At 66.7% G+C, this 55,425-nt stretch carries 50 protein-coding genes and 2 tRNA genes (2 of these 52 running past the window's edge); 24 read left to right on the top strand and 28 right to left on the bottom strand.

What is annotated here, in order from left to right; genetic code table 11:
- The 4 genes from CHB73_RS13745 to CHB73_RS13730 all read left to right on the top strand — a co-directional run.
- Positions 1 to 883: the 3' portion of a hypothetical protein gene (locus tag CHB73_RS13745; RefSeq protein ID WP_179217052.1), read on the top strand. 143 nt of this gene lie to the left of the window's left edge; only the last 883 of its 1,026 coding nucleotides appear in the window; its start codon lies off the left edge, out of view; it ends in the stop codon at positions 881 to 883.
- Positions 867 to 1,607 (top strand): hypothetical protein, encoded by a 741-nt coding sequence (locus tag CHB73_RS13740; protein ID WP_089275172.1) that lies wholly within the window; start codon positions 867 to 869, stop codon positions 1,605 to 1,607. The genes CHB73_RS13745 and CHB73_RS13740 overlap by 17 nt, the downstream gene beginning before the upstream one ends.
- A gap of 2 nt (positions 1,608 to 1,609) precedes the next feature.
- A complete protein-coding gene (locus CHB73_RS13735) occupies positions 1,610 to 2,458 on the top strand; it encodes a PRTRC system ThiF family protein (RefSeq protein WP_089275171.1) in 849 nt (282 codons plus the stop codon).
- Positions 2,459 to 2,698: 240 nt separating this feature from the next.
- Positions 2,699 to 3,826, top strand: coding sequence for a tyrosine-type recombinase/integrase (locus CHB73_RS13730; protein WP_179217051.1), 1,128 nt, complete (start codon positions 2,699 to 2,701; stop codon positions 3,824 to 3,826).
- A 14-nt stretch (positions 3,827 to 3,840) separates the two neighbouring features.
- Here CHB73_RS13730 and CHB73_RS13725 read toward each other — a convergent pair.
- Together CHB73_RS13725 and CHB73_RS13720 are read right to left on the bottom strand one after the other, a co-directional pair.
- A tRNA-Glu gene (locus CHB73_RS13725) sits at positions 3,841 to 3,916 on the bottom strand.
- Between the two features lie 15 nt (positions 3,917 to 3,931).
- Positions 3,932 to 4,007 (bottom strand) — tRNA-Lys (locus CHB73_RS13720).
- 147 nt (positions 4,008 to 4,154) lie between these two features.
- Between CHB73_RS13720 and CHB73_RS13715 the strand changes: the two genes are divergently transcribed.
- A complete protein-coding gene (locus CHB73_RS13715) occupies positions 4,155 to 7,628 on the top strand; it encodes a PAS domain-containing sensor histidine kinase (RefSeq protein WP_179217050.1) in 3,474 nt (1,157 codons plus the stop codon).
- Positions 7,629 to 7,646: 18 nt separating this feature from the next.
- On the opposite strand, the gene CHB73_RS13710 is transcribed toward CHB73_RS13715, so the two are convergent.
- Positions 7,647 to 7,898: a hypothetical protein gene (locus tag CHB73_RS13710; RefSeq protein WP_089275168.1), complete on the bottom strand. Its 252-nt coding sequence runs from the start codon at positions 7,896 to 7,898 to the stop codon at positions 7,647 to 7,649.
- A 143-nt stretch (positions 7,899 to 8,041) separates the two neighbouring features.
- Between CHB73_RS13710 and serB the strand changes: the two genes are divergently transcribed.
- Positions 8,042 to 9,256: a phosphoserine phosphatase SerB gene (gene serB, locus CHB73_RS13705; RefSeq protein ID WP_089275167.1), complete on the top strand. Its 1,215-nt coding sequence runs from the start codon at positions 8,042 to 8,044 to the stop codon at positions 9,254 to 9,256.
- A 79-nt stretch (positions 9,257 to 9,335) separates the two neighbouring features.
- Here serB and CHB73_RS13700 read toward each other — a convergent pair whose 3' ends face one another.
- From CHB73_RS13700 to CHB73_RS13680, 5 genes are all read right to left on the bottom strand, one after another.
- Positions 9,336 to 9,587, bottom strand: coding sequence for a hypothetical protein (locus CHB73_RS13700; protein WP_089275166.1), 252 nt, complete (start codon positions 9,585 to 9,587; stop codon positions 9,336 to 9,338).
- 42 nt (positions 9,588 to 9,629) lie between these two features.
- Positions 9,630 to 11,075 (bottom strand): sodium:proton antiporter, encoded by a 1,446-nt coding sequence (locus tag CHB73_RS13695; RefSeq protein WP_235641616.1) that lies wholly within the window; start codon positions 11,073 to 11,075, stop codon positions 9,630 to 9,632.
- Entirely contained in the window at positions 11,068 to 13,506 is a 2,439-nt protein-coding gene (locus CHB73_RS13690) for a c-type heme family protein (protein ID WP_089275165.1), read from the bottom strand. The genes CHB73_RS13695 and CHB73_RS13690 overlap by 8 nt, the downstream gene beginning before the upstream one ends.
- A gap of 136 nt (positions 13,507 to 13,642) precedes the next feature.
- Complete coding sequence (locus CHB73_RS13685; RefSeq protein WP_089275164.1) at positions 13,643 to 13,876, bottom strand: hypothetical protein; 234 nt, start codon at positions 13,874 to 13,876, stop codon at positions 13,643 to 13,645.
- 74 nt (positions 13,877 to 13,950) lie between these two features.
- Entirely contained in the window at positions 13,951 to 15,699 is a 1,749-nt protein-coding gene (locus CHB73_RS13680) for a YeiH family protein (RefSeq protein ID WP_089275163.1), read from the bottom strand.
- A 375-nt stretch (positions 15,700 to 16,074) separates the two neighbouring features.
- On the opposite strand from CHB73_RS13680, the gene CHB73_RS13675 reads away from it, so the two are divergent.
- The 4 genes from CHB73_RS13675 (at position 16,075) to CHB73_RS13660 (ending at position 21,683) form a co-directional block, all read left to right on the top strand.
- Entirely contained in the window at positions 16,075 to 17,484 is a 1,410-nt protein-coding gene (locus tag CHB73_RS13675) for a sigma-54-dependent transcriptional regulator (protein ID WP_089275162.1), read from the top strand.
- Between the two features lie 59 nt (positions 17,485 to 17,543).
- The gene (locus CHB73_RS13670; RefSeq protein ID WP_218819428.1) at positions 17,544 to 19,421 is read left to right on the top strand and encodes an ABC transporter ATP-binding protein/permease; all 1,878 of its coding nucleotides are present in this window, start codon (positions 17,544 to 17,546) and stop codon (positions 19,419 to 19,421) included.
- A gap of 182 nt (positions 19,422 to 19,603) precedes the next feature.
- Positions 19,604 to 20,692, top strand: a complete 1,089-nt coding sequence (gene gmd, locus CHB73_RS13665; RefSeq protein ID WP_089275161.1) for a GDP-mannose 4,6-dehydratase — start codon at positions 19,604 to 19,606, stop codon at positions 20,690 to 20,692.
- A gap of 7 nt (positions 20,693 to 20,699) precedes the next feature.
- Positions 20,700 to 21,683, top strand: coding sequence for a GDP-L-fucose synthase family protein (locus tag CHB73_RS13660; protein ID WP_089275160.1), 984 nt, complete (start codon positions 20,700 to 20,702; stop codon positions 21,681 to 21,683).
- Positions 21,684 to 21,761: 78 nt separating this feature from the next.
- Here the strand turns inward: CHB73_RS13660 and CHB73_RS13655 are convergent, their stop codons facing one another.
- The 8 genes from CHB73_RS13655 to CHB73_RS13620 form a co-directional block, all read right to left on the bottom strand.
- Positions 21,762 to 22,886 (bottom strand): glycoside hydrolase family 5 protein, encoded by a 1,125-nt coding sequence (locus CHB73_RS13655; RefSeq protein WP_089275159.1) that lies wholly within the window; start codon positions 22,884 to 22,886, stop codon positions 21,762 to 21,764.
- 81 nt (positions 22,887 to 22,967) lie between these two features.
- Positions 22,968 to 23,357 carry a response regulator gene (locus tag CHB73_RS13650; RefSeq protein WP_089275158.1) on the bottom strand — a complete coding sequence of 130 codons (390 nt, stop codon included), beginning with the start codon at positions 23,355 to 23,357 and terminating at the stop codon, positions 22,968 to 22,970.
- A complete protein-coding gene (locus tag CHB73_RS13645; protein ID WP_089275157.1) occupies positions 23,344 to 25,008 on the bottom strand; it encodes a sensor histidine kinase in 1,665 nt (554 codons plus the stop codon). Before CHB73_RS13645 ends, CHB73_RS13650 begins: the two co-directional genes overlap by 14 nt.
- Positions 25,005 to 25,760: a substrate-binding periplasmic protein gene (locus CHB73_RS13640; RefSeq protein ID WP_089275156.1), complete on the bottom strand. Its 756-nt coding sequence runs from the start codon at positions 25,758 to 25,760 to the stop codon at positions 25,005 to 25,007. Before CHB73_RS13640 ends, CHB73_RS13645 begins: the two co-directional genes overlap by 4 nt.
- A gap of 118 nt (positions 25,761 to 25,878) precedes the next feature.
- Entirely contained in the window at positions 25,879 to 26,397 is a 519-nt protein-coding gene (tpx, locus tag CHB73_RS13635; protein ID WP_089275155.1) for a thiol peroxidase, read from the bottom strand.
- Positions 26,398 to 26,472: 75 nt separating this feature from the next.
- Complete coding sequence (gene mutM, locus CHB73_RS13630) at positions 26,473 to 27,306, bottom strand: bifunctional DNA-formamidopyrimidine glycosylase/DNA-(apurinic or apyrimidinic site) lyase (protein ID WP_089275154.1); 834 nt, start codon at positions 27,304 to 27,306, stop codon at positions 26,473 to 26,475.
- Positions 27,307 to 27,308: 2 nt separating this feature from the next.
- Positions 27,309 to 28,637: a ChaN family lipoprotein gene (locus tag CHB73_RS13625; RefSeq protein ID WP_089275153.1), complete on the bottom strand. Its 1,329-nt coding sequence runs from the start codon at positions 28,635 to 28,637 to the stop codon at positions 27,309 to 27,311.
- 106 nt (positions 28,638 to 28,743) lie between these two features.
- The gene (locus CHB73_RS13620) at positions 28,744 to 30,099 is read right to left on the bottom strand and encodes a 4Fe-4S binding protein (RefSeq protein ID WP_235641615.1); all 1,356 of its coding nucleotides are present in this window, start codon (positions 30,097 to 30,099) and stop codon (positions 28,744 to 28,746) included.
- A gap of 198 nt (positions 30,100 to 30,297) precedes the next feature.
- Between CHB73_RS13620 and CHB73_RS13615 the strand changes: the two genes are divergently transcribed.
- From CHB73_RS13615 to CHB73_RS13605, 3 genes are all read left to right on the top strand, one after another.
- On the top strand, positions 30,298 to 30,852 hold the full coding sequence (locus tag CHB73_RS13615; RefSeq protein WP_179217049.1) for a DUF2975 domain-containing protein: 555 nt from the start codon (positions 30,298 to 30,300) through the stop codon (positions 30,850 to 30,852).
- A 15-nt stretch (positions 30,853 to 30,867) separates the two neighbouring features.
- On the top strand, positions 30,868 to 31,107 hold the full coding sequence (locus tag CHB73_RS13610; protein WP_089275151.1) for a helix-turn-helix domain-containing protein: 240 nt from the start codon (positions 30,868 to 30,870) through the stop codon (positions 31,105 to 31,107).
- Positions 31,108 to 31,205: 98 nt separating this feature from the next.
- On the top strand, positions 31,206 to 31,886 hold the full coding sequence (locus CHB73_RS13605; protein WP_089275150.1) for a Crp/Fnr family transcriptional regulator: 681 nt from the start codon (positions 31,206 to 31,208) through the stop codon (positions 31,884 to 31,886).
- A 28-nt stretch (positions 31,887 to 31,914) separates the two neighbouring features.
- Here the strand turns inward: CHB73_RS13605 and CHB73_RS13600 are convergent, their stop codons facing one another.
- Complete coding sequence (locus CHB73_RS13600; protein WP_089275149.1) at positions 31,915 to 32,106, bottom strand: ferredoxin; 192 nt, start codon at positions 32,104 to 32,106, stop codon at positions 31,915 to 31,917.
- Between the two features lie 71 nt (positions 32,107 to 32,177).
- Positions 32,178 to 33,479 (bottom strand): peptidase U32 family protein, encoded by a 1,302-nt coding sequence (locus CHB73_RS13595; protein WP_089275267.1) that lies wholly within the window; start codon positions 33,477 to 33,479, stop codon positions 32,178 to 32,180.
- A gap of 154 nt (positions 33,480 to 33,633) precedes the next feature.
- Here CHB73_RS13595 and CHB73_RS13590 point away from each other — a divergent pair, with 154 nt between their 5' ends.
- Positions 33,634 to 35,409 carry an N-acetylmuramoyl-L-alanine amidase gene (locus CHB73_RS13590; protein WP_179217048.1) on the top strand — a complete coding sequence of 592 codons (1,776 nt, stop codon included), beginning with the start codon at positions 33,634 to 33,636 and terminating at the stop codon, positions 35,407 to 35,409.
- Between the two features lie 52 nt (positions 35,410 to 35,461).
- Here CHB73_RS13590 and CHB73_RS13585 read toward each other — a convergent pair whose 3' ends face one another.
- Positions 35,462 to 35,656 (bottom strand): hypothetical protein, encoded by a 195-nt coding sequence (locus tag CHB73_RS13585; RefSeq protein WP_089275147.1) that lies wholly within the window; start codon positions 35,654 to 35,656, stop codon positions 35,462 to 35,464.
- A gap of 445 nt (positions 35,657 to 36,101) precedes the next feature.
- Here CHB73_RS13585 and CHB73_RS13580 point away from each other — a divergent pair, with 445 nt between their 5' ends.
- From CHB73_RS13580 to CHB73_RS13545, 8 genes are all read left to right on the top strand, one after another.
- Positions 36,102 to 36,629, top strand: a complete 528-nt coding sequence (locus CHB73_RS13580) for an RsbRD N-terminal domain-containing protein (protein ID WP_089275146.1) — start codon at positions 36,102 to 36,104, stop codon at positions 36,627 to 36,629.
- A gap of 68 nt (positions 36,630 to 36,697) precedes the next feature.
- Complete coding sequence (gene dsrM, locus CHB73_RS13575; protein ID WP_089275145.1) at positions 36,698 to 37,720, top strand: sulfate reduction electron transfer complex DsrMKJOP subunit DsrM; 1,023 nt, start codon at positions 36,698 to 36,700, stop codon at positions 37,718 to 37,720.
- A gap of 56 nt (positions 37,721 to 37,776) precedes the next feature.
- Positions 37,777 to 39,411: a sulfate reduction electron transfer complex DsrMKJOP subunit DsrK gene (gene dsrK / locus CHB73_RS13570; protein ID WP_089275144.1), complete on the top strand. Its 1,635-nt coding sequence runs from the start codon at positions 37,777 to 37,779 to the stop codon at positions 39,409 to 39,411.
- A gap of 7 nt (positions 39,412 to 39,418) precedes the next feature.
- On the top strand, positions 39,419 to 39,802 hold the full coding sequence (gene dsrJ / locus CHB73_RS13565; RefSeq protein WP_179217065.1) for a sulfate reduction electron transfer complex DsrMKJOP subunit DsrJ: 384 nt from the start codon (positions 39,419 to 39,421) through the stop codon (positions 39,800 to 39,802).
- Positions 39,799 to 40,566, top strand: coding sequence for a sulfate reduction electron transfer complex DsrMKJOP subunit DsrO (gene dsrO, locus CHB73_RS13560; protein ID WP_089275142.1), 768 nt, complete (start codon positions 39,799 to 39,801; stop codon positions 40,564 to 40,566). Before dsrJ ends, dsrO begins: the two co-directional genes overlap by 4 nt.
- Positions 40,567 to 40,575: 9 nt before the next feature.
- On the top strand, positions 40,576 to 41,760 hold the full coding sequence (gene dsrP / locus CHB73_RS13555) for a sulfate reduction electron transfer complex DsrMKJOP subunit DsrP (protein ID WP_089275141.1): 1,185 nt from the start codon (positions 40,576 to 40,578) through the stop codon (positions 41,758 to 41,760).
- Positions 41,761 to 42,412: 652 nt separating this feature from the next.
- Positions 42,413 to 42,859, top strand: a complete 447-nt coding sequence (locus CHB73_RS13550) for a MarR family winged helix-turn-helix transcriptional regulator (RefSeq protein ID WP_089275140.1) — start codon at positions 42,413 to 42,415, stop codon at positions 42,857 to 42,859.
- On the top strand, positions 42,859 to 44,034 hold the full coding sequence (locus CHB73_RS13545) for an MFS transporter (protein ID WP_089275139.1): 1,176 nt from the start codon (positions 42,859 to 42,861) through the stop codon (positions 44,032 to 44,034). The genes CHB73_RS13550 and CHB73_RS13545 overlap by 1 nt, the downstream gene beginning before the upstream one ends.
- Positions 44,035 to 44,230: 196 nt before the next feature.
- Here the strand turns inward: CHB73_RS13545 and CHB73_RS13540 are convergent, their stop codons facing one another.
- The 9 genes from CHB73_RS13540 to hmcA all read right to left on the bottom strand — a co-directional run bounded on the left by CHB73_RS13540 (position 44,231) and on the right by hmcA (position 53,791).
- On the bottom strand, positions 44,231 to 44,725 hold the full coding sequence (locus CHB73_RS13540) for a chemotaxis protein CheW (protein WP_089275138.1): 495 nt from the start codon (positions 44,723 to 44,725) through the stop codon (positions 44,231 to 44,233).
- 21 nt (positions 44,726 to 44,746) lie between these two features.
- Positions 44,747 to 46,816: a HAMP domain-containing methyl-accepting chemotaxis protein gene (locus CHB73_RS13535; RefSeq protein WP_089275137.1), complete on the bottom strand. Its 2,070-nt coding sequence runs from the start codon at positions 46,814 to 46,816 to the stop codon at positions 44,747 to 44,749.
- Positions 46,817 to 47,032: 216 nt separating this feature from the next.
- The gene (locus tag CHB73_RS13530) at positions 47,033 to 47,449 is read right to left on the bottom strand and encodes an RrF2 family transcriptional regulator (protein ID WP_089275136.1); all 417 of its coding nucleotides are present in this window, start codon (positions 47,447 to 47,449) and stop codon (positions 47,033 to 47,035) included.
- 87 nt (positions 47,450 to 47,536) lie between these two features.
- Positions 47,537 to 48,931 (bottom strand): sulfate respiration complex iron-sulfur protein HmcF, encoded by a 1,395-nt coding sequence (gene hmcF, locus CHB73_RS13525; RefSeq protein ID WP_089275135.1) that lies wholly within the window; start codon positions 48,929 to 48,931, stop codon positions 47,537 to 47,539.
- Between the two features lie 44 nt (positions 48,932 to 48,975).
- A complete protein-coding gene (hmcE, locus tag CHB73_RS13520; protein WP_089275134.1) occupies positions 48,976 to 49,656 on the bottom strand; it encodes a sulfate respiration complex protein HmcE in 681 nt (226 codons plus the stop codon).
- A gap of 3 nt (positions 49,657 to 49,659) precedes the next feature.
- Complete coding sequence (gene hmcD, locus CHB73_RS16890; RefSeq protein ID WP_179217045.1) at positions 49,660 to 49,815, bottom strand: sulfate respiration complex protein HmcD; 156 nt, start codon at positions 49,813 to 49,815, stop codon at positions 49,660 to 49,662.
- Between the two features lie 12 nt (positions 49,816 to 49,827).
- Entirely contained in the window at positions 49,828 to 50,988 is a 1,161-nt protein-coding gene (gene hmcC / locus CHB73_RS13515; protein ID WP_089275133.1) for a sulfate respiration complex protein HmcC, read from the bottom strand.
- Complete coding sequence (hmcB, locus tag CHB73_RS13510) at positions 50,989 to 52,074, bottom strand: sulfate respiration complex iron-sulfur protein HmcB (RefSeq protein ID WP_089275132.1); 1,086 nt, start codon at positions 52,072 to 52,074, stop codon at positions 50,989 to 50,991.
- A gap of 31 nt (positions 52,075 to 52,105) precedes the next feature.
- Entirely contained in the window at positions 52,106 to 53,791 is a 1,686-nt protein-coding gene (hmcA, locus tag CHB73_RS13505) for a sulfate respiration complex hexadecaheme cytochrome HmcA (RefSeq protein WP_089275131.1), read from the bottom strand.
- 390 nt (positions 53,792 to 54,181) lie between these two features.
- On the opposite strand from hmcA, the gene hisI reads away from it, so the two are divergent.
- Positions 54,182 to 54,559 (top strand): phosphoribosyl-AMP cyclohydrolase, encoded by a 378-nt coding sequence (hisI, locus tag CHB73_RS13500; RefSeq protein ID WP_089275130.1) that lies wholly within the window; start codon positions 54,182 to 54,184, stop codon positions 54,557 to 54,559.
- Positions 54,556 to 55,425 carry the 5' portion of an ATP phosphoribosyltransferase gene (hisG, locus tag CHB73_RS13495; RefSeq protein WP_089275129.1) on the top strand. The gene runs 9 nt beyond the window's last position, so 870 of the gene's 879 nt are visible here — the first part of the coding sequence; the start codon lies at positions 54,556 to 54,558; its stop codon lies beyond the right edge, outside the window. The genes hisI and hisG overlap by 4 nt, the downstream gene beginning before the upstream one ends.

The following is a 55,425-nucleotide window of genomic DNA, read 5'->3' as shown; positions in this document are numbered from 1 at the left end:
CTGGACCGGCCAGGAGTCGTCCATTGAGGTACTCACATTCTGCTGGCGTTACTACAGACAGGTTCTTTCCTGCGCCCCCGACTGCCCAGCCGTGACCATTGGCCAGGATGAGCGCGGCTTCTTTGTCTTTGCTGAAGTCTGCCTGCAGGACGCCATCCCCGAGGACCTCAAGCTGTATTGGGCGGACCTGCGCCACCTGCCTCGGCTGCGCGGCTTTTCGCGCGGGCTGTGGGACTATGCTTCCGATGGCTTGGGCCTGCTGACCAGCCTTGGAGTGGATTCCTTCGATCGGTGGACGGACTGGTTCGAGGAATGTTGCGCGGGCTATGGCGATGGCGGCGCGGACGAGGACGAAGGGCCTGTGCAGGTGGGGGTGCGCGACAGCGAGGCGGAAGAGCTGCGCGATGTGGCCCTACAGGTGCTGGGCGGCGTGCGCGGGCGGGCGGCGCGCAAGGACCTTGCCCGCCGCTTCGAGGGTCGGGTGCGCCGCGCCGCCGTGGGGCCGGAGTGGGTGGCCTGGGGGCGGCTGATCCTGACAGCGATGCGCGATCTCGGTCCGCTCTGGAAGCTGGTGGACCAGGAGTCGATCGAGAGCGGCGACTTCGACGGCGAGCTTTTTATTTCCTTGTTCTCGCTCCACTGGTGTTCCCCGCGCTTTCTCGATCTCAGCACCGAAGCGTTCAACGACCAGCTGAACAACGTCGGCTTCATGCTGCCCTCCATCGGCGGCAAGCTCCGCAGGACCCGGCCGAACGGTCTGGAGGAACTCCGCGCGAAGGCTCTTACCCGCTCGGTCGGCCTGCGCGCCCTGGCCCTGGCCCTGGAAGGCTTCAACACCTTGGCCGAGCAGGCTTGCGGAGTGATAGATGACGATCCCCGATAGTGACTACGCACTGCGGCAGATGCTGGCCGTCTACGTCCAGGGGGAGCCGGAGCACCTTGGCGTCCACACCCTCGGCGGACGACGTTCCGGCGGGATCTATGTGGAAACTCACGCGGTGGCCGTCTCGCGCGGAAAGCCCGTGCTGCTGGCGGGCAAACCCTTGTCGCTGCGCGCCGCCCGGAGGCTGGCCAAGGCGCTGGACGAGGAAACCCGTGCGGTGGGGCACGGCATGCTGCCCGAGCGCATCCTGGCCGCCGCGCCTTCCGGGGATCTGGCGTGGTGGGTTCCGGCCGGGCGGCACCACCTGCGCCTTGCGGCGGACATCGGCTTGCCTTCGGGCACGGCCCACGTTCCGGCGCTGTTCTTCGCGCTCAAGGGTGCCAGCCTTCTTGTCTTCGCCCTCAAGACCGGCGCGAAGCGGCCGCTGGCCAAGGCGCCGCTTTTTCAGCTCCCCCTCTGGAACTGCTTCCAGGACGGCCGCATGTGCATGGGCTCGGCGCGCTTTGAGCGCGAGGGAACGGCCGCGCGGCGCATCGAGGAGGCCGAGAGAGCGTTCTGGAACTCGGAGTTCTGCGCGCACTTGGGCGGAGAGGCTCGGGTCAAGGGCGGTTCGCTCAAGCCTCTATGGGAGACGCTGGTCGGGGGCAAGGGCAAGTTCCCCTTAGCCCGGCTGGTGCCCGTGGGCGTGACTCTTGGCGGCTACCTGCAACAGGAGGGGTTTTAGCGATGCGGCACTACGCCTCGAAGGCTCTTTCGGCCAACGCCCCGCACCGCGTGGGCGTCTTGCTTGTCGGCGCGGGTGGCACGGGCAGCCAGGTGCTCAACGGGCTGGCCAGAATGGACCACGCCCTGCGCGCCCTGGGTCGGCCGGGCCTGTTTGTGGTGGTGGCCGACCATGACCGCGTGAGCCCCTCAAACGTGGGGCGGCAGTCCTTTTCGCCCGGAGACGTTGGCCAGCACAAGGTCAGCGTGCTGGTGACGCGCATCAACCGTTTTTTCGCCCTAGACTGGGAGGCCCTGCCCGTGGCCATCGGCTCCGGCAAGCCCGATGGCTTGGCCTGGCAGCGGCATGGCCTGCTCGACATGGTGGTGGGGTGCGTGGACTCCGGCCGGGCGCGCCATAAAATCGGCCACGCCTTCAAGGGGTGGCTCAAGGACGCGAGCTATTGGCTCGACTTCGGCAACTCCCGGTCCACCGGCCAGGTGGTTCTCGGCACCAACGGCAAGGTGGAGACGCTGGCCAGGTCCGTGACGCTGACCGAGTTCGTGGACGAGTGCGAGGGGCGCGAGACAGCGGCGCAGGAACTGCCCACGGTGTTGGACCTGTACCCGGACATAGCGACCCAGGACGACGACTCCGAACCTTCCTGCGGCATGGCCGAGGCCCTGGCCAAGCAGGATCTGTACATGAACGTGACCCTGGCCGACTTCGGCCTATCGCTGCTTTGGCGGCTGGTCCACCAGGGCCACATCGAGCACCACGGTCTGTTCCTCAACCTGGAGCAGTGTTTGGCAACGCCCCTGCGCATCGACCCCGAGACCTGGCGGCGCATGGGTTGGGAGGGAAGGGCATGAACGAAAAGGCAAGCATCGACGCCGTGCGGCGGCTCCAGCTCGAGTATGGCGAGCCCATGACCCCACAGGCCGTGGCCGCGTTCCTGGGTGTGGACGTGCGCACTGTGAAGAAATATGGTGGCTCACTTGGCGGCGTGGAGGTTGCTCCGGGACGCTGGCGGTTCTTTGAAAACCGAATGAGGAGATTCATCGATGCCAACAGAGACCACACGCCGTGGAACCAAGAGGTGGCGCGCCGTTGTGAAGGTCAGCGGGAAGATCGTGGCCAGCAAGTGGTTCGGGAGCGGGGCAAAAGAGCACCGCAAGGCCGTGCTGTGGGAAGAGACGTGGAAGCGCGAGGCTGTGCAACAGGTAAGCACGCCCGTGCTGAAGCTCTCGGACTGGACCCTGGCCTATTTGGAGGATGTGCAAGTGCGCTTCTCCGATAGCACCTTCGACGAAAAGCGGACGGCCATGACCCGGCTCATCAAGGCCCTGGGGGACCTGGACGTGACCAAGATCACGCCAGGGGTGGCCCTGGGCTTCCTGAGTGGCCAGTGCAAAGCCCGCTCGGGCTATTCGGCCAACCGCGACCGCAAGAACCTGGCTGCGGGCTGGACCTGGGGCCGAAAGTTCATGGACGGCTTCCCGAAAACGGGCAATCCGTTCCTGGACGTGGACAGGTTCCCGGAGGAGCGCAACCCGCGTCATGTGCCCACCGAAGAGGAGTTCTGGAAGGTCTTGGAGAAAACCGAAGGGCAGGACCGCGTGATGCTGATGGCCTACCTGTACACTGCGGCCCGACGGGACGAGCTCTTCCGCCTCACCTGGGCGGATGTCGACTTCAAGGCGAATGTCTTGCTCCTGCGGACGCGGAAGACCCGCGGCTCATCCTGGAGGGTTGACCCACTTCCCATCCTGCCGGAGCTGCGTCAGGCCCTTGTCTGGTGGTGGGACGCGCGGCCGTACAAAAGCGCCGAGTACGTCTTCACCTGCCTGGACGACAGCCCGAGTCCGAACCACAACCCCGGCGGCCGCTTCCTGTACCGCCAGCACGTCATGCGCAAGCTGTGCAAGCGGGCCGAGGTGCGGCCGTTTGGCTTCCACTCCATCCGGCACTTACGGGCGGTCATGCTCTACAAGGGCGGCGCCCTTGTGCACGAGATCCAGAAGTGGCTGCGCCATGAAAGCGCGTCCACCACGGAGCGCTACTTGAAGAGTCTCGGCTGCGACCTGGACCGGCTTCAGGAAGCGGCCACGAGAGGCAGAGGACAGGCGAAGGTTATCCCCTTCGCCCAGAACGGCAGAGCCCTCGGAATCGTTACTTCCGAGGGCTCTGGATATCCGCCAGTGTATCCGCTGGCTGAAACAATGGCTACGGGGCTGTAACCATGTGGATTTGCTGGCGTCCCCAAGGGGGTTCGAACCCCTGTTGCCGGCGTGAGAGGCCAGTGTCCTAGGCCACTAGACGATGGGGACGTGGAAAAGAGCCTTTGGTGGGCCGTGAAGGACTCGAACCTTCGACTCTATCATTAAAAGTGATATACTCTACCAACTGAGTTAACGGCCCCCGAGGGAAGGCCCTTTTATCCGCGGCCTTTTGCCGTGTCAACACCTTTCGGCCCTCGCTCACCGCTTTTTTTGCGGAGGTGCAAAATGGACCGAAGTGCGCTACCCAGTGGACATGCGCCTCACCGCCAAACAGCAGCCTGCAGCCATGTCGAAGGGGTCTATACATCAGCGCCGCAGACTGTGCAAGCCCCGCGCCCGTACGTTCACCCGGCGCGACGCCAGGCTTAGGATGCTGGCCGAAAATTCCAGCGACGTGTACTTCTCGGTTCGCCTGCCCGGGGCCCGCTACGAGTACATCAGCCCCTCGGTGGAGGCCCTGTGCGGGTTTTCTCCGGAGGCGTTCTACCGCGATGCGGGCACCTTTCTGCGTTGCGTGGCCCCGGCCTGGCGCGAGCAGATGGCCGTCTGGCTTGCCGAGATCGACCGGGGACAAGTGGCCGAGGCGTACGAGTTCCAGGTCATCGGGCCTGACGGCAGCCTGCGTTGGGTGCGCCAGCGGCAGATTCGCGGCGCCACGCCGGACGGCGCCGCCTGGCTTTTGCAGGGCGTGGCGACGGACATAACGGAGCTGCGCCAGGCCCAGACGGAGCTGCGCGAAAGCAAGGAGCATTTCCGCCAGCTCATCGAACTGTGGCCGGACCAGGTGGCCCTGTCCGTGAACCTCGACGCCGGGCGGCACGAATACGTGAGCCCCAGCATGGAGCGGATGCTCGGCTACACCCCGCAAGAGTTCTACGACGATCCCGACCTCGCGCGGCGCGTCGTGCCGCCGCATTGGCGCGACAAGGCCCGACGCTGGTTTGCGGAGATCCGTTCCGGAACCCTTCAGCCCTTTTATGAACTGGAGCTGGCCCACAAGCACGGCGGGCAGCGCTGGATCCATCTCAGCGGCGTGCTCCGGCCGCGCGCCCCCGGCCAGGACATGGTGGCCCAGTTCATTCTGCGCGATGTGACCAGCCGCAAGCGCGCCGAGGCCGCCCTGCGGGAAAGCGAGACCCGTTTTCGCGACCTGGCCGAGAACTGGACCGATCAGGTCATCGTCCGCATCAATTTGCGCACCCACCGGCACGAATACGTCAGTCCGGGCATGACGCGCATTTTCGGCTACCGGCCGGAGGAATTCTACGCCGAGACCTCGCGCGCGCTGGACGCGGTGCTGCCGGAATGGCGGCCGCAGCGGGCGCGTTGGCTGGAGGAGATGTCCCGGGGCGTCATCCGCCCGGAGTACGAGTTCGAGGTGCTGGACGCCTGGGGCAACCGCCGCTGGGTGCTGCAGCGCGGCTCCATCCTGCGCGACGCCAAGGGCCGCCCCGCCGCGCTGCAGGCCGTGCTGTGCGACAACACCGAACGCCGCCGCCTGGAGGACGCCCTGCGCGAATCCAACCGCAGGTACGCCCTGCTGGCGGAGAACATGGTCGATGTCATCTGGGCCTTGGACGCCCATCTGCGCTGGACCTATCTGAGCCCCTCCGCCGAGGCTCTGGCCGGGGAGAGCGTGGACGCGCTGCTCCAGCGCCCCTTGGACAGCGTGCTCAGCAAGGAGTCCATCGGGACCATCGGCCGCACCATCGAGCAATGGGGCAGGGCCGCGCCCGGCTCCCCGGAGGACGAGCCCCAGCTGCTCACCCTGGAGGTGATCCACGTTGGCGGCCGGGCCGTCCCGGTCGAGGCGCTGGCCCGGTGCCTGCGCGATGCGTCGGGGCGCATCACCGGCTATTGCGGCACCGCGCGCGACATACGGCCGCGCAGGCGCATGGAGCGCGTGGAGGCGGCCTTGGGGCGATTGTCGCTCTTGCTGTTGGAATGCGCGGACCTCGCCCAGGTCCAGGTGCTCGCCTCGGCCTGCGCCGAGGACATCACCGGCGCGGGGCAGGTGCTGGCGCAACGCCGCGACCCGGAGACCGGCCGCTACTTAAGCCCGTCCGGAAGCCCCTGCCGCGAACTGGCCCAGGACAACGCGGTGAGCGTGCCCGTGCTGCACGCGGGCGAGGAGCTTGGGCGGCTGGTGGCCCTGGACTTGGAGGCGGAGCAGCGGCCCCGCGCGGCTTTGCTGCTGGAGCGGGTCGCGGCGCTGCTTTCCCTTGCCGTGGCGCGCATACTGGCCGAGGAGGCCCTGCGCAAGAGCGAGCGCACGTCGCGCAAGCTGCTGGAATCCATGCACGAGGGCGTGTGGGCCGTGGATCGCGAGAACCGGACCATCTTTGTGAACGAATACCTGACGAAGATGCTTGGCTACGGGGCGGAGGAACTCGCCGCGATGCGGCCCTGGGAGGTGCTCGACAGCGCGGAGCTGCCGCGGGCGCTGAGCAGACTGCGCGAGCGGCGCCTGGGGCTTTCCGGCACCGGCGACTACGACCTCAGGCGCCGGGATGGCGGCGTGCTGCCCGTGCAGGTGAGCTCTTCCCCCATTTTGAACGAGAGCGGCGGGTACGAGGGGCTGGTCTGCACCGCCCTGGACCTCTCGGAGCGCAAGCGCATGGAGGCGGAGCTGCGCCGCAACCAGGCGCGCTTCGAGGCGCTGTACGAGCTGACAAGCCTTGACGGCGTGGGCGAGGCGGAAATGGCGGCCTTTGCCCTGCGGGAGGCCCTGCGGCTGACGGCCAGCGGGGGCGGGGCGCTGTTTTTTGTCTCTGCGGACGGCCAACAGCTGACGCCCCTGGCATGGCATGGCGTTCCGGACCCCTTGGGACCGCTCCCCGCGGGGACGCACACCCCCTGGGCCGTGGTGCACGCCACTGGGGTGCCGCTGGTGTTGAACGACTTCACCATGTCCGCCAACGGCAGCCCAGAGGGATACATGGGGCTGGACCGTTTTCTGGGGGTGCCCGCCCTTGATGGCGAGAGGCCCGCGGCTGTGCTGGCCCTCATGGGCAAGGCCGCGCCCTATACGCCCGACGACACGCTGCAGGTCTCCCTGCTGATGGACGGGATGTGGCGCATCGTGCGCGGCAGGCGCGACGACGAGCGCATCCGCGCCTCGCTGCGCGAAAAGGACGCCCTGCTTCGCGAGGTGCAGCATCGGGTCAAGAACAACCTGCAGGTGGTCACCTCGCTGCTGGACATGGCCGTGCGGCGGATGGAGGATCCCCAGGCCCGCCTGAGCCTGAGCGAGGTGCGGGCCAAGGTGCAGGCCATGAGCCTGGTGCACGCCCAGTTGCACAGCGGAGCGGCGGAGGGCGCCGGGGCGGGGCGGGGCATCGACCTGGAGCGCTACGTGCGCGCCCTGGTCCGCCAGCTGCGCGAGGTCTACTCCGGGGACATGTCCTTCGAGGCCAGGGTGGAGTTGGAGGGGCTGAGCCTGGGGCTGGACCAGGCCGTGCCCCTTGGCCTGGCGCTCAACGAGGCCCTGGCCAACGCCTTCAAGCACGGCCGCCAGGGCGAGGCGCGGGGCCGCGTCGTGCTCGACGCCTGCCGCGAAGCGGACGGCCGCGTGCGCATCGAACTCAAGGACCACGGCCCCGGCCTGCCAGCGGGCCTGGAACCGGAGCACGCCTCCGGTCTGGGGCTGAAGCTCATGTTCGGGCTGGTGCGCCACCAACTGGGCGGCCAGCTGGACCTTGAGAGCGGCCCGGAGGGCGTTGTGGTGCGCATACGGTTTTGCCCAAGTGTTGCCCGTTGACAAAAAGAAGGCACTGCCTCACCAGCCCATGAAGCCGCGAATGGCCGCGACCCGTGCCGAGGCTTCGCGGCCGGACCGTTCCTCCTCCAGCACCTCGGGCAGGCCGCGCGCCGGGACAAACCCCGGACAGCGCGAGGCGTCCGCGTCTTCCTCCGGCCGCACGTCCGCCCTGGGCCAGCCTTCCAGGACGAGGGCTTCGGCGGCCTCTTCGCAGCCGTCATCGGACCAGTGTTCACAATCGCAGCAGCGCATGTCGGCAAAGGGCAGCATGGGGCCTCCGTGGTTGGGGTGACGCAAGGCCAAAATGATAGCGTTTTGGCAAAATCTTGTCAATCGGCAACTTGCGCGCGGCCTTGAGAAAGGCCCGCTTTTGTGCGAAGACAGCCCCATTCCTGCGCCAGGGGGCCGCCATAATGCGAGAGATCATCCTCATCCACGCCACGGGCGAAGACCGTCCGGGCATCACCTCCTCCTTGACCGGCGTTCTGGCGTCCTGCGGGGTGGACATCCTGGACATCGGCCAAGTGGTCATCCACGACCATCTCACCCTGGGGATGCTGGTGGCCCTGCCGGACGAAGGCCAGGCCGCGCCGGTGCTCAAGGACCTGCTGTTCAAGGCCCATGAGCTGGGCGTCGCGCTCAAGCTCACGCCCATCGGACTAGAACGCTACGAGAACTGGGTGACCGTGCAGGGCCGTCCCAGGCATATCGTCACCTTGCTGGCCAGGCGGCTCGAGGCCGCGCACATTTCGCGCCTTACCGGCGCCCTTGCCCGCCACGGGCTCAACATCGACATCATCAACCGCCTGTCGGGCCGCGTGTCCCTGACGGACGGCGCCGAGCCCAGGCCCGCCTGCGTGGAGTTCTCCGTGCGCGGGGCCGCGGCCGACTGGACCGCCATCCGCCGCGAGTTCATGGACATGAGCAGTGAAATGGGCGTGGACGTGGCCCTGCAGGAGGACAACGTCTTCCGCCGCAACCGCAGGCTGGTGGCCTTCGACATGGACTCCACGCTCATCCAGGTGGAAGTCATCGATGAACTGGCCAAGCGCTTTGGGGTGGGTGACGAGGTGTCGGCCATCACCGCCGGGGCCATGCGCGGCGAATACGATTTCAAGGAGAGCCTGCGCCGCCGGCTGGCCCTCTTGAAGGGCCTGGACGCCCGCGTGCTGGAGGATGTGGCCGCGAGCCTGCCCCTTACCGAAGGGGCCGAACGCCTCATCGTGAACCTCAAGCGCCTGGGCTTCAAGGTGGCCATCATCTCCGGCGGGTTCACCTACTTCGGCGAGCGCCTCAAGGAACTGCTCGGCATCGACTACGTCTTCGCCAACAAGCTGGAGGTGCAGGACGGCCGACTCACCGGCCGCGTGGTGGGGCCCGTGGTGGACGGCGCGCGCAAGGCCGAACTGTTGCGCCGCCTGGCCGAGAAGGAAGGCATCAGCCTCCAGCAGGTGGCCGCCGTGGGCGACGGCGCCAACGATCTGCCCATGCTGGGGCTGGCCGGGCTGGGCATCGCCTTCCACGCCAAGCCCAAGGTCAAGGCCGGGGCCAGGCAGAGCATTTCCACCCTCGGGCTGGACGCCATCCTCTATCTCATCGGCTTTCGCGAGCGCGAAACCCTGGGCTAGCGCGGCGCGGGAGGGGGGCGGCGCGCCCCTCGCTCCCGGCCTTCGCCGCCTCGACGCATAGGACTGCCGCCCAATGGGGTCAGGCCGGTCCCTGCGGCCGCTTCTGTGCTTTGGCGGCCCGGGCCGAATCCCGCCTGGGCTTCCACCACAGGGTGTCGGCCAGCAGGAAGCCGGTCGCCGCCAGGGCGATTGCGGCCAGCGCGTGGAAGCCCAGGTTCAGGGAAAGCCCGGCCAGTCCGGCCAGCCACACCGTCAGGCCCCCCCGCACCAAACCGAAGCGCTCCGCCATGCGCATCCATCCGGGCATGTGCTGTGCGTTGTTTTCCGGCATGGCTCTCTCCTTCCGTTGTGGCCCGGCGCCTTCGGCTTCCACCTAGCGGAAGAAGAGCAGCGTCAGCAGGCCGAAGCAGGGCACGAGAATCCCCACCGACCAAATCATGTAGCCGAAAAAGCTCGGCATCTTGACGCCGCTGGACTCCGCTATGGAACGGACCATGAAGTTCGGGGCGTTGCCGATGTAGCTGTTGGCCCCCATGAACACCGCGCCCGCGGAAATGGCCAAGAGGGTCTGCACCTCGGCCATGAGGGCCTGGGCGTCGCCTCCGGCCACGTTGAAGAACACCAGGTAGGTGGGGGCGTTGTCCAGCAGGCTGGAGAGGATGCCCGTAAGCCAGAAGAACATGGCCGGATCGTGCACGCCTCCGGGGGCCGCCAGCCCCACCAGGCCGGCCAGGGCGCCCTCCGTGCCCGCGCGCAGGATGGCGATGGCCGGGATCATGGACACGAAAATGCCCGCGAAGATCTTGGCCACCTCCTCCATGGGTTCCCATTCAAAGGAGTTCTTGTGCCGCAGCTCTGCGCTGGTGATCATGAGGCTTGCCCCGGTAAGCCCCAGCAGGGCCAGGTCGCGCAACAGGTTCTGCAGTTCGATGTGCACATGGAAGACCTCGAAGCCCATGTCCGGATGCCACACGCCGCTGGCCAGCACACAGACCACCACGGCGGCCAGCAGCAACAGGTTGGCCGTGCCTTCGAGCTTGAGCTTGGCCTTCTTGGCCTTGGGCGGCTTGGGGCTGCCCTCGCGGCGGAACAGGGCGCTGTCCAACAGGAAGTACAGGCTGAGCAGGATGGCGGCCATGAACAGCAGGGGCAGCAGCAGGTGCTGGGTGGTCCAGAAGAAGCGCACCCCCTTGAGGAAGCCCAGGAACAGCGGCGGGTCGCCGAAGGGGGTCAGGCAGCCGCCGATGTTCGCCACCAGGAAGATGAAGAACACAACCGTGTGCGCGCGGTATTTGCGGTGGGCGTTGGCCCGGATGAGCGGCCGGATGAGCAGCATGGCCGCGCCGGTGGTGCCCATCCAACTTGCCAGGAGCGTCCCGATGAGCAGGATGCCCGTGTTCACCAGGGGCGCGCCCACCAGGGTGCCGGAGAGGTGCACCCCGCCGGTGATGGTGAACAGGGTCAAGAGCAGGATGATGAAGGGCACATACTCGGTCAGGGCTGTGTGGACCACTTGGTAGAGGCCCAGCTCCCACCCGTGGACGGCCACGAAGGGAATGAGGTAGGCCAGCGCCCAGGCCGCCGCCACCTTGCCGAAGTGCTGCGACCAGAAGCCCGGCGCGAGCAGGGGAAACACCGCGATGGACAGGAGCATTCCGGCGAAGGGGATGGCCCAGGTCCAGTCCAGCAACCGGCCGATTTCCTCGGCCTGATGGTGCAGGTCGCCGCCCGAGGCCAGGGCCTGGGGCGCGAAGGCGAGCAGCAGGAGCGCCAGGGTCATGAGGGTTGCTCCGACGGTCAATTGCAAATGGTCACGCATGTTCAACTCCGTGTTGGGGCTGTTGGAAAGGTTGGGCTGCGGCGGGGAAGGTCAGGACAAAGGCCGCGCCTGGGCCGCCCTGCACTTCCACCGAGCCGCGCAGCTCGCGCATGGTCTCGTGGACCACGGTGAGGCCAAGGCCCGTGCCTTTGTCGACATCCTTGGTGGTAAAGAAGGGATCGAAAATTTTGCCTACAAGTTCCGGCGGCACCCCCGGGCCGTTGTCCTCCACGCGCAGGACGACGCTCTCCCGGTCCGGGGAGGCGGCGGCGCTCACACGGATGCGCCCCGTGTCCTGGGGCACGGCGTCGAAGGCGTTCACCAGCAGGTTGGTCAACACATGCTCCAGGGCGGAGACCCCGGCCTTCACCGGGGGCAGGTCCGCAGGCAGGTCGCATTCCAGGGCCACGCCAGAGGTCCCGAGCTGCATCCGGAACACCTGGACCAGGTCGCGCGCAACGGCGCCAAGGTCGCTCGGGCCGCAGTGGTCCTTGTCCACCCTGGCCAGGCCCAAAAGCCCCTGCAGCACCTCCTTGGCCTTGCGCGTGTGCCGCACGATGACCTCAAGGTCGGCCTTGGCCTGCTCGTCCTGCTGGCTTTTCTGCAACAGCTGGGCATAGCAGCTGATGACGCCCAGGGGGTTGTTGATCTCGTGGGCCAGGCCCGCGGCCAGCTGCCCCACCGCGGCCAGCTTCTCGCTTTGCTGCATCTGCGCCATCATGCGCTTTTCGGCGGTGGTTTCGCGTACCAGCACCACCGCCCGGTCCAGCCCGGCCTGGCCGAGCGTGGGGTACACGTCCACGGCCAGGTAGCGCGGTCCGGGGAGCTCTATCTCCAGCCCGGAGGGAGCGGCCGCCGCGAGCGCCGCGCCAACGGCCCGCACCTGCTCCTCCGGGGTCTGGAAGGCCGCGAACCAGTCCTGGAGCGGCATTCCGGGCCGCAGACCGCCGTGCATGGCCCTGGCAGAGGAGTTGGCCAGCGCCACGCCGCCGCCGCCGTCCACCAGGAACAAGGGATCGGCGATGCCCTCGAAAATGTGTTCCAGAAGCTGGTTCTGGCTCAACAAGGCGCTGATGGCCTCCAGGTTCTCCAGGGCGATGGCCACCTGCTGCCCCAGGGCCAGCAGCACGTCCTCGGAGAGGTCCGTCGGCCTTGGGCCGTTCCAGAACAGGCCCAAAAGCCCGCGCGAGAGTTCGGCCGAGGCCACGGGCACGAAGACGCGGTCGGCCTCCATGCGCACCCGGCCGGAGCGCGAAAGCTCCTGCCAGTCCGGTGGGAGCTGGTCCAGCCCGCCGCTGCCCGGCGGCCACTCGTTGCGGCTGCGCCCGAAGGACGCGCACAGGTAAGCCGCCCGCGCGGCCTTGAAGCGCTCGGCAAGCCTGGGCAGGGCCCTTTCCAGCAGTTCGTTGTGGGTTTGGCAGTGGTTCAGGTCGCCCAAAAGCTCCACGAACAGGCGCACGTCGGTCTGGTGCTCGGCGGCCTCCTGGCTCAAGGCCGCCGTGCGCGACTGCACCATGCCCTCCAGGTTTGCGGCGTAGTCTTCCAGCTGGCTGCGCGCCTGGCGCAGGTGCGTGGCGAATTCGCCAAAGGCCTTGAGCAGTGACTCGATTTCGTCGCCGCCCTCCAGCCTGGCGACAATGTGCTGGTCGCCGGGGCTGTCGAAGGTCTCGCGGAAAATGGTCGTGAGGCGGCGCAGGTTGGTCACCACCAGGCGGTTGAAGAAGGCCAGGATGATGAGGAACATGCCCATCGCCGCGGCGAAGAACGAGGTGCCGAACATGGTGATGGACTGCTCGATGTGCTTGACCGCGCTGTCCACGGGCATGGCCACCAGGTCCAGGCCGGCCAGTTCGCCAGCCTTGCGCCCGAAGCCGCGCACCGGGCCGTAGCGTTTCAGGAGCACGGCCGGGGCGTCCTTGGGGTCGCCGTGGCAGTACATGCATTCCGACTCGAACAGCACGGGCCGCGCCAGCACGTAGTGTTCCGCGCCGTCTATGTCGCGGTAGCCGCGAAAGGTCTTGAGCGTGGGAGTGTTCCTGAAGTGGTCGATGAGCCCGCGTTCCAGCGCGTTGGCCTGTGCGTCAGGGTTGCGCGGCGCCAGGGCCACGCGGCGGTAGAGGTACTGGTCGCGGTGGCTGTTGCGTTCCGAGAACACCTGCCGGGTGACGAAGGAGGTGCTCATGGCCTCCAGCAAAAACTGGTCGTCTGGCAGGACATCGCGCACGGCGGGGCGCAGGGTTTCGCGAACATACTGCTGCAAGGAGGCTTGATGCGCGAACACCAGTTCCGCGCGGCTTTCGGCCTCGATGTGCAGCATTTCCCGCAGGTGCTGGTTCAGGGCAAACAGCAGCACCCCGCCCAACATCAAGAAGAGCCCGGCCAGACCGAGGAAGAATTTGCGCTGGATCTTGCAGAACAGGGGAGAAGGCATCGGTCGATCCTTGGGTGGGCGTTTCTTGCGAAGCCGCCACCTTGCGCGGCCTTCCATTCCGGCCGCGTTGAAACAGGGTCCGCCCCCCCAAAGCCTACGCCTCGCCCTCCGGCCCCTCCCCGTCAGGCGGGCTGCGCTACTGGTCGCGCAGCACCATGTTCAGGTGCTGTTCCGACTCCTTCACCTGCTCGACATCCGTGAAATACCAGCGGGTAGGGTCGATGCCGTTGTTTTCCAGGCTCTCGGCCATGCGCTGCAGCGGGGCGCAGGACCGAGTCAAGAGGGGCAGCGCGCCGTACACGAACAGCAGCATCAGCCCCAGGACCACAGTAAAGTTTTTGAGCCGCAGCGGCAAGCTCTTCTCCGGCATTATCGCGCCTCCTCCGGTTGGTGGGGGGGAGCGCCATCGACGCCCCCCCGTAGTTGCGCAATCTGTTTGTCGTTCTAGATCTTTGCGGTGATTTCGGGGAACACCAGGTAGAACATGACGTACGCCATGGCCAGGGTCAGGGCAAGGTTGAAGGACTGCCCGCACACATACAAAATCACCGGCTTGCCGCCCTTGAAGTACTTGGACAGCTCTCTGAAGTTGGTGGCCAGGCCGATGGCCGCGAAGGACAGGGCGAAGAACCAGTCGCGCAGCAGCCGGGTGCCGCCGCGCACCACGCCCTGCTCAAGCATGGCGTTGCCCATGTCCGGGCCAAGGGTGGAGTCCATCCAGGAGAACAGGATGGAGGCGGCCACAAAGCCCAAAACGAACTTGGGGAAGCGGTGCCATATTTCGCCCACGCCCACCTTGCGGCCGTCCTGGCACTCCACCTTGAGGCACCAGTACATGGCCACGAAGAATGCCGTGACGCCGATGAGCAGGTTCTGAATCATTTTGATGGTGGCGGCCACATACATGGCCTTTTCGCCCAGGAAGGCGCCGGCCGCGGCCACGGCGCCGGTGGAGTCGATGGTGCCGCCCATCCACGCGCCGCCCAGGATCTCCGGGATGCCCACGGCCTTGATGATGGCGGGCATGACGATCATCATGATGGCGGTGAAGACCAGGGAGATGCCCACGGAGAGGGTGAGCTCCTCCTTCTTGGCGCGGCAGGCCGCCGCAGTAGCGATGGCCGCCGAGGTGCCGCACACGCTCATGTCGGCGCTGATGGTGATGTTCAGCGTCTTGGAGGGCATCTTCAAGACCTTTTGGCCAAAGATGTAGGTGGTCACCAGCACGACGGGCGTGACCACCCAGGCCACGAAGATGCCGGGGATGCCGATGGCCATGATCTTGTTGAAGAGCACTTCCGCGCCCAGCAGCACCAGGCCGCTTTTGATGAAGAACTCCACCTGGCAGGCGGGCAGCACCCATTTGGGCGTGCCCACGGTGTTGGCGATGACCATGCCGAGCAGCACGCCCCAGGCCTCCGCGCCGAAACCATACTGCTTGGAGATGGCCTGGTTGCCCAGCATGTAGGCCAGGCAGGCGGTGAGGAAGACCACGCCGAAGCCCTTGGCGAAGCCGCCGAAGCTGCCGCCCATCATGCGGATGCCCACGCCGAAGAGCACGATGAGGAACACGCAGAGGCCAACCAGGGTTGGCAGGTAGTTGTAGGGCTTGTTCTCCACCTTCTTCTTGGCGTCGCCCATTTTCTTGTGCTCGGCGCGCCAGGCCTTGATCTTGGCCGCGGCCTCGTCGTTCAGGGCCGTGTTCTGGAAGGAGGCGGCCTCCGCGGCCTTCTCCGCTGTCACGGCCAGCGCCAAGGCGGCGTCATTGGCGGCCTTGGCCGTCTCGAACTTGGGCATGTTCTTTTCGTTCAAAGCCTTGGCCTGGTCCTCGGTGCGGATCAGGGCGTCCACGGGGTTTGTGGTCCAGCCGCCTGGGTGCTTGGTCCAGTGTGTGGCGAACTTGCCGAAGGGGGAGCTGGACGCCTTGAGCTTCTTTTTGTCGTCCGCGGCCTTGTGCCAGGCGATGGTCTTGAAGGGCGCGCGGGCCGCCTCGGCCTGCTGGATCCCGTTGGCGGCCTCGATCTTCTGGGAGAATTCCTCCTTGGGGGCGAAGGTGAAGTATGCGAAACAGCATACCGCTATGACCAGAAGGCCCACCCAAATGGCCAGAAAGTCCTCTTTTTTCCAAAGGTCGGACCACTGGCTCTGCCCGTGATCGATGACAATGTTGTTGTCCGTTTTTTCTTCAGCCATACGCGAAAGCCTCCTCCCGAGGATGTGGATGGTGTCTGATCCGCTTTTCCGCAACACAAGCCGATGCCGCCTTGGGCATCCCGTCTTGCTGCGGAAAAGCACATTTCGGGCCAAGTTTATGTATGTCCAATATACCGAGATATAAGCATTTAATTAGATGGATCGCACCGCGGCCGCCAACTGGAGTTGCGCCGCCGCCACCAGAAGGAGGCACCTTGGCGAGGCGGTGGCCCGTGGCCGCGTGGCCCGGCCGGGTTTCGCAGACGTTCCGTCCATCCCCGCGAGATTGACGCGGCGGGCAGGGCCTTGCTACCCCGTGGGAAGGCCATTTGGCCGACCCGTCTGCACGGAGGTTCCCATGCGCGAGGGCCAGCGATGATCGGCCACACCCCTGCCCCCGGCCCGGTGCTGGTGGTGGACGACCAGAAGGATTTCGCCGCGGGGCTGGCGCGGCTGCTTGCCAGCCAGTTTCCGGACTGGCGCGTGGCGGTGCGGCATTCCGGCGCGGAGGCGCTTGCGGCCCTGGACCGCGAGGACCATGCCCTGCTCATCACCGACCTGCGGATGCCGGGCATTTCAGGCCAGAATCTGCTGACTGCGGCCCTGGCCCGGGATCCCTTGCTGACGGTGGTCATGCTTACGGGGTACGGCACCGTGGAGACCGCCGTGGCCGCCCTCAAGGAAGGGGCCTACGATTTCCTCACCAAGCCCATTGACCAGGAGGCGCTGTTCCGCGTGGCGGGCAAGGCCATGGAGCGCCACCAGCTCATGGCCGAAAACCTGCGCCTGCGCGAAAAGGCCGTGGATGTGGAGTGCGGTCCCATGCTCATCGGCGACAGCCCGGCCATGCGCCGCCTGCGCAAGTCCATCGCCGCCGTGGCCGCCTCGGACTACACGGTGCTCATCCGGGGCGAGTCCGGCACGGGCAAGGAGCTGGTGGCCCGCTCCATCCAGTCGCTTGGCGCACGGGCCAACGGCCCCTTTGTCACGGTGAACTGCCCCGCGATCCCGGACACTTTGCTGGAAAGCGAGCTTTTCGGCCACGTGAAGGGGGCCTTTACCGGTGCGGATAAGGCTCGCACGGGCCTGTTCATGGCCGCCAACCGGGGCACCATCCTGCTGGACGAGATAGGCGACATTCCCCCCAGCGTGCAGACCAAGCTGTTGCGCGTGCTGCAGGAAGGCGAGGTGCGCCCCGTGGGCGCCAATGATTCCGCCATGGTCGATGTGCGCATCCTGGCCTCCACCAACCAGGACCTGGAGGCCCGGATCGCGGCCCAGGGCTTCCGCGAGGACCTCTACTACCGCCTGAACGTGCTCTCCATCCACGTGCCGCCCCTGCGCGAACGCACCGAGGACATTCCGCGCATCGCCAGCCATTTTCTGCGCACGGTCTGCCGCGAGCTGGGCGTGGTCCAGAAGATCCTGTCCGACGAGGCGCTGAGCTTTCTCGCCAGCCGGTCCTGGCCGGGGAACGTGCGCGAGCTGGTGAACCTGGTCCGGCGCATGGCGGTGTTCTGCCCAGCGGAGCGCATCGAGGCGGCCCATGTGCGCCAGGCGGAGTCCGGGGGGCGGCTGGCGCGTGCGGCGGAGCGCGTGTCGCCCTACAAGGAGGCCAAGCGCCTGGTGCTGGACGAATTCACCCGTGACTACGTGGCCCGCCTGCTGGAGCACACCGGCGGCAACATCTCCGAAGCCGCCCGCTTGAGCGGAGTGGAGCGCTTTTCCCTGCAGAAGATCCTGAGGCGTCTGGGCATCGTCGGCGAGGCCTTCCGCCGGGGGTAAGGCGCTGCGGGCCGCGGCCGGGGAGCGCCGCCCCCCCCCTTGTGGGCGCGGGGCCGGGCGTGGTAGACGGCAGAAAGCCCGATGACAGCGCCAAGCACCTGGAGAACACTCGCCATGCCCAGCCGCGCACCATGCTCCACGGCGGCGCGCCCATGACCGCCGCTCCCGCCGAGGGCCAGCTCTCACCGCCGCGCACGCGGCTGCGTTTTCTCCGCCAGGTGCTGCGCCTGGCTGGCCCGTACTGGCGTTGCGCGCATTGCGCCAAGGTGCGCTGGGCCACCCTGCTTTTGCTGTTGCTCACCATCGGCCAGGTGGGCCTTTCGGTATGGGGCAACTACTGGCACCGCGCCCTGTACGATGCCCTGGAGCAGCGCTCCGTGCGCGGGGTGCTTGTGCAGGTGGCGGTGTTCGCGCTCATCGTCTCCCTCTCCATCGTCGTGACCGGCGCGCACCTCATGGTCAAGCGCTGGCTGCAGGTGGACTGGCGGGCCTGGCTCACCGAACAGCTGACGACCAGTTGGCTGGACGAGGCCCGGCACTATCGCCTGCGCTTCACCGGCGGCGAGCACGACAACCCGGACCAGCGCATCGCCGAGGACATCCGCATCGCCACGGAATCGGCCATCGCCCTGGCGCATTCGCTGACCTTCAGCCTGCTGACCCTGGGCCTTTTCGCCGACATCCTCTGGTCCGTGTCCGGCTCCATCGACCTGCCCGGCACCACCATGCACATTCCCGGCTACATGGTGCCCCTGGCCTTTCTGTACGCCGGGCTGGGCAGCGTGTTCGGCTGGATGTGCGGCAAGCCGCTGGTGCGCGCCACCAACCGGCTGCAGAACGCCGAGGCCACCTATCGCTTCGGCCTCTCCCGCGTGCGCGAGCACGCCGAGGCCATCGCCCTCATGCGCGGCGAGGGGCTGGAGCGGCAGGGCGCGGCGCGGCGCTTTTTGCAGGTGGTGCGCGGTTGGCACAAGCAATCCATGGCCTACCTGGGCCTCATCACCTTCGGCACCGGCTACGGTTCGCTCCTGCCCGTGTTGCCTATCCTGGTGGCCGCGCCGCAGTACATCGCCGGAACCATGACCCTGGGGCTGCTCATGCAGGCGGCCCAGGCCTTCCAGCAGCTCACCTCGTCCCTGTCCTGGCCGGTGGACAACATCGGCGAAATCGCCCGCTGCCGCGCCTCGGCCGAGCGCGTGCTGTCGCTGCACGAGGACATGCAGAGCCTGGACGGGGCCGCGCAGGCTCCGGGCGAGGCGCGCCTCGGCCTCTCCCGTGGCGGCGCTGTCCTGGCCATGACGGAGCTGTGCCTGGCAGAGCCCTCGGGCCGGGTGCTGGCGGAAGGCGTAGACGCCCGCATCGCGCGGGGGGAGCGGGTGCTCGTCACAGGCGATCCGGCGGTCACCGGGGCGTTGTTCAAGGCCTTGGGCGGGCTGTGGCCCTGGGGCGGGGGGGAGCTTCGCCTGCCGGATGAGGGAAGTATGCTTTTCGTGCCGCAGCGGCCCTTTTTCCCGGAGGGCACCCTGCGCGAGGCGCTCTGCTACCCAAGGACTGCGGCGGAGTTCCCCGAAACCGCCGTGCTGGACGCGCTGGAAAAGGTGGGGCTTTCGCGCCTGGCCCAGCGCCTGGACGAGACCGACGCCTGGGAACAGGCCCTGCCGCAACGCGCCCAGCAGCAGCTGGGGCTGGCCCGCGCACTGTTGTTGCGCCCGGATTGGCTGTTCCTGGAGGAAGCAACGGACGCCTTCGACCCCGAGGGCGAGCAGGGGATTTTTGAGATGCTCTTCCGCGAACTGCCAGGGGCCACGGTGCTGAACATCAGTTTCCACCCAGACCTGGCCAGGCTGCACCACCGCACTCTTACCCTGCACCGTCTTGCCGAGACCAAGGTGCTTTTTGGAGAGCGGCGCGCGGAAAACGGCAACGGCGCGGCCTAGGCGCTCCGACCGGGCGGGCCCGGCCCTTGACGCCTTACGCGGGAGCTGGCCTTCGGCGCCGGGACACGGTATAGGACGGGCCCGCAAGGACGGGGATCCAAGCGTTCGTGTCCAGATGCGGGCAGGAACGAGTCGGCCGCGCCGGGACCTGGCGCAGGCGCGCGATCTGCGAGGGAGCGAACATGGGGAAAAAAGTCGCGCTGATCACTGGCGTCACGGGCCAGGACGGCGCTCTGCTGGCGGAGATGCTGCTCAAGAAGGGCTACGAGGTGCATGGCGTCAAGCGCCGGTCCTCCCTGTTCAACACCAACCGCGTGGACCATCTGTACCAGGACCCGCACCTTGCCGACCGCAGCTTTGTCCTGCACTACGGCGACCTTACCGACGGCGCCAATCTCGTGCGCATTCTCCAGCAGTGCCAGCCCGACGAGGTGTATAACCTCGCGGCCATGAGCCACGTGGCGGTGAGCTTCGAAATGCCGGAGTACACGGCGGACGTGAACGCCCTGGGCGCTCTGCGCATCCTTGAAGGCATCCGCAGCCTGGGCCTGGAAAAGAAGACGCGGTTCTACCAGGCGTCCACCAGCGAACTCTTCGGCCAGGTGCGCGAAATTCCGCAGCGCGAAACCACGCCGTTTTATCCGCGCAGCCCCTACGCCGTATCCAAGCTCTTCGCCTACTGGATCACGGTCAACTACCGCGAAGCCTACGGCATGTATGCCTGCAACGGCATCCTGTTCAACCACGAGTCCCCGGTGCGCGGCGAGACCTTCGTCACCCGCAAGATCACCCGCGCCCTGTCGCGCATCATGCTCGGCCTGCAGGACTGCCTGTACCTCGGCAACCTGTCCGCCCTGCGCGACTGGGGCCACGCGCGCGACTACGTGGAGATGCAGTGGCTCATGCTGCAGCAGGAACAGCCTGAGGATTATGTCATCGCCACGGGCGTGCAGTACAGCGTGCGCGATTTCGTGAACGCTGCGGCCAAGGCCCTGGGCCTGGACATCAGCTGGCGGGGCCAGGGACTGGACGAGGTGGGCGTGGACGGGCAGGGCCGGACCATCGTGCGCGTCGACCCCAGATATTTCCGGCCCACCGAGGTCGAGACCCTGCTGGGGGACGCCGGGCGCGCGCGGGAGCGGCTCGGCTGGACGCCGCGGACATCCTTTGCGGACATGGTGGCCGAGATGGTGCGCTGCGACCTGGATTCCGCCCAGCGCGACGACCTGGTGAAGCGCTCCGGGTTCAGCGCCTACGACCACCAGGAATAGGGCCGCCATGGACCGCAGCGCGCGCATTTTTGTGGCCGGGCATAGGGGCCTTGTGGGCTCGGCCATTGTCCGGCAATTGCAGGCGCGCGGGTACGGCAACCTGCTGCTGCGCACTCACGCGGAGCTCGACCTCACCGACGGCCCGGCCGTGCAGGCGTTTTTTCAGGAGCACAAGCCGGAATACGTCGTCCTGGCGGCCGCCAAGGTCGGCGGCATCATCGCCAACAGCACCTACCCGGCCGACTTCATCCGCATCAATCTGGCCATTCAGCTCAACGTCATCCACAACGCCTATCAGAATGGCGTAAAACGCCTGCTGTTCCTCGGCTCGTCCTGCATCTACCCGCGGCTTGCGCCCCAGCCCATGCGCGAGGAGCACCTGCTTACCGGGGCGCTGGAGCCCACCAACAGGCCCTACGCTCTGGCCAAGATTTCGGGCATCGAGATGTGCTGGAGCTACAACAGGCAATATGGCACGCGGTATCTCGCCGTGATGCCGACGAATCTCTACGGGCCGGGCGACAATTACCACCCGCAGGACAGCCACGTTATTCCGGCGCTCATCCGCAAGTTTCACGAGGCCAAGGTCTCGGACGCGCCCAGCGTGACGGTCTGGGGCACGGGAGGCCCGCGCCGCGAGTTTTTGTACAGCGACGACATGGCCGAGGCCTGTGTGCATCTCCTGAGCCTTGACGAGCAGCGCTACGAGCCGCTGCTGGGCAGCGACGACACCAAGACCGGACGCTTCGAGCCGCCGCTGGTCAACATCGGCATCGGCTCGGACATCACCATCCGCGAACTGGCCGAACTGGTGCGCGACGCCGTGGGCTACACGGGCGACATCGCGTTCGATGCGGGCAAGCCCGACGGCTCGCCGCAGAAGCTGCTGGACATCTCGCGCCTGCGCGCCACAGGCTGGCGGGCGCGTACCGGACTGCCCGAAGGGCTGCGCTTGGCGTATGCGGACGCCAAGACGCGGCTGTCGCTGTAGCGCGGCCGACAGCGCGCGCATGGCCCTTGGGGACGCCGCCCCCTTCCCCGCCGCGGGTGCGGCCCCTTTTGCCCGCCGCTACCGGAAGCGGCGCGGCAGCCAGCCTCGTTCCACGCACTCGCGCAGACACCACTCCGGCGTGTTTTCCGTGCGGTAGCTCCAGAAGAACCAGCCGTGGTGATGCTCGAAGGCGAGGAGTTGCGCCGCGGCGTAAGCCCGGTAGCAGACCTCCGTGCGGAAGGGGTCCAGCCCCGTGAGGGCGTGGTCGTAGGGGCCTTCCGCCCACAGGGACACCACCTCCAGGTTCAGTCCCAGGCTCCACTCGCCCACGATGCACGGCAGGGCGAGCTCCCGGCGGATGGCTTCCGCCTCCTGCCGCCACAGGTCACCGGCCTTCTTCATGTGGCCGTGGATGTCCAGGTCCAGGTCCTCGCGGTTGAAGCACTGGTAGCGGTGGATGTCGAAAAGCACGTTCCGGAACTGCGGCGGCTGCAGGAAGCCCAGATACTCCGTGTGCGGCCGGAAACCATCGTGGAAGACCACGGCGGCGCGCTCTGGCGGGCAGTGGGCGCGGATGGCCGCGTAGGCGCGCAGGGTGAAGTCCTTCAAGAGCTCCGTGGGGATGTCCCATCTGGGCTCGTTCAATACCTCGATGCCGAGCAGGGCGCGTTCGGCGCGGTAGCGCTCGGCCAGCCGCCCCAGCATGTCCACGGAGTGGTCCAGATATTCGCCCTTGGTGTGCCACTCCACAACGTCCTTGATGCCGCCGTTGTCGAAGCCGTTCTGGCAGCCGGGCGCGGCGTGGAAGTCCAGCAGCACGCCCAGGCCGAATTCCCGCGCCCAGTCGAAGGCGCGGTCCAGCACCTCGATCCCGCCTGTGACGAAGGGCGTGCGGTTCTCGCCGTACTTGGGGTGATAGGGATAGGGCGGGCCGAAGACCCAGTGCCCAACCGGGATGCGCACGGCGTTCAGCCCGCGTTCGGCGATCCAGGCGAAGTCCTCGCGGGTGATGAAGGCGTTCCAATGGGCGCGCAGGCGCTCCTCGGCCCGGCCGCCCAGTTCGGCGCACCAGGTGGTCTCGTCCGTGGCCGCAAGACCGTGGAACAGGCTTGGCGTCATCCACTTTTCCAGCAGCAGCCAGCCGCCCAGGTTCACGCCGCGCAGGCGGGCCGGTGGGGGGACGGGATGGGGGGCGTTGGACATGCGGGCTCCTTGCTGTTTCGCCGACGACCGGTTTGCGCTGCCCCGGCCCTGTCGGCGGCGTCGGCCGGAACGCGCTGGGCGCTATGCTCCAGGCTGTTGGGCAAGGGTGGTCATCAGCCGCATGATGTCCTGCCTGGCCACTGGTTTGGAGAGGAACGCCAGGGGGGCGACCTCCTGGGCGCGGGTGCGGGTGGCGGCGTCGGTGTAGGCGCTGGTGAAGGCCACGGGCGGCCCCTGGCGTTCGCGCAGCATCCGCGCCGTGGCGATGCCGTCCAGCCCGCCCTCCAGGTGAATGTCCATGAACACCAAATCCGGGCGTTGGCGCTCCACCAGCTCAAGCGCCTGCTCGCCGCTTGGCACGCAGCCCAGCACCTGGTGCCCCAGGCCGCGCAAAAGGGCGCACAGGGCCAGGGAGATGATGCGCTCGTCCTCCACCACGAGCACCTTGAGTCCTGCATCAGGCGTGGTCATCGGGAAACTCCAGGCGGAAGACCGCTCCGCCTCCGGGGGCGTTCCCGGCGGCGATGGTCCCGTCCAACTGTTCGGTGAGGCTTGAGACAAGCGTCATGCCCAGGCTGGGCGAGGCGCTGATGTCGAAATCCGTGGGCAGTCCGGGGCCGTTGTCCGCCACCTCCAGCGCCAGCCGTCCGTCCTTTCGCCGCAGGGACACCCGCAGCACGCCCTCGGCCGTGTGGTTGGCCTTGTCGATGCGGAACGCGTGTTTTACCGCGTTCATGGTCAGTTCGTTCAGAATCAGCCCGCAGGGGATGGAGCGCGTCACCGGCAGGCGGATGTCCGCCACGTCGCATTCCAGGCGCACGGGCGCGTCCGCCCCGCCCAGCACGCGCTCCACCAGGCGCGGCGCGTAGTCGGCCATGTTCACGGAGGAGAGGTCCTGGGCGCCGTAAAGTTCCTCGTGCACCAGGGCCATGGCCTGGATGCGCTTCTGGCTTTCGGCGAAGAGTTCGCGGTCGCGCGGGGTGCTGACGTATTCCATCTGCAAAAAGAGCAGGCTGGAGACGATTTGCAGGTTGTTCTTGACGCGGTGGTGAATCTCCTTGAGCAGGATCTCCTTCTCCGCCAGGGAGCGGGCCATGGCGGCCATGGCCTCTTCGCGCTCGGTCACGTCCATGCCGTAAAGGTTCACATAGCCGTCGCGAACCACGGGCCGGGCGGCGAAGGCGAAGCTGCGCTTCCCGCAGGCCGCGCTGAACTGCCGCACGGAGTCGGCCTCGAACGCCAGACGCGTCTCCGTGAGGAAGGGTTCGTCCAGCCGCTGCCCGATGGTGCGGCCCATGGCGTCCAGAAAGCAGGCGCTGGCCTGGTTGGCGAAGCAGAGCGTGCCCTGGGCGTCCACGCGCAGCACGGGGCTGGGGTTTTCTTCGGGGAAGCGGGCCAGGCTGCGGGCCTGTCGGTCGGCCTGTTCGGCCTGGGAGCGGGAGGAGCCCACGCGCTCCTGCATGTGGTTCACCGCCAGGGCCAGAATGTCCAGCTCGTCCCCGGCCCAGCGTTTGTCCAGCCGCAGGGCGGGCGGCGGGGTTCCGGCCGGGGCCAGGTCCAGGTCCTGGAAGTGCCGGGCCGCCTCCACCAGGTGCCGCGAGACCATGGACCGCGTGAGCAGAAAAATGGCCAGGGACACCAGTCCGGCCAGGAACACGCTGAAACCGATGGAGATGGCCGCCGCGCGCAGGGCCTGGGCCCGCGCCAGGTCGAGATCGGCCTCAAGAACCAGGGTTCCCAGCACAATGCGTTTGCCGCCGTGGTCGCGCACAAGGGGGGCCTCGCGGTGCAGCCGCCGCGCACTCGACGGCGCGCCGCTTTCCGCCAGCAGACGGCTGTTTTCGATGACAGCGGCCCGGCGCATTCCCTGCAGCCGGGCGATGCCCTCAAGCTGCAAAACCAGTTGCCCGGTGTCCATGGCCCACAGACTGTTGGACAGCGAATCGCCCTGGGTGGAGACGATGCCGTCAAGCAGCCCCTCCGCCTCTTTGAGCTTGGCGGCGTATTCCCACCAGGCGCGCAGCCCGGCCAGCAGCATGGTCAGCGCCAGCGAGAGCAGCAGGATGCGCCAGAGCAGCCGGGAGCTCAGCGGCGCGGTGACGGCGAAGGCCGGGGCGTTCATTGCTCTGCCCCGGCCAGCCCCTCCCGCGTGAGCCGCGCAAGGGTCCCGTCCCGGCGCATGGCGCGCAGGGTTTCGGTCAGACGCGGCACAAGTCCCGCGTGCCGCTTGTGCATATACAGGAACATGGGCTGCGTGGAGAGCGGGGGATCAAGGGCGTGCACGCCTTTGTAGCCGCCCGTGCGCAGCACTTCGCGCCCGGTGTGTCGGCTGGAGATCACCACATCCAGGCGTCCCTTGGCCAGCATGGCGAAGAGGGTTTCCTCGTCGCGTACGCTGGTGAGCTGCGTCGCGCCGACCAGGTGTCGCTCCGCCAGTTTCCAGCCGGTGACGATGCCGGTGCGGCGCATTCGCAAATCCTCCCAGGCGGCGCTTTTGAGCCCCGCATCGCGGGTGAAGGCGGTGAAGGCGAACTCGCTCATGGGCTCGGGCACCATGACAAGGTTGGGATACAGGGCCGAGAGCCCGGCCACGCGCACGTAGTTGCCGTCGTCAACGCCCTGGTTGGCGTTGGCCAGGGCGCGCTCGGAGGGCAGGCGCACCAGCCGCACGGCGAGCCCCATGCGCCGGAACAGTTCGGTGACGATGCGGTCCTCGAAGCCGGAGCCGTCGTCGCGGGAGTGGGGAGGCGCGCCATCGGTATTGAGCACCAGCGGTCGTTCCGGGGCCTGGGCCAGGGCCTGCCGCGCAGCCAAACACGCGGTGCAGCAGCACAGCAGGGCGAGCAGGACGGGCAGGGCGGGGCTTCGGTCCATGAGCGTGCATACGCTGTTTTTGCGCCGCGTTGCAAGCCCCAGGCGATTGGCGTGGGGCTTGGCGCAAAAAAAAGCCGGGAGTGCTCCCGGCTATTCTCTGGCGGGGAAGCGCGGCGGATCAGGACGCGGCCTGGGCCAGGGCGGTGAGCGTCCCGGCATAAAACGGCTCGTCGCCCACTTCCTTGACCAGCTCGGTGTAGGTGACCGTGCCGGCCTTGTCCACCACGAACACGGCGCGCGCCAGCAGGCGCAGCTCCTTGATGAGCACCCCGTAGTTCAGGCCGAAGCTGGCCTCGCGGTGGTCGGAGAGGGTCTCCACCTTGTCGATGCCCATGGCTCCGCACCAGCGCTTCTGGGCGAAGGGCAAATCCATGCTGATGGTGAGGATGCGCACGCCAGCGCCGAGCTTGGCGGCCTCGGCGTTGAAGCGCCGGGTCTCCACCGCGCATACGGGCGTGTCCAGGGACGGCACGCTGACCAGCGCCAGGGCCAGCCCGGCGTAGTCGGCCAGGGTGACGGCGCCCATGTCGTTGGTGACGAGGCTGAAGTCCGGGGCTTTCTGCCCGATGCGGATCTCCGGCCCAAGCAGGGTGAGCGGGTTGCCGCGCATGGTGATGGCTTCTGGGCGTTCGTGCATGGCGTTCCTCCGTGGGTCTGGGGGCAGTGATGCGGCATCCTACGCCGGGCCGCTGCGAAAGAAAAGGGGGGAGAGTCAACGGCGGTCGGGCTGGCAGTGCGGGCAGTAGGTGCTTGTGCGCCCGGCCACCCGCATGGAGCGCATGGGCTCCCCGCAGTCCAGGCACGGTTGCCCGGCCCGGCCATAGGCCCGGAAATGGTTCTGGAAGGCTCCGGCGTCGCCGTGGGCGTCGCGGTAGTCGCGTATGGAGCTGCCGTTCTCCGCGATGGCCTGGGCCAGCACGGCCTGGATGGCCGCGAAAAGCGCAGTGCGTCTGCGGGGCGTGAGCGCACAGGCAGGGGTGTCCGGCCGGATGCCCGCGCGGAAGAGCGACTCGTCGGCGTAGATGTTGCCGATGCCCGCAAGCACGGTCTGGTCCAGCAGCAGGGCTTTTATGCGCGCGCGCCCCGCGCCGAGCCGGTGCTGGAATGCGCTTTCGGTCAGGGCAAAGGGCTCCGGCCCCAGGCTGGCGTAAAACGGCCAGGCGGCCATGGCTCCGGGGCCAAAGGCGTGCATGGCCCCGAAACGCCGCACGTCCGCGAAACACAGGCGCACCCCGCCGGAGAGGTCCAGCACGGCGCGGGGGCGCTCCGGCTCCTGCCCCGGCGCATAGGCCACAATGCGCCCGGTCATGCGCAGGTGCGCGGCGATGTCGCCGCCGTCGCGCCCGTTCCGGTCCAGGGCCAGGAGCAGCAGCTTGCCCCGCCTGCCCACGGAGCGGATGACTGCGCCAGTGGCCAGGGCCGCGAACGCCTCCGGGCCCGGCAGCAGGGCCGAGGGGTCGGGCGCGCACACGGAGAGGATCGTGCGGCCCAGCACCTCCGGCGCCAGCGTGCGGGCTATGGTTTCCACCTCGGGCAGTTCGGGCATGGCTAGGGCGTCTCCCGCGTGGGCGCGGCTTCCGCGCCCACGGTTCCGGCGGGTGCGGCCGCGGCCGCCTGGCCCGTCTGGCCCGTCTGGCCGAGGGGACCGAGGTCCACCGTCAGGCAGGACCGGCCGCGCCGCACCTCAAGCACCAGATTGCTCTTGTGGCGGTAAGCGTCGCTGCCCGCCAGATGCAGGGCGTTCAGGGCGTTCATGCGGTAGCCGCCCGCGCGCGTCACCACATCGCCGGGGCGCAGGCCCGCGGCCTCGGCCCGTGAGCCGCGCCGCACCTCGCGCACCAGCACCTGCGAACTCTCGCCGAAAATCCGGTGCTCCAGCACCATGCCCATGCGGCTTTCGAAGCGCAGCGGGCAGTACACGCGCACCGCCGCGTCCTCCGGGTCCAGTTCGTCGCCCCGCCAGGGCGAGACCAGCAGAATCTCCGCGCCGGGGTCCAGCACCCGTATGCGCCGGGCGATGCCCAGGCCGCCCTCCACATGCGCCGCGCCCGCGAAGGCCAGCACCTGCCGCCCGCTCTCCCGGCGCAGGGCCACGGCGGTCTCGGCCATGGCCGAATCCCACACGCTCTGGATGAGCAGGAAGCGCGCCAGCTGCCGTCCGTCGGCAGGGTCGCGGCCCTTGGGGTGCCCGGCCATGACCTCCTTCAGGAAGGCCAGCTGTTCGGGCGCGGGCTCGATGATGCGTTTGGGCAGTTGGGCGCGGTCCTCCGGGGCCAGGGCCGCCACCGGGCCGTCGAAGGTGTCGCTGGCCGTGGCGTTGTCCATGGCCGCGGCCGAGAGCCTGCGGATGACCTCCGGCGGCACGTTGAGGCCTGCCATGGGCAGCTTCCAGCGCCGCGCCTCCTCGAACACCGGCAGATAGCCCGGGAACGGGTGCCCCCAGGTTTTGCCCCAGTCCAGGCGGCGCTCCAGTTCCGAGGACGGGAACGCCCCGGCGGCGAAGTCGCGCAGCACGGCGCTGTTCTTGGCCGGAACCATCTCGAAGCCCACGGCCGGGCCCTGGCCCAGGTGCGCCAGCAGGGAGAGGATGCGCCGCTCGGCCTGGTGGTCGCACATCTCGCCGTGGGACTCGCCCACCAGCACGTAGGCCGCGGTGCGGCTCCGCTCCATGAAGGTTTCTGGGGAAAGGCGGTCGCCCGCGGCGGTCATGAGTTCGCCCGGTTCGGGCAAGAAACTTACTCCCATGGGCGTGTCCGTGGGGGCGGGCCGGGCGCAGCCCGGCAGCGCGGCCAGGGCGCAGACGGCCAGCAGCAGGGCGGCCGCAAGGGGGGAGCGTGGGGATAGGCCGTGGGGGCGCTGGCGGTGGAAAACGGACATGGGCGGTCTCCGGCGGTCTGGCGCGGCGCGGGCGCGCGTCGCAGGGGGGATGATGCCAGAAGGCGCGTCCCGCGTCGAGGGCGGCCGGGCCGCGGCGCCACGGCGGCTAGATGCGCGCCACGCCCAGGAACACGGCGTGCAGCGCCGCCACGAGGGTCAGGAAAACGGCCCTGGCCGCGGCTGGCGAAAGGAACGGGAAGCGGTAGCCCATGGAATCGTGCGGGCAGGCGGCCACGCAGTCGCCGCAGAGCGTGCAGGAGAGGCCGGGCCGCCCGGATGCGATGTCTTCCGGGGACAGGGCGCTGTAGCGGCAGGCCAGCGCGCAGGCCCCGCAGCGGGTGCAGGTTTGAAGGCGGATGGACATGCGCCAGGGCGTGAGCCTGCCCAGCAGGTTGCCCAGAAGGCCGATGGGGCAGAAGGCCGTGCAGTGGACCATGGCCCCGGCGCGGCGCGAGGCCGCGAGCATGACCCCCACCCCCGCCAGGCCGAAGGCGGCCGCCAGCCCCGCCGCCAGCGAAGCGGGCGCGCCGGAAAGGCGCAACCCCAGGGCCGCGCCGCAGGTCAACGCCAGGGCGGCCAGCCTGCCGCCCACGGTCCAGGCGCGGGAAAGGACCAGGGGCCGCGCAGCGCCCCGCGCCCGCGAGCACTGGTCGTCCCAGGCGCCGATGTAGCACAGGTGGCTGCACCAGGCCGGACCCACCAGGAGCACCGTGGACGCAAACAGCACGGGCATGAACAGGCCCTCGCCCCGGAACAGCGGCCCTGCGGCGATGAGCGCGGGCACGGGCAGGTGCAGCCGTCCGGTCATGAGCAGCTCCGTGAGGCCGGAGAGCCCGAGGGCCAGTTGCAGGAAGAAAACGGCCGAGAACAGCGCCCAGATGCGCGGCCGGAGCCGCCGGTGTTCGCCGGGGCCGTGGTCCGGATGGGTGAAGCGCCCGGCCAGCCAGGCCGCGTAGAGCGCCAGGGCCAGCACCGCCAGCCAGCCCGAACCGGGCAGCAGACGGTCCGCCAGAAGCACGGGCACGCTGGCCTTGCCCCGCGCCAGGGCCAGCAGTCCGGCCGTGAGCAGGAAGGCCGCCGCCTGGGGCAGTTCCATGGCCGCGCCCCTGGGGAACAGCGCCCTGGCCCGGGCGCCCAGGAGCCACAGGCCGCAGCCCAGGCTTACGGCCGCCACAGAGCCGAGAATGAGGGCCAGGCGCAACCAGGGTTCGCCCAAGGCCAGGCGCACCTGCGCGAACTGCGTCCCGGCCGCCAGCCACTGCGCCGCGCCCAGCAGCAGCACGGCCGAGACCACAAGCCGCGTCCAGCCCTGGCGCGACAACAACAGCAGGGGCAGGGCGGCCAGGGCCGCGCACAGGCTCCAGTCTCCCCGGCGCAGGGCATGGGCGGCCAGCAGCAAAAGGGCCAGGGCCACGAGGGCGGCAGGCGTCATGGGCGAAGGTTTGGCCGACAGGTGCGTCATGGGCGGGCGTCTCCGTGGAGGGTGCTGTGGTCCAGGTCGGGCGCGGAGACATCCTGCACTGGTTCCGGCCAGCGCGCCTTGACTTGGGTCATGTTTGCATTGCTGGTGCATAATTCTTGTCGTTCAAAAAATAATGATTGACAAACGATGATTAATAGTCGAAGCATGATGTCGCGCAAAGCAGCGCAGGAGGGCGACATGGACAAGATCCAACGCATGAGCAGGCGGCTGCGGGTGCTGTTTCTGATTGGCGTCGGCCTGGTGCCGGTGCTGCACGGCCTGGGCTGGGCCTTTTTCGAACGCGTGCTGGAAACGCCGCCCCTGGGGTTCAGCGCGTTGTTCGGGCTGGGCTGGGGGCAGCTTCCGGAAATGGCCGGTCCGGTGACGCCGCTCATGAAGGCGCTCGGGTTCGCGTCCTCCATGCTGCCGGGGGCGGCCAGCATGTACGGGTTGGCCTGCCTGGCCGGGCTGTTCGGCCGTTTCAGCCGGGGCGAGGTGTTCAGCGCCGGGGCGACCGGGCTCATCCGGCGGCTGGGCTGGACCCTGCTGGCCGTGCAGGGCCTGCGCGTGCTGCATGGCAGCCTCAGCACCCTCATCCTGACCATGGACAATCCTCCGGGGCGGCACATGGTCTCCGTTGGCCTGGACAGCGCCACCTTCACCGAGGCCCTTACCGGGGTGGTGGTGATCCTGGCCTCCTGGGTCATGGACGAGGCGCGCAAGCTCAAGGAAGAACAGGATCTCGTCATCTAGCCCGGAGGCCGCGCCATGCCCATAATCGTGAACCTGGACGTGATGCTCGCCCGGCGCAAGGTGGCTTCCAAGGATCTGGCCGCCGCCGTGGGCATCACCGCCCAGAATCTCTCCATCCTCAAGACCGGCAAGGCCAAGGCCATCCGCTTCTCCACCCTGGCGGCCATTTGCCGCGAACTCTCCTGCCAGCCCGGCGACGTGCTGGAGTATGCGCCAGGACCTGAGCCGGAGGCGGAGCCGGGGAACGGGGGCTGAGCGCCGGACCGGAAGCCGGGCGCGCGAGGTGCCCGCCAAGCCTTGCGCCGAAGCCCTGGCCCGGCTATGCTCGCGCATCTCCACAAACCGGAGGCTGCATGGAACAGGACAAGCTCGCCGCGCTGGCCCGGGTGCGGCTTTTCGAGGGCCTGCCCAAGGCGCAGCTGGCCACCCTGGCCGAGATCGCCCAGCTCAAGCGCGTTGCGGCCGGACAGATTCTGTTCGAGGCCGGGCAGCCGGGCACACACTTTTATGCCGTGGTTTCGGGCAAGGTGCGCATCTATCGTTCCGCGCCATCGGGCAAGGAGCAGGTGCTGCACGTGTTCGGCGCGGGCGAGGCCTTTGCCGAGGTGCCCGTGTTCGAGGGCAAGACCTACCCCGCCAGCGCCCAGACCCTGGACGACAGCGTGCTGCTGACCATCCCGCGCAAGGGCTTCGTGGAGGTGCTGCGCCGCGACCCGGAGCTGGCCCTTGGGGTCATGGCGCTGTTGTCCGCCAGGCTGCGCGGCTTCGTAGGGCAGATCGCCCAGCTGAGCCTCAAGGAGGTGCCCGAGCGCCTGGCCGGGTACCTGCTGCTGTTGCGGGCCGCGCAACACACGGACGAACTGGTCCTCGACCTGCCCAAAGGCCAGATCGCGGCCTATCTGGGCACCATCCCGGAGACCCTGTCCCGCGCGTTCAAGAAGCTGTCGGATCAGGGCCTCATCGAGACATCTGGCCCCAGCGTGCGGCTGCTGGACCCGGAAGGGCTGGCGGCGCTGGCCGAGGCGGTCCGCTGAAAGGCCGCCCCAGACCAGCCGCGCGGGGTCACTCCCAGGCGATGCAGCCCGCCGGGCACGCGTCGATGGCCGCCTGGATCTCGTCGGCCGGGGCGCCGGTGGGATTCACCACCTTGGCCTTGCCGGAGTCGGCGTCGAACTGAAAAACGGCCGGGGCCAGCTCGCAGCAGGTTTCACAGCCAATGCACTCGTCCTCGTTGATGGTCACGGTTCCGCCCATGATGTCCTCCTTTTGCGGTAAGCATACATCAGGTGTTCAAGCGTTGCCAAGGGGGAAAGGCCGGTTCGGGATCAGCGGGCGAAAATGCCGGGGCGCAGGGCCGGATGCGCCGCCCGGAGCACCGCGCGCATCCCCGGATGTCCCATCTGGGCGGGCAGGCCGGGCGTGGCGGAATCCGGGCCATGCTCCAGGTGGAAGCTCCCCGGCGGCAGCACCGGGCGCGAGAGGCCGGGCTCGATGATGGTCAGCCCCTCCGAACGGCGGGTGTCCAGGGATCCCTTGAGCTCCACGGCCCAGGCGTCGTCCGCCCCGGCGCGCGCCAGAACGCGCAGCATGGGCGGCCTGCGGGGGGAAAGCCGGTCCAGGCCGGGAATCGGCCGCCTGGCGTCGGCGCCGAAAAGTCCGGCCGTTAGGGGCCGAGTGGCCGCGTGCCGCAGCTCGGAGAGCGCCTCGCGCGGGCGGAAGGCTCCGGCCGCCAAGGAGTCCAGGGCATAGCGCCAGGCATCGGCCGTGACCGCCAGATAGGCCGAACTGCGCGTGCGTCCCTCCACCTTGAGGGCGTCCAGGCCCAGGCGGGCCAGCCAGGGCGTCTGCCACAGCAGGCACAGGTCCTGTGGCGCAAAGTACTGCGTCCAGGGCGCCTGGCCGGGCGCATCGGCGTCGTCGGTCCAGCGTTCCAGCACCTCCCAGGCGTCGTGCCCCTGGCGCTTGCGCTCCTCCACCACGGCGCGCAGACGGTACTCGTAGCGGCAGGGGTGCGCGCAAGCCCCCATGGACGCCGTGCGGCCGGGCTGGTTCACGGCCCGCTCCACCATGTGGGCGGAAAGCTGGCAACGCCCGGAAAGGGCCGTGCACTGCGCTCCGTGGACAAAGATTTCCAGACCGAAGCCGGGCAGATGGGCGTCGCGGGCGCGGGCCAGCGCGGCCACCTCCGCGGCGGAGCATTCCCGCGCCAGATTGGCCCGCACGGCGCCCATGTCGCGCCAGAAGGCGAGGGCCTCGGCGTTGCGCGTGTTGGCTTGCGTGCTGATGTGGAGGGGAATGCGCGGGGCGTGGCGCATGGCCAGGCGGGCCACGCCGGGGTCGGCCACGATGAGTCCGTCGGCTCCCGCCTCCACCGCCTGCTCCAGGCCCTGGCGCACCAGCGGCATGTCCTGCTCGCGGGGGCTTGCGTTCAGGCACACGTACACGCGCACCCCGGCCGCGCGGGCCAGGGTGCAGGCGCTGTCCAGGTTCGGACCGGAGAACCCGGCCGCCCCGGCGCGCAGGTTGGGGCCGTCGGCTCCCAGGTACACGGCGTCGGCGCCGTAGAGCAGGGCCGTTTCCAGGGATTCCATGTCGCCGCAGGGCAGCAGGAGCTCAGGGATGCGCATGGCCGGGTGGTACCCTTGCCGCACGCCGCGGGTCAAGGCTTCCTGTGGCCTTTGGAGGGGCGCCGAAGCTCTTTCTGGACTTTTTGTAGATTCCCTGCAAAGATGCGCGAGCCGAGGTGTGCGCCCGCCGCGCCGCCCATACGGCCGGAGGAACATGCTGGGACGCACGGGACAGGGCGCGGGGCGCGCACAGGTGATGGCACTGCTGCTGCTGGCCCTGGCGCTGTGCGCGGGATTCTTGCCCCTGGCCCAGGCCCACGCGGCCGCCAAAGCCCAGGCCAAGGCCGACGAGCATCCGGCCGATGCGCCGGTGCGCCGCTTCCAGACCCTGCTTGCGCGCAAGAAGATTTCCCTGGAGGTGTTGCGCACGCTCGAAACCGAGCTGGAGCAGGCCCAAAAGGTCCGTCCCGCCGGGGCGGACGGGGCCAAGGCGGGCTTTTTTCTGGCGCGCGTGCAGCAGGAGACCGCCAAGCTGACCAAGCGCAAGGCCGACTGGGCCAAGGCCGCAGACACCTTTGGCCAGTGTGCGGAACGCTTTCCCAAATACATCCTCGCCCCGGACGCGTTGCTGCACCGGGGCGTCATCCGTCTGGAGCGCCTGGGCGACCCCGAGGGGGCCAAGGCGGATTTCCAGGCCGTCGTGCGCGGCTATCCGCGTTCACGCGCAGCCAAGGCTGCGGCGGTCCGGGCGCAGAAGGCGGCCCTGGTCCCCGCTGCGCGCAAGGCCGAACCCCCTGCGCCCGCACAGGCCGCCGCGCCGCAGGCGGGGCACGGCGATTCCCGCGCCTCTGGCAAGGCCGAGCTGCTGGAGGTGCGCATCAAGAACGCGCCCAAAAGCGCGCGCGTGGTGCTGGAGCTCGACTCCCGCGTGAAGTACCGCTACCAGCTGTTGGAGAGCCCCGGCGGCAAGGATGTCGCCGGACGCGTGTACGTGGACTTGCTGGGCGCTGGACCGAAACCCGGCCTGCCCGACGACATCGATCCCCATGGCGGCATCCTGCGCGGGGTGCGCGTGGCCCCCAGGGACGGCGAGGCCCTGCGCGTGGTCATGGAGTTCAGCGAGCTCAACGACTATCGCGTCACCGTGCTGGACGCCCCGTTCCGCCTGGTCATCGACGCCTTCGGCACCCGCGAGGCCAAGGCCGCCGCTCCGCCGCCACCCGCCGCGGAGGACGATGTCCCCGCGTTCCAGGCTCCCAAGGGCAGCCGCAGAAAACTGGCCGCCAACCTGGTGGAGCAGCTGGGGCTCACCGTGCGCACGGTGATGGTGGACGCCGGGCACGGCGGCAAGGATCCCGGCGCGCAGGGCTTCGGCCTGAACGAAAAGGACGTGAACCTGCGCATGGCCTTCATCTTGGGAAAAATGCTCAAGCAGCGCGGGTTCAAGGTGCTCTACACCCGGACCACGGACGACTTTTTGGCCCTGGAGGAGCGCACCGCCCTGGCCAACGGCAAGAAGGCGGACCTGTTCGTCTCCGTGCACTGCAACGCCCATACCGATCCCACCATGCAGGGGTTCGAGACCTACAGCCTGAACCTGGCCCGCACGCCCGACGCCGTGCGCGTGGCCGCGCGCGAGAACGCCGTGGCCACGGGCAAGAACATCAGCGATCTGCAGATGATCCTGACCGACCTCATGCTGACCTCGAAGATCAAGGAAAGCGTGGACCTGGCCCGCGCGGTGCACAAGAACGGGCTCTCCGTCATGCGCGGCAAGTGGCGCGTGGTGGACCACGGCCACCGCGAGGCGCCCTTCTACGTGCTCATGGGCGCCAAGATGCCCTCGGTCCTGCTGGAGATCGGCTACATCACCAACAAGACCGAGGCCGCGCGGTTGAAGAGCGACGCCTACCTCAAGACCTTGGCACAGGGCATTGTCCAGGGCATCGTCGGCTACAAGATGCAGATCGAAGGGTTCACGTCGCGATAGCCCGCCACGGCCCCCCGGACGGCATGTGCGGTCCGTCCGGAGGGGATGGGGGCTAGCGTTGATGGGCCGGGATGGGCGCGGACTCCGCCGGGAGGAGCGTTTCCGTGGCGTGCGCCCGGACCTGGCCGGAGAACAGCAGCAGCGCAAGAACGGCCAAGGCGGCGAGGATGACGAGGTGCCCTGGGCCGGAATACGGCGCGGGCCTGGCTATGGCTATGGCGCGGGGTCGGACGGGGCGGCGGGACATTGCGTGGTGCCTCCTTGAACGCTGCTTGGGGAAGGCGGGGACGGAGGTGGAAGAGCGGAACCTCCGTCCCCGGCTGTGCACAAAACGCTCTGCACACACACCCGCTGTGGCAAACGCCGTGCCAAAAATGAAAACATAATCTTTTCCGATTGTTGTCCGATTCCGCAGCGCCGCATGTGCAGGAAGCGATGTGCAATTTTCGGCACATGTCGCTGCGCAGCGTGCACAGCACCCCCCCAGCGCGCACGGCTTTGTCGCCCTTGCCGAATTGCTCAACAGTAGCGGGTTTTCCTGGACAAACGGCTTGACGTTTCGGGGGGAGTCTGGAATAGAGACGCGAAGTATTGTTCCCTTATTCACAATAGCGTCAAGTGCGTCGTGTCGGCTTCCCGGTGGGGGGGGAGCGGGCGGGCGTCTGTCATTACGGTCTATACCTGGGGGGCGCATGGGGCTGCATGAGGCGATAGCCGAACGCAAGGACGAACTGGCGGGGAAATGGGCCGACCTTATCCTTGCGACATATCCGGCCGAGACCCAGGTGGTGTGGCGCAAGAACCGCGACGCGTTCACCAACCCGGTGGGCCACAGCATCCTCGATTCCACTGCGAAGCTCATCCCCTTGTTGCTTGAATGGAACGACGCCGAGGCCGTGGCGCGCGCGCTGGACATGATCGTCAAGATCCGCGCGGTGCAGGATTTTTCGCCCAGTCAGGCTATTTCCTTTGTCTTTCTGCTCAAGAAGCTGCTGCGCCAGGAATTCGCCGAGTCCCTGGCGTCCCGCGGCGAGCTTGCCGAGTTGCTGGCCTTTGAGACCCGCGTGGACAACCTCGCGGTCATGGCTTTCGACCTTTATGTCGCCTCGCGCGACCAGGTCGCGCGGATGCGCGTGGAGGAGGTCAAGCGTGCGCACAAAAACATCGTGCGCAGGGCCAACCTCATGAAATCGGACGTTGCGGCCCCCAAGGCCGTGTAGTTTTTCATGGCAGGGCGCACCCGGCGGAACGCCGCGGGGCGGCCAAACTACAAGCGAGGTGACGGCAGATGAAAGCGATCTTCTCACTCCTTATGGTCCTGGCCCTGGTGGTGATCGCCACTGTGGGGGCGGGCGCGGCACAGATGCAAACCATCTTCGCGTACTGCATTCCCGGCACGGCGTTCATCATTTTTCTGGTCGGGTTCGCGTGCAAGATCATCTCCTGGGCCAGACGCCCTGTGCCCTTCAGCATCCCCACCACCGGCGGGCAGCAGCAGTCGCTCGACTGGATCAAGCAGAACAAGTGGGACAACCCCTCCACCGGCCCGCAGACCTTCGTCCGCATGGCCCTTGAGGTGCTGACCTTCCGCTCCCTGTTCCGCAACACCAAGACCGTGCTCAAGCACGACGACGGCCAGAACCCCATCGTGGCCTATGTCTCGGCCAAGTGGCTCTGGCTCTTCGCCATCCTGTTCCATTACGGCTTCCTCATCGTCGTCATCCGCCACATGCGCCTGTTCATGCAGCCCGTGCCCACGCCCATCGCCACGCTGGATTATTTCGACAGCATCCTGCAGATTCTGACCCCGACCATCTACATCTCCGACCTGCTGCTCATCGGCGGGGTCTCCCTGCTGCTTCTGCGCCGCTTCTTCGACGCCAAGGTGCGCTTCATCTCGCTTGTGAACGACTACTTCCCCCTGTTCCTCATCCTCGGCATCGCGCTTTCCGGCGTGTACATGCGCTACATCGCCAAGGTGGACATCATGTCCATCAAGGACGTGGTCATGGGCCTGGTGGCCTTCAACTACAAGGTCCCCGCCGGGGTGGACGTGAGCTTCTTCGTCCACCTCTTCCTGGTGAGCACTCTGCTGGTGTACTTCCCCTTCTCCAAGCTGATGCACATGGGCGGCGTGTTCCTGTCCCCCACACGTAATATGACCAACAATACCCGCATGGTGCATTACGAGAATGTGTGGAACGACCCGAACATCAAGCCGCACAGCTACGAGGCCTACGAGAACGAGTTCCGCGAGCCCATGCATGAGGCTGGCCTGCCCCTGGAGAAGACCCCGGAGGAGGCCGCGTAGCGGCTCACCAGCCCCCCGGACCTTAGCGCAACAAACTTTTTCCGCGAGGAGAAGACATGGCAAAAATCATCAAACCCGATGAGATGCTCAAGAGTATCAACTACACTCCGCCAGCCACCAACTGGATGGAGCTGCCCAACGATTTCTCGCCCGGACGCTGGGCCTATCCCGCCAAGGCGGACAAGGTCGAGTACCTGATGCATGAGATTCCGGGCCAGTTCGCCAACCCGCGCGAGTGGAGCCCCGGCGACCAGGACTGGAAGCTGCCTCCCAACTGGAAGGAAATCGTCATGAACGGTTTCCGCGAGCGCCTGGACAAGTACCGCTCGCTCAAGATCTTCATGGACATCTGCGTGCGCTGCGGCGCCTGCGCCGACAAGTGCCACTACTTCATCGGCTCCGGCGATCCCAAGAACATGCCAGTCCTGCGCGCGGAGCTCATGCGCTCCGTCTACCGCGGGGAGTTCACCCTGGCCGGCAAGATCCTGGGCAAGCTCACCGGCGCGCGCGTCATGGAGGAGGACGTCCTCAAGGAGTGGTTCCTCTACTTTTACCAGTGCACCGAGTGCCGCCGCTGCTCGCTCTTCTGCCCCTACGGCATCGACACCGCCGAGGTGACGATGATGGCGCGCGAACTGCTGCACCTGGTGGGCATCAACATCAACTGGATCCTGGAGCCGGTGGCCAACTGCACCCGCACCGGCAACCACCTGGGCATCCAGCCGCACGCCTTCAAGGACATCGTCGAGTTCATGGTCGACGACATCGAGACCATCACCGGCAAGCGCCTGAACGTGCCCTTGAACGAAAAGGGCCACGAGGTGATCTTCATCACCCCCTCCGGCGATGTCTTCGCTGACCCGGGCATCTACACCTTCATGGGCTACCTGATGCTCTTCGACGCCATCGGGCTGGACTACACGCTCTCCACCTACGCCTCCGAGGGCGGCAACTTCGGCCTGTTCACCAGCTCCGAGACCATGAAGGCCCTGAACGGCAAAATGTACGCCGAGGCCAACCGTCTGGGGGCCAAGTGGATACTGGGCGGCGAGTGCGGCCACATGTGGCGCGTCATCAACCAGTACATGGACACCATGAACGGCGAGCTGCAGGGGCCGCAGATGCAGACCCCGGTTTCGCCCATCACCGGCACGGTGTTCCACAACGCCAAGCAGACCAAGATGGTCCACATCGCCGAGTTCACCGCCGACCTCATCAAGCACGGCAAGCTGAAGCTCGACAAGAGCCGCAACTCGGACATCATCGCCACCTTCCATGACTCGTGCAACCCGGCGCGCGCCATGGGCCTCTTGGACGAGCCGCGCTACGTGCTGCAGAACGTGGTGGACAACTTCTACGAAATGCCCGCCAACACCATCCGCGAACAGACCTTCTGCTGCGCGGGCGGCTCGGGCCTCAACACCGACGAGATCATGGACATCCGTATGCGCGGCGGCCTGCCCAGAGGCAACGCCCTGCGCTACGTGCAGGAGAAACACGGGGTCAACACCATGGCCTGCGTGTGCGCCATCGACCGCGCAACGCTGATCCCCCTGGCCGACTACTGGGCGCCGGGCGTCAAGATCACCGGCCTGCACGAGCTGGTGGCCAACGCGCTGATCCTCGACGGCGAGGGAGAGCGCACCATGAACCTTCGCCAGGAGCCCCTGCCCGGCATGGAGGAGGAATAAGATGAAACTGTACAACGGCGGTAAAATCATCACCGGACTGGTGGTCTTCCTGGCCATCTTCCTGGCCCCGTTCGCCTACAACGCGGGCAAGGCGGCCTACTCGCAGCCCAAGCTCAAGATGCCGGAAAACGAAAAGGAATGCATCGAGAGCAAGGAGTTCATGCGCACCAAGCACATGCAGCTGCTTGACCAGTGGCGCGACTGGGCCCTGCGCGACGGCCAGCGTGTGTACGTGAACAGCAAGGGCAAGGCGTTTGAAATGAGCCTGCAGAAGACCTGCATGAAGTGCCATACCAACAAGGCGGAGTTCTGCGACAAGTGCCACAACGACGCGGCCGTCTCCCCCTACTGTTGGGATTGCCACATCCAGCCGGAGGGGTTGAAGAAATGAACCACACCAGAAGAAACTTCCTGAAGTTCATGGGCGTGGCCGCCGCGGGCCTGTGCGCCGCTTCCGCGGGCGGCGCCCTGGCCGCCTCCGCCACCGGCATCAAGGACGGCCCCGCCGCCATGAAGGCCAAGCGCTGGGGCATGGTCATCGACACCAAGAAGTGCGGCACCAAGGAGGCCATCGAGGTTCTCGCCAAGGCCTGCCACGCCGCGCACAACGTGCCGAACATCCCCGGCAAGCAGGAAGTGAAGTGGATCTGGGCCGCTGGCTTCGAGCAGGGCTTCGACCAGCCCAACAACTACATGGACGAGGCGCTTGAACAGCGCCAGTTCGCCCTGCTGTGCAACCACTGCACCAACGCCCCCTGCGTGCGCGTGTGCCCCACCCAGGCCACCTACAAGCGGCCCGACGGCATCGTCGCCATGGACTATCACCGCTGCATCGGCTGCCGCTACTGCATGGCCGGGTGCCCCTTTGGCGCGCGCAGCTTCAACTTCATGGAGCCGCGCAAGCACCTGGACCTCGCCAATCTGAACAAGGAGTTCCCCACCCGTATGCGCGGCGTGGTGGAGAAGTGCAACTTCTGCGTGGAGCGCCTGGCCCAGGGCAAGCAGCCCGCCTGTGTCGAGGCTTCGGGCGGAGCGGTGGTCTTCGGCGACCTCTCCGATCCCAATTCCGAGGTGCGCAAGCTGCTGCGCGAGCACTACACCATCCGGCGCAAGCCGTCGCTCGGCACCGAACCGGGCGTCTACTACATCATTTAGGGGGCGGTCATGCTCGAAAAAGCACTCAAAGGTACTCCCAAATACTACATGTGGGTCGGCTTCCTGCTGGTCCTGATCGGCGGCACGTCCGCCGCCTACGTCAACCAGCTCATGGAAGGCCTCACCATCACCGGCATGAGCCGCGACGTGTCCTGGGGCTTCTACATCGCCCAGTTCACCTACCTGGTCGGCCTGGCCGCCTCCGGCGTCATGATCGTGCTGCCCTACTACTTCCACCACTACAAGAAGTTCAAGGACCTCGTCATTTTCGGCGAATTCATGGCCATTGCGGCCGTGGTCATGTGCCTGGGCTTCATCGTGGTCGACATCGGCCAGCCGCAGCGTATGCTCAACGTGGTCCTGTTCCCCACGCCCAACTCCATTCTCTTCTGGGACATGGTGGTCCTGAACGGCTACCTTATCCTGAACCTGCTTGTGGGCTGGACCTGCCTTGAGTGCGACCGCCAGCACCTGCCGCATCCCAAGTGGAGCAAGGTGCTCGCCTACGTCTCCATCATCTGGGCCTTCAGCATCCACACCGTCACCGCGTTCCTGTACCAGGGCCTGCCCGGCCGCCACTACTGGCTCACCGCCATCCTGGCCGCCCGCTTCCTGGCCAGCGCGTTTTGCTCCGGCCCCGCCATTCTGCTGCTGGTCATCCTGCTCACCGAGAAGCTGACCACCTTCAAGGCCGGCGCCGAGGCCATCGGCACCCTGGCCAAGATCATCACCTACGCCATGTGCGTCAACGTGTTCTTCTTCCTGCTCGAGGTGTTCACCGCCTTCTACTCGGGCATTCCCGGCCACCAGCACTCCATCGTGTACCTGTTCGCGGGCACCCACGGCCACCACGAACTGGTGCCCTTCATGTGGACCGCGGCCGTGCTCGCCATCGTCAGCCTGGCCCTGCTCATTCCGCCCCGCCTGCGCGACAACCTGAAGCTGCTGCCCTGGACCCTGGCCATCCTGGTCATCGCCACCTGGATCGACAAGGGCCTCGGCCTCTTGATCGGCGGCTTCAACCCGACGCCGTTCGAGACCATCACCCCCTATTGGCCCACGGCCAAGGAACTGCTGGTCTCCCTCATGATCTACGGCACTGGCGCTCTGGTGGTGACCATCCTCTTCAAGGTGGCCACCGAGGTCAAACAGGAGATCGGCGCTTCCCAGAAGCCCGCGCCACAGGCCGACTAAACACGCACCACGTCCAGCATCCAAAGGCGCTCCCTCACCCGGAGCGCCTTTTTTTGTTGCCGATCGGTGAGCGCAGCCCAAAGGGGCGCGGACGGGCGCCGCCCCGGTCCATCGGCCAAGGGAAGCAAAGGAAGTCCCTGCGTGGCAGGCAAATCTCCGTTGGCGACAGGCAGAATGCGTAACGCTGTAGGCGAGTCCACCCGCGGGGAGCTGACCAACGATGGAGCCGCAGGCTTCTGTTTGCGCTGGAGGCTGGACGCGTCCGCGGGACAGGCCCGCTTTGAGCTGGCGCGTCTGTTGTCCGCTTCCAGGTCCGGCCGTCCTGAAGCTCTGGAATTGCTGCACTCACAATTGCGCCAGTCACCGGAGGACATGCCAGCGTGCGGCCCTTGCCGCTGATATCCGGTATTTTCCTGCTCGCATGACGCCCGCCGAAACCCTCTGCGCGTGAAGCGCGAACCCAGTCAACGCGTGCGGTGTGCCCTCGCGCATCCTTGTTCCCAAGGATTGGAGGACTGTTCCGGGTAAGCGTTTTTGGTATCCGCATCTCCCTGGTTGCATGGGCGGAGGCCCCATTTTTTTGTTTACACGGAAACAAAGTGGGACTAGAGAAGCTTTGTTTACGAGGAAACAAAAAAGCAATGGAGGACGGATGGAACTGACCGAGCAGATACTTGATGCGCTCACCCGCGTGCAGGAGCGCACGGAACTCTTGCGGCATGGATTGAGCGTGGTCCAAGGCGGGCTCACCCTGGCCGAGGTCCATTGCGTCGCCTGGATTGTTGAGCTTGAACACGCCAATGTCACCCGCTTGGCCAAGCAGATGGCCATGACCCGTGGCGCGATCAGCAAGATAGCCAAACGGCTTTTGTCCAAGCGGCTCATCGAAAGCTATCGCCTGCCTGGCAATAACAAAGAGATCTATTACAGGCTTACAGAGACAGGCAGTCGTCTGGCCGAGGAGCATGCGCACCGCCATGCCGCCGCCCGGCGGTCCAAGGCCGCGCTCCTTGAAGGCTACAGCGAGGCCGAGCTCTCCGCTGTGCTCCGTTTTCTTACAGCGCTCAACCACCTGAATCCACATAAGGAAAATGACTGATGGCCGGACAGCCCCCAAGACTTAAGCCCATTGTCGCCATCTCCCTGGCGCATCTCGTCAACGACTGGTACATGAACTTCATCCAGACGCTTCTCCCCTTCCTTGTGGCCGCAGGCATGAGCGTGGGCCGTGGAGGGTTTCTCATCTCCGCCTTCACCCTCTCTTCGTCCGTCCTGCAGCCGGTTTTCGGCTACCTTGTGGACCGCAAAAATCAGCGCTGGATGGTCTACGTCGGCACCATCTGGATGGCCATCATGCTCAGCCTCCTTGGCGTAACGGACAATTACGCCGCGCTGTTCGCCTTCTCGCTCTTTTCCGGTCTCGGCACCGCCGCCTTCCATCCGCAGGCCGCGGCCATGATCGGTTCCGTGAGCGGCAACCGGCACGGGTTGTTTCAGGCCGTGTTTGCCGCTGCTGGCAATATCGGTTGGGCGCTCACGCCGCTCATCGCCGTGCCGTTCATCGTCACCCAGGGCCTTTCGGCTACGCCGGTCCTCGTCATTCCGGGAATAGCCGCAGCGGCTATGCTGCTCACTTTTTCCCCCAAGAGCCCGGTCGGGAAGAAAGGCGAGTCTGTGCCGTTTCGTCCGCTCCTGCGCGAGCACTGGCGCGAACTCCTCAAAATCGTGTTTGTGGTTGCCCTCCGCTCATTGACGTATTTCGGGATCATCGCCTTCCTGCCGCTGTTTCTCCAGGAGCGGGGCGTCACCCTCGTCCATTCTGGGCAAATACTGTTTGTGATGCTGTTCGCCGGTGCCCTGGGCGGTTTGGTGGGCGGGCATTTGTCCGACAGGCTTGAACGCCGCGGCATCATCATTGTTTCGCTCATTCTTGCCGCACCGCTGTTCCACCTCGCCCTGCACGCCGAGGGGCTTGCCCGCGATCTGCTGCTCGCCCTGGGTGGGGCAGCGCTGCTCGCGTCCTTCTCCGTCACGGTGGTTCTCGCCCAGGAGGTCCTCCGCAAAAACGCCGCCATGGCCTCGGGCCTTACCCTCGGTTTTGGCAACGGCATCGGCGGGTTGGGCGTCGGCCTGGTTGGAATGCTCATTGAACGCTACGGCCTCGGCGTCGCCATGCACCTGATCGCCTGGCTGCCCTTGGTCGCCGGAATCCTCGCCGCAAGCATCAAACGCAGGGCGCTTTCCGCGGAGCAGACCGCAGCGGCAGCAACGTGATGCCCGTTTTCCTTGGCGCTCGCTGTTTGAGCGCATCGTATCCGCCACGGTCGGGAAGCAGGCAGGGCGGGACGCATTCAGCAAGGCCACGTCTTGTGCGAAGGGCGCGATCACGCCGACGCGTGCGCAGGGGCTCCGGGGGGCGCGGAGCCCCCCGGCGGGGTTCCAGGGGCGGCGCCCCTGGTCGTGTTTTCAGCTACGCCGCGTCCTTTTGCGCCTCGCGGGCAAGCGCAAGCTCCGCGGCGGAGAAGATGCGCGCGATGTCCAGGATGATGATGAACACGTCGTCCTGCTTGCCGATGCCTTTGATGTACTCGGTGCTGATGGAGGTGCCCATGCGCGGTGCGACCTCGATGCGGTCTGCGGGAATCTCGAAGACCTCGCGCACGGAATCGACCATGCCGCCCATGATGATGCGGTCGCCCTCGAAGTCGACCTCCACGATGATGATGCAGGTATCGACGGTGGCCTCGGCCCTGGGCATTCCGAACTTCAGGCGCAGGTCCATGACGGGCACGGCGTGCCCGCGCAGGTTGATGACGCCGCGCATGAAGTCCGGGGTGCGCGGAATCTTGGTGATGGAGGTCAGTTCGAGCACCTCGCGCACGCTGGCGATGTCCAGGGCGAAGACTTCCTTGCCGAGGGTGAAGGTCAGGTGCTGGCTGGTCTCGATGGCGCTTGCTTCTGCCATGTGGATGTCTCCTGTTCGTGCCTAGAACTTCTCGAACTCGCCGTCCTCCGTATCGGGACTCAAGTCAAGCTCGATGCCGCTTTTCTTCGCGTTGCCGGAAGGCTTTGGCGCAGGCGGCGGCGTGGGCTTGGCCGCCTTGCCGGAGCTTGGGGCCGCGGGCAGGGCCTTGGGCTTGGCGCGGCGCATGACCTGTGTGCCACCGTCCACGCGGAAGAAGCTCATGGTCTGTTGCAGCTGCTGGGCCTGGCTGGACAGCTCTTCGCTGGTGGAGGCCATTTCCTCGGACGCCGAAGCGTTCTGCTGGATGACCTGGTCGAGCTGCTGAATGGCCTTGTTGATCTGCTCCGCGCCGGAATTCTGCTCTCCGGTGGCGGCGGCTATCTCCTGCACGAGTTCGGCGGTGCGCTGGATGTCCGGCACGAGCTTCATGAGCATTTCACCGGCCTTTTCGCTCACGTCCACGGTGGAGCTGGAGAGTTCGCTGATCTCTCCGGCGGCGTTGCCGGAGCGTTCCGCGAGCTTGCGCACCTCCGCGGCGACCACGGCGAAGCCCTTGCCGTGCTCGCCCGCGCGCGCGGCCTCGATGGCGGCGTTCAGGGCCAGCAGGTTGGTTTGCCGGGCAATCTCCTCGATGATGGAGATCTTCTCCGCGATGTTCTTCATGGCCACCACGGCCTTGCCCACGGCCACGCCGCCCTCCTGGGCGTCCTTGGCGGCCTGCAGGGCGATGCGTTCGGTCTGCTGGGCGTTGTCGGCGTTCTGGCGGATGTTGGCGGCCATCTCCTCGATGCTGGAGGAGACTTCCTCTATGGCGGCGGCCTGTTCGGTGGCGCCCTGGGAAAGCGACTCGCTGGAGGCGGAAAGCTCCTCGGAGCCGGAGGCCACGTTGTCGGTTGCGCTGCGCACGTCGGCCACCACCACGCGCAGGCGGGCCACCATGTCGTTCAATGCGCGGGCCAGCACGCCGATCTCGTCCTTCTGGTCGATATCCAGCTGGCCGGTGAAGTCACCCTCGGCCATGCGCTTGGCGAAGCCCACGCCCAGCAGCACCGGGCCGGTGATGCTGCGCGTAAGCGCTATGCCCAAAATTGCGGCGATGAGCACACCCAGGGCCACGCCCACCAGGACCACGGTACGGCTCACGGCGGAGCTGACGAGAAGCTCCTTGGCGGCGGTTTCCGCAGCGTTCTTGTGGTGCTCGGCCAGGGCATCGGCCGCGGCCAGGGCGGTGTTCATGCGCGTGCGCGAATCGCCGATGAGCACGCCAGACATCTCCGCGAAGAGCGCCTGGCTCTTGGCGGCCTCCTCGCGCATCTTGCGGAACTGTTGGAAGGTCTCTTCGGCTGCGGGCGCGGTGACTCCCACATACAGGGCCTTGGCCTTGGCCTGACCGCCCGCGCCGCCCGCCATGGCCTTCTTGGCCTCGCCCACGGACTGGTGGAAGCGCTGGTGCGAGGCCGCCACCTGGGCCAGGGCCTCGCTTACGGCCTTGTTCTCGGTCTTGAAGCCCGCCGCCCACTTGCCGAAACCACAGGCGGTGTGGTCGTCGCCGCCCTCGAAGGCCTTGCCGGTAAGAATCATGGTGGCCAGTTCGTCGGCGAGCTTGTAGTGGTCGCCGCGGAACTGCTGCAGGTCCGCCTGCAGCAGATCAGGCTTGAGGATGTCGGACTCGATCACCTTGCGGGCCAATTCAACGGCCTTGTTGTTGGATTCGCGCGTGGCCAGGAACTTGGCCTTGAAGTCCTCGTAAAGACTCTTGGCCTTGTCGTCCACGTCCAATTTCTCGTAGGACTCCATGGCTTTGGCGGAACGTTCGCGGGCCTTGCCGATGTTCTCGAACTGCCGCAGACGGTCTTCCTTGCCGATCTCAGGGCTCATGAGGGTGCGCAGGCTTTGCCCGACGCTGTAGATTTCGGCCTTGATGGCGAGGGATTCCTGAACTCCGGGCAGGTCCACCGTGCTGATGCGCGCGCTTTTCTCCGCCAGGGAGGTAAGCTGGAAGAAGGCCAATCCGCCCACCACCAGGGTGATGGCCGCCACGATGAGGAAACCGCCAAGCAACTTTGTCCGCAAACCGAGATTCTTGAGCATGGGCCCCTCCACATCGAGAGTGTGTCTGCCCGCGCCATGCGCCGACAGTTTTTGTGGAAAACGTCGCCGAAACAGGGCTTGCCGGGGGTGCAGGCCGCAATGGCGTCGCGCGCCGCCGTGGAGACCGATTGCATTCTATCGGCTTCCGCAATTCAACGCTTTAGACCAATGTACGCGTTCGCACAAGTGGAGGGGCAAAAATAGAGGGAAGCATTTTCAGGATCGATGCCTGAGCAGGCTGTGCAGGGTGTGGGCGTCCAGGACCGCGAACAGTGTCGCGCCGGCCTTCTTCCATGTGCCCCTGGCGGGGCAGTCGCCGCTGTGCGGGCAGCGGGCGCAGGCGGCCGGGGAGGGCGCGCAGCCCATGGAGTCTGCGCCCTCCTCCAGGGCGCGCGCAATGTCGCCCAGGGTGATGCGCCTTGCGGGCCTGGACAGCATGTGGCCGCCCTTGGGGCCGCGCCTGGAGACCAGCAGACCGGCCGTTTTGAACCGCTGGACAAGCTTTTCAAGGTTCTTTGCGCTGATGCCGGTGCGCTGGGATATCCCGGCCATGGACACCGGCCCCGAGCAGCAATGCTCGGCGATGTCGAGAAGCATCCGTGTGCCGTTGCGGCATTTCGTGCTCAGGCGCATGGACCTCTCCGGGCGGAATGCGGGTGGGGGGGGATTGCGCGGCGAGGGAACGCCATTCGCACCCTCCCCCGCCGCGCCTGTGCGGACCTATTCGTCTTCCTGGGGCTTCAAGTGCTCGGGCACTTCCAACATGCTGATGACCAGCGGTTTGAGGAAGCTCCACTTGATGCCGATCTTGAATTCCTCCTCAAGGTCGCGGATTGCGTCCCAGCAGTTGTGGCACGGCGCGATGACCAGCTTGGCGCCGGTGGCGAGAATCTGGTCGCGCTTCTTCATGAGGGCGCGGTTGCGCTGCTTGCGGAACCGGCCGATGCCGTTGAAGCCGCCGCCGCCGCCGCAGCAGAAGTTGTGCTCCTTGTTGGGGCTCATCTCCACGAAGTAGCCGGGCTCCACGATGTAGCTGACGATCTCGCGGGTGATCTCCTTGAGGCCGTGATTGCGGATGTAGTTGCAGGAGTCCTGCAACGTCACCGGCTGCTTGATGCGCTTGGCCGGGTCTATCGTGATCTTGCCCAGGCGCAGGGCTTCGGCCAGCCACTCCACGTAGTGCATGTAGGGCCGGGGGGTCAGGCCGTCGGGCCGTCCCGCCCAGTAGGGGCCCTCGATGACCGTGGCGCGATGGGCGTGGCCGCACTCCGTGCCCACGCAGCGCTTGGGATTCAGGCGCTCCATGGCGGCGTACACGTGCTCCACCTGCAGGCGGCAGGCCTCCCAGTCCCCGGCGAACATGGACAGGCTGGTCTGCTCCCAGCCGGAACTGGGCACGGTCCAGTTCTCGCCCGCCACATGGAAGAGGATGGCCGCCTCGGAGATGTCCTCCGGGTAGTGCTTGGGCTCGCGGGCGTTCACGGTGTACATGATGTCCGCGTTTTCCTTGTCGATGGGAATCTCCAGGCCCGGCCACTCGTCCTGGGCCTCCTCGGCCATCCACTCGCAGGTCTCGGTCCAGTCCTCGTCGGTGACGTTCATCTGGGCCTTGTACACGCGGTGCATTCCGGCGCCGATCTTGAGCTCCCAGGGAACAAAGCCCTGGGAATGCAGAAGCCCGCGCAGGTAGCTGAACATCACCCCCATGTCGATGCCGTAGGGGCAGTACTGGCCGCAGCGGTTGCAGCAGGTGCACTGGCTCCAGGCCACTTCCATGGCGCGGCGCATGAAGGCGTTATCGACGTCGCCCTTGCGCGTGACCATCTCGCCCAGGGTGGACTGGATCTTGTAGGCCGGCACCTGCCTGGGGTCGCGGTCGTTCACCAGGTACAAAAAGCAGGAGTCGGCGCACAGGCCGCAGTGGGCGCACATCTCAAGCCAGGTGCGCGTGCGCGACTTGCAGGTGTTCTCGATTGCGGCGGCGAGCTTGGGAACGTCCACGTCCAGCTCTTCCATCTCCGCGTAGTATTGCTTGCCGCCCTTGTCCGCCAGCAGGGCCTCAAGGGCCTCCTGGGTGTTCACGGGCGTCCGGTTGCAGAACGTGCCTTCGGGCATTGCGTTGCTCTCCTTGACTGCTTTGGGGCGTGGCGGCCGTGCGGCTACCAGGCCATGTTCGTGCCCTTCATGCCGCCGCGCTTGATGCCGTAATCCATGCCCAGCTGCCCGCGCGAAAGGAAGAAGCCCACCACGTGGAACAGCTTGGTGAAGGGGATCGCCAGAAGCATGAGCTCGCCGGACAGGATGTGGACATAAAGCCAGAACACGTGGTCGCCGCCCAGCTGGTGCACGGCCATGAAGCCGCTGAAGAAGGGCGCGATGGTGATTCCCAGCAGGAGGTAGTCGTAGAGGCTGGTGATGATCCGCACCTCCGGCAGGGCGATGCGCCGGACGATAATGAAGAGGCCCGCGCACATCATGGCCACGGTGAGCACGTCGGCCAGGGCCATGGGCAGTGCGGGCCAGGCGAAGCCGAAGCGCATTTCGAGGATCACCAGGTGCCCGGCCAGAAACAGCGGGGTCACCACGATGCCGATGTGAAACACGAAGAAGAGAATGGTGAAGATGGGCTTCACCTTCCAGCCCTGGGAGCCGAAGGGCACGATCCACGCGCCGATGCTGCGCAAGGCCCCGCGCCAGCCGTAGGCGGTCTGGGTGCCGTAGGCCACGCGGTCAAGCTTCCAGTCCAGCCCCTTGATGTAGGAGTAAACCCGCCAGGCGAGTCCGCCCACGAAGACCAGGAAGGTAAGCCACAGAAGCGGTCCGGTGATGAATTGGTACATGGCCTACTCCTTGTCGTGCTCGGGGAACGTGTGAAGCTCCTCGTCGCGCGAGGTCATGAAGGCCCACAAGCCCCAGAAGCCCAGCACGAACAGCCCCATGAGGATGTACGTGACGCTCTTGGTGTGCATCATGAAGTCGTGATAAACATGGTATTCCACGTCGCGCCTCCTTTAGTGGGCGTCCTTGTATTCCGGGTGCTCGAAGAAGATGGGCATACGGCTGACGATGAAGCGGTACACGGTCACGCCCACGGTCACCACGAAGATGGAGAGCATGATTTCAAGGAAGCTGGGGAAGTAGCGCTGGTCCGCCGGAAGCTGCCAGTTGAAGGCGATCATCGAGACGTTGAAACGGTTCAGGATGATGCCGAACACGGTCAGCGCGGCCGTCCACTTGATGAGCGTGATGTTCTTTTCCCGGCTGCCGATGGCGTACAAGAGGCTCGGCAGGGCCACGAAGCCCAGCACCTCCACCAGCCACCACGCGCCCCAGCCCGTGGCCAGGTAGCGCCAATTGTCGTCGTAGGCCACGGCCACCAGCTTCACGCACAGGTACGCTGCCAGGGCGATGGACGCGCCGCGCGCAAAGCCCAGAATCACGCCCTCGTGCTCGTCCAGGTGCGTCTTGTCCATCATGTGCCGCCAGGGCTTGTGGGCCAGCGCGCCCTCGAAGATGACCATGGACAGGCCCGCCGGGATGCTGGACACGAAGAAGAGCACCGCCAGGTACGGCGAGTACCACAGGGGGTGGATCTTGCTCGGCATGGCGATGTAGAGCGCGCCCAGGGAGCTTTGGTGCAGGGTGGAGAGCACCACGCCGAACACGGTGAGCGCCAGGGTGAGCTTGTGCACGGTGTTGCGCAGCTTCTTCATGCCCAGCCACTCCAACGCGGCGGGGCTGAACTCTATTGCCAGCACCGTGACGTACAGGAACACGCACAGGCCCACTTCATAGAGCAGCGAGGTGGTGCCCGGCTGCACGAAGATGGGGTACACCAGCCGGTAGGGGCGGCCCACGTCGTAATGCAGGGCGAAGACCACCAGGGCGTAGCCCAAAAAGGCGGTCAGAATGGCCGGGCGTACGGCGGAGTGGTACTTCTTCATGCCGAAGAGGTAGCAGGCCGCGCTTGTGGTGTAGCCGCCCGCGGCCAGGGCCACGCCGCACAGCAGGTCGAAGCCTATCCACAGGCCCCAGGGGTTGTTCTGGTCCAGGTTGGTCACCGCGCCAATGCCTTTTGTGAACCGCAGCACGGTGATGACCAGGCCCACGGCCAGGATGATCCCGGTGATGATGTTGGCCGGGGTCATGAGCGTCTTCTTGTCGATGGTCATCTAGGCCCCCTCCCCGTCTTTGTCGGCGGCGTCGGATTTGGCGGCTTCGGCCTCCTTGCGGGCGGCTTCGGCCTCCTCAAGGGCGCGCTTCACTTCGCGCTCGATGGCCCGGTTCTTGTCGTCCTCGGCGTCCTTCATGGCCTTGGCCAGCTTGGCCTCGGCCTCGGCCTTGGTCGCGGCCTTGGCGGCCGTGACCGCGGCCTTCCGCTCTTCCTCGGCCACCTTTTCCTTGCGCCTGTTCATGGCCCACACCCCGCCAAGCAGGGCGGGCCACAGGGCCGCCACCATGGGCACCACGGAAAGCGGCCCGGCGCTGATCTCCGGCACGCTCTTGGCGCCCAGGTCCTCGCGCATTCCCAGGGTCGAGAAGCTCTCGCCGGAGATGTACAGCCAGTTGGTGCCGCCCATCTCCTTTTCGCCGTAGATGTGCTGCACGTAGCGGCCAGGATGGTTGCGGATGCGCTCGCGGGCGATCTCGATCAGATCCTCGCGGCGGCCATAGGTCAGCGCCTCCTTGGGGCAGGCGGAAACGCAGCCCGGCGCATTGATCTCGCCCTTGGCGATCTGGTCGTGGCACATGGTGCACTTCATCACGCGCGGGGTAAGGGGGTCGTCGTATTCATAGGCCGGAATGTTGAAGGGGCAGGCCACCATGCAGTAGCGGCAGCCCACGCACACGCTGGCGTCGTAGGTCACCGATCCGTCCGGGTTCTTGGTGAAGGCCCGCACGAAGCACACCGAGGCGCAGGCGGGCTCCATGCAGTGGTTGCACTGCGTTTTACGGAACACCGGGCCGTTTTCGCCCTGGTACTTGTTGACCACGGTATAGGTCTTTTCGTCGGTGCGGCGCTCCCGGTCCAGCACCGCAAGGTCGGTGAAGGGCTTCGCCGGGGCGGGCAGCTTGTTGACCGTGTTGCAGCCGGCCTCGCACTTGCGGCAGCCGATGCAGCGCGTGGCGTCGAACAGAACGCCCCTGGCCTCGGGATGGCCGTCGAAGGTCTTGCCGCCTGCGGCCTGCGCGGGAGCGCCAAGGGTGGCCGTGATCCCCGCGGCGCCCAGCAAGCCGAGAAACTGTCTTCTCTTCATGGACGTGCTCCTTGTTGTGCCGGGGTCCGGCCTACTTCCTGCGTTCCGTGTGGCAGCCCGCGCAATCGGTGTTGAGCGGCTTCTTGAGGGCCATGGACTGGTGGCAGCCCATGCACTGGCCGTGGTAGGCGGCCTTCAGGCCCGGACGGCCGGGATTCTTGGCGTCAAAGGGCCTGGCGTGGCAGCTGGCGCACGTGGGCGGCTTCTTGGTCCCGCCCGCCTGGCCCTTGTGATGGCAGGCCTGGCACAGGGTTCCAGGATCGGCGTGGAACACGCCGGCCATCGTGGAATCCTTGATGCCCTCGGCCATCTTCAGCACGATCTTGCGGTGGGGCATCACCGAGGCCTCGTACTCGTCCGCCAGGGCGTTGATGACCACCTTCTCCGGGATGTCCTCCAAGGCGTAGATGTCGGCTTTGACAGGACGGCCCTGCAGCAGGGTCTTCGCGGCGGCGGCCTTCTCCTCCGGCTTCATGCTCCAGTAGGCGGGCATGGCTCCGGGCTCTGCCGGAACGGCCAGCTTGCCGCCGATGTGGCACTTCGTGCAGCTGTCGGCGGGCGGATTCTTGCGGGCCTTCATGAGGTCGTGGCAGCCCGCGCACTTGGGATCGGCCTTTTTGGTGTTGTGGCAGCCCACGCAGCTCTGCTTGGCGGTCGCGCGGTGCATGGCCTGCTCAAGGGGCACGAAGCCGCCGTCCTTGGAGCCCTGCACCGTGTGGCAGGCGTTGCACGCCTTCATCTCCTTGTGGTGGCAGGAGCGGCAGGCGGCCACGTTCTTCTCGTGGGTCTTGTGGTTGAACACCGCCGGGCTCATGGCCAGGGGCTTCACGCCCGGGTCGGGCTTGTTGATGCTCATGAGGGTGAGCTCGGGCTGGCCGCGGCGGATGAGGCTCGCGCCCTCCGGGGCCTTGGCCGCGGCGGCCATGCTCCTGGCCGCGGTCTGGGCCTGGGCCTCCTTGCCGTGGCAGCCGACGCAGTCCACCGGTCCGGTCTGCTTCTTCCCGGCCTTGGCCAGGGACAGGTGGCAGCTTACGCAGGACTCGTGCGAGGCCCGGGCCATGCTGCGGACCTCCTTGGTGGCCTTCTCCTGGTGGCAGGCGCGGCAGCTCTGCTCCTTGCCCTTGGCGTAGAAGGTCTTCTTTGCGTCCGTGTTGTACTCGTGGTGGCAGCGGTTGCAGTTGTCCTTCACCGCCTCGCCGGACGCACCGGTGACGCCGGAGGGGATCTCCCGCGACTCCGAATGGCGGAAGTGCAGGGCGTTGTCGAAACCTGCGGGCTGGCGAACGGACACGACCCTTGGCCTGGCGTCGTGGCAGGAGCGGCAATCGCCGTCCTGGGGCCCGGTCTTGCGGCCCTTGGCGGCCAGGTCGGTGTGGCAGCCGATGCAGTTCTGGTGATAGACGCTCTTCGTTTCCGCAAAGGAGGCGTTCTGCTCGCGCTTGAACCTCACCAGCAGCTTGCCGTCCTTCTGCAGGTGGCAGGCCGAACACTCCGCGCCGGAGCCCTTCACGGCCTCGACGTGCTTGTCGTGCAGGAAGGTGACGGGCGGCAGTTCCAGCGCGCCCAGCTCCTTCATGGCGTCGATGGTCACCACGTCGGCCCTGGCGGCGGCGTTGGCCCGCGCCTCTCCCACTCCCTGCGCTTCCAGGCTCAGGACGGAGACCAGGGCCAGGGAGAACAGGGTCCCGGCGCTCAGCAGCAGCACTCTTCTATCCATGTCGTTGTTCCTTGCCTCGCACGTTTGGGAGGGTGCGCCCCAGCCCGTGAAACAAGACCCGCGGCCTCCCACGCAAGAGACCGTCGCGAAATTCCGCCAAAACCCGAGGGGATATTTTGCTTCCCGGTGACTATCCAATTCATACTGTTCAGTCAAGAATTTCGCGGCAAAAATCCTTTTCAAGGTATGAAATAAATACTCCTAAAAATTCCGAGCGTTAAATAATCCTGGCCGCGCCTTCCCGGTGTCCGCCATGGGGAATATCATATTCAGCATGATGAAATATGCGCAGCCGTGCCGCGTTGGACAAGCCCAGCGCGATTGCGTATACCCGCTCTCGCCGCGTGGCCCGCAAACCGGCCCGCGCGGACGCCATTTCACGAGGTATTCATGCTCAGACCGGATTTTGCAAAGTGCGGAGGGCTCGTGCCGGTCATCGCCCAGGAGGCGCAGACCGGAGAGGTGCTCATGCTGGCCTACATGAACGAGGCCGCGTGGGACAAAACCATCGAGACAGGCGAGGCGCATTACTACAGCCGCAGCCGCAACACGCTGTGGCACAAGGGCGGCACCTCCGGACACGTGCAAAAGGTCCATACCATCCGCCTGGATTGCGACGCCGACACGGTGCTGATCCAGGTGACCCAGATGGGCGGGGCGGCTTGCCACACAGGCCGCAAGAGCTGTTTCTACCGTGAAATCGATGGCGACGCCGTACGCGAGTGTTCGCCCATGGTCTTCGATCCCAAGGAGGTCTACGGAAAATGAGCGAGAACAAGCTGAAACTGGGCATCCCCAAGGGCAGCCTTCAGGACGCCACCATAAAACTCTTCGAAAAAAGCGGCTGGAAGATCCGCCTGCATTCCCGCAACTACTTCCCGGAGATCGACGACGACGAGATAGCCTGCAGCATGTGCCGCGCCCAGGAGATGAGCATCTACGTGGAGCAGGGCACCCTCGACGTGGGCTTGACCGGCAAGGACTGGATTCTGGAGAACAATTCCGACGTCGTGGTCGTCTCGGACCTCGTGTACTCCAAGGTGAGCAACCGGCCCGCGCGCTGGGTGCTGGCCGTGGCCGGAGACTCCCCCTGCACCCGCCCGGAGGACCTGGCGGGCAAGAAGATCGCCACCGAACTGGTGAACTTCACCAAGCAGTACTTCGCAGAGCGCAACATCCCGGTGGAGGTCGCCTTTTCCTGGGGCGCCACCGAGGCCAAGGTGGTGGAAGGCCTGTGCGACGCCATCGTGGAGGTGACCGAGACCGGCACCACCATCCGCGCCCACGGCCTCAAGATCATCAAGGACCTGTTGCTCACGAACACCCGGCTCATCGCCAACAAGAAGGCCTGGGAAGACCCCTTCAAGCGCGCCAAGATCGAGAAGATGAACCTGCTCTTGCAGGGCGCGCTCAAGGCCGAGCGCATGGTGGGGCTCAAGATGAACATGCCCAAGGCGCGCATGGACCAGGCGGCCGAGCTGCTGCCCAGCCTCACCTCGCCCACGGTGAGCGCCCTGTCCGATCCGGCCTGGCTGTCCGTGGAGATCGTGGTGGACGAGAGCATCGTGCGCGACCTCATCCCGGAGCTCAAGGCCCTGGGTGCGGAAGGCATCATCGAATACCCGCTGAACAAG

The organism is Humidesulfovibrio mexicanus, from assembly GCF_900188225.1.
GTDB classification, from domain to species: domain Bacteria; phylum Desulfobacterota; class Desulfovibrionia; order Desulfovibrionales; family Desulfovibrionaceae; genus Humidesulfovibrio; species Humidesulfovibrio mexicanus.
The sequence above is the reverse complement of the archived record's forward strand: the minus strand, read 5'-3'. Positions and strand labels throughout refer to the sequence as shown.

What these genes read in the sequence shown, in the direction of transcription:
- dsrO (WP_089275142.1), top strand. Translation starts at nt 39,799, where the DNA reads ATGAACCACACCAGAAGAAACTTCCTGAAGTTCATGGGCGTGGCCGCC.
- tpx (WP_089275155.1), bottom strand. Translation starts at nt 26,397, where the DNA reads ATGCACGAACGCCCAGAAGCCATCACCATGCGCGGCAACCCGCTCACC.
- CHB73_RS13585 (WP_089275147.1), bottom strand. Translation starts at nt 35,656, where the DNA reads ATGTCCCGCCGCCCCGTCCGACCCCGCGCCATAGCCATAGCCAGGCCC.
- hmcC (WP_089275133.1), bottom strand. Translation starts at nt 50,988, where the DNA reads ATGACCATCGACAAGAAGACGCTCATGACCCCGGCCAACATCATCACC.
- CHB73_RS13700 (WP_089275166.1), bottom strand. Translation starts at nt 9,587, where the DNA reads ATGCCGGAAAACAACGCACAGCACATGCCCGGATGGATGCGCATGGCG.
- CHB73_RS13645 (WP_089275157.1), bottom strand. Translation starts at nt 25,008, where the DNA reads ATGAACGCCCCGGCCTTCGCCGTCACCGCGCCGCTGAGCTCCCGGCTG.
- CHB73_RS13740 (WP_089275172.1), top strand. Translation starts at nt 867, where the DNA reads ATGACGATCCCCGATAGTGACTACGCACTGCGGCAGATGCTGGCCGTC.
- dsrM (WP_089275145.1), top strand. Translation starts at nt 36,698, where the DNA reads ATGAAAGCGATCTTCTCACTCCTTATGGTCCTGGCCCTGGTGGTGATC.
- dsrK (WP_089275144.1), top strand. Translation starts at nt 37,777, where the DNA reads ATGGCAAAAATCATCAAACCCGATGAGATGCTCAAGAGTATCAACTAC.
- CHB73_RS13605 (WP_089275150.1), top strand. Translation starts at nt 31,206, where the DNA reads ATGGAACAGGACAAGCTCGCCGCGCTGGCCCGGGTGCGGCTTTTCGAG.
- CHB73_RS13735 (WP_089275171.1), top strand. Translation starts at nt 1,610, where the DNA reads ATGCGGCACTACGCCTCGAAGGCTCTTTCGGCCAACGCCCCGCACCGC.
- hmcA (WP_089275131.1), bottom strand. Translation starts at nt 53,791, where the DNA reads ATGGATAGAAGAGTGCTGCTGCTGAGCGCCGGGACCCTGTTCTCCCTG.
- CHB73_RS13580 (WP_089275146.1), top strand. Translation starts at nt 36,102, where the DNA reads ATGGGGCTGCATGAGGCGATAGCCGAACGCAAGGACGAACTGGCGGGG.
- CHB73_RS13655 (WP_089275159.1), bottom strand. Translation starts at nt 22,886, where the DNA reads ATGTCCAACGCCCCCCATCCCGTCCCCCCACCGGCCCGCCTGCGCGGC.
- CHB73_RS13600 (WP_089275149.1), bottom strand. Translation starts at nt 32,106, where the DNA reads ATGGGCGGAACCGTGACCATCAACGAGGACGAGTGCATTGGCTGTGAA.
- CHB73_RS13715 (WP_179217050.1), top strand. Translation starts at nt 4,155, where the DNA reads ATGTCGAAGGGGTCTATACATCAGCGCCGCAGACTGTGCAAGCCCCGC.
- CHB73_RS13710 (WP_089275168.1), bottom strand. Translation starts at nt 7,898, where the DNA reads ATGCTGCCCTTTGCCGACATGCGCTGCTGCGATTGTGAACACTGGTCC.
- CHB73_RS13675 (WP_089275162.1), top strand. Translation starts at nt 16,075, where the DNA reads ATGATCGGCCACACCCCTGCCCCCGGCCCGGTGCTGGTGGTGGACGAC.
- CHB73_RS13695 (WP_235641616.1), bottom strand. Translation starts at nt 11,075, where the DNA reads ATGCGTGACCATTTGCAATTGACCGTCGGAGCAACCCTCATGACCCTG.
- dsrP (WP_089275141.1), top strand. Translation starts at nt 40,576, where the DNA reads ATGCTCGAAAAAGCACTCAAAGGTACTCCCAAATACTACATGTGGGTC.
- CHB73_RS13535 (WP_089275137.1), bottom strand. Translation starts at nt 46,816, where the DNA reads ATGCTCAAGAATCTCGGTTTGCGGACAAAGTTGCTTGGCGGTTTCCTC.
- CHB73_RS13680 (WP_089275163.1), bottom strand. Translation starts at nt 15,699, where the DNA reads ATGGCTGAAGAAAAAACGGACAACAACATTGTCATCGATCACGGGCAG.
- CHB73_RS13625 (WP_089275153.1), bottom strand. Translation starts at nt 28,637, where the DNA reads ATGTCCGTTTTCCACCGCCAGCGCCCCCACGGCCTATCCCCACGCTCC.
- CHB73_RS13540 (WP_089275138.1), bottom strand. Translation starts at nt 44,725, where the DNA reads ATGGCAGAAGCAAGCGCCATCGAGACCAGCCAGCACCTGACCTTCACC.
- CHB73_RS13590 (WP_179217048.1), top strand. Translation starts at nt 33,634, where the DNA reads ATGCTGGGACGCACGGGACAGGGCGCGGGGCGCGCACAGGTGATGGCA.
- hmcE (WP_089275134.1), bottom strand. Translation starts at nt 49,656, where the DNA reads ATGTACCAATTCATCACCGGACCGCTTCTGTGGCTTACCTTCCTGGTC.
- CHB73_RS13545 (WP_089275139.1), top strand. Translation starts at nt 42,859, where the DNA reads ATGGCCGGACAGCCCCCAAGACTTAAGCCCATTGTCGCCATCTCCCTG.
- serB (WP_089275167.1), top strand. Translation starts at nt 8,042, where the DNA reads ATGCGAGAGATCATCCTCATCCACGCCACGGGCGAAGACCGTCCGGGC.
- CHB73_RS13660 (WP_089275160.1), top strand. Translation starts at nt 20,700, where the DNA reads ATGGACCGCAGCGCGCGCATTTTTGTGGCCGGGCATAGGGGCCTTGTG.
- mutM (WP_089275154.1), bottom strand. Translation starts at nt 27,306, where the DNA reads ATGCCCGAACTGCCCGAGGTGGAAACCATAGCCCGCACGCTGGCGCCG.
- CHB73_RS13550 (WP_089275140.1), top strand. Translation starts at nt 42,413, where the DNA reads ATGGAACTGACCGAGCAGATACTTGATGCGCTCACCCGCGTGCAGGAG.
- hisI (WP_089275130.1), top strand. Translation starts at nt 54,182, where the DNA reads ATGCTCAGACCGGATTTTGCAAAGTGCGGAGGGCTCGTGCCGGTCATC.
- CHB73_RS13595 (WP_089275267.1), bottom strand. Translation starts at nt 33,479, where the DNA reads ATGCGCATCCCTGAGCTCCTGCTGCCCTGCGGCGACATGGAATCCCTG.
- hmcB (WP_089275132.1), bottom strand. Translation starts at nt 52,074, where the DNA reads ATGAAGAGAAGACAGTTTCTCGGCTTGCTGGGCGCCGCGGGGATCACG.
- hmcF (WP_089275135.1), bottom strand. Translation starts at nt 48,931, where the DNA reads ATGCCCGAAGGCACGTTCTGCAACCGGACGCCCGTGAACACCCAGGAG.
- CHB73_RS13615 (WP_179217049.1), top strand. Translation starts at nt 30,298, where the DNA reads ATGGACAAGATCCAACGCATGAGCAGGCGGCTGCGGGTGCTGTTTCTG.
- CHB73_RS13620 (WP_235641615.1), bottom strand. Translation starts at nt 30,099, where the DNA reads ATGACGCACCTGTCGGCCAAACCTTCGCCCATGACGCCTGCCGCCCTC.
- CHB73_RS13610 (WP_089275151.1), top strand. Translation starts at nt 30,868, where the DNA reads ATGCCCATAATCGTGAACCTGGACGTGATGCTCGCCCGGCGCAAGGTG.
- CHB73_RS13650 (WP_089275158.1), bottom strand. Translation starts at nt 23,357, where the DNA reads ATGACCACGCCTGATGCAGGACTCAAGGTGCTCGTGGTGGAGGACGAG.
- CHB73_RS13640 (WP_089275156.1), bottom strand. Translation starts at nt 25,760, where the DNA reads ATGGACCGAAGCCCCGCCCTGCCCGTCCTGCTCGCCCTGCTGTGCTGC.
- CHB73_RS13530 (WP_089275136.1), bottom strand. Translation starts at nt 47,449, where the DNA reads ATGCGCCTGAGCACGAAATGCCGCAACGGCACACGGATGCTTCTCGAC.
- gmd (WP_089275161.1), top strand. Translation starts at nt 19,604, where the DNA reads ATGGGGAAAAAAGTCGCGCTGATCACTGGCGTCACGGGCCAGGACGGC.
- CHB73_RS13685 (WP_089275164.1), bottom strand. Translation starts at nt 13,876, where the DNA reads ATGCCGGAGAAGAGCTTGCCGCTGCGGCTCAAAAACTTTACTGTGGTC.
- CHB73_RS13690 (WP_089275165.1), bottom strand. Translation starts at nt 13,506, where the DNA reads ATGCCTTCTCCCCTGTTCTGCAAGATCCAGCGCAAATTCTTCCTCGGT.